The organism is Halobiforma nitratireducens JCM 10879, from assembly GCF_000337895.1.
Taxonomy (GTDB): Archaea; Halobacteriota; Halobacteria; order Halobacteriales; family Natrialbaceae; genus Natronobacterium; species Natronobacterium nitratireducens.
The window spans coordinates 1-43,397 of the sequence record NZ_AOMA01000060.1; the positions used below are offsets into that span (position 1 = coordinate 1).

Annotated in this window: 36 protein-coding genes; 21 read left to right on the forward strand and 15 right to left on the reverse strand. The window is 61.8% G+C overall.

Annotated features, from left to right (window positions below; genetic code table 11):
• The first annotated feature begins 401 nt into the window (after positions 1 to 401).
• A complete protein-coding gene (locus C446_RS18515) occupies positions 402 to 1,160 on the forward strand; it encodes a hypothetical protein (RefSeq protein WP_152419364.1) in 759 nt (252 codons plus the stop codon).
• Here C446_RS18515 and C446_RS18520 read toward each other — a convergent pair.
• The 3 genes from C446_RS18520 to C446_RS04340 all read right to left on the reverse strand — a co-directional run bounded on the left by C446_RS18520 (position 1,157) and on the right by C446_RS04340 (position 3,179).
• Positions 1,157 to 1,894: a hypothetical protein gene (locus C446_RS18520; RefSeq protein WP_152419365.1), complete on the reverse strand. Its 738-nt coding sequence runs from the start codon at positions 1,892 to 1,894 to the stop codon at positions 1,157 to 1,159. The two genes, C446_RS18515 and C446_RS18520, sit on opposite strands and share 4 nt — an antisense overlap.
• 68 nt (positions 1,895 to 1,962) lie before the next feature.
• Entirely contained in the window at positions 1,963 to 2,652 is a 690-nt protein-coding gene (locus C446_RS18525; protein ID WP_152419366.1) for a hypothetical protein, read from the reverse strand.
• Between the two features lie 278 nt (positions 2,653 to 2,930).
• Complete coding sequence (locus tag C446_RS04340) at positions 2,931 to 3,179, reverse strand: hypothetical protein (RefSeq protein ID WP_006671849.1); 249 nt, start codon at positions 3,177 to 3,179, stop codon at positions 2,931 to 2,933.
• A gap of 278 nt (positions 3,180 to 3,457) precedes the next feature.
• Between C446_RS04340 and mtnP the strand changes: the two genes are divergently transcribed.
• The gene (gene mtnP, locus C446_RS04345; protein WP_006671850.1) at positions 3,458 to 4,318 is read left to right on the forward strand and encodes an S-methyl-5'-thioadenosine phosphorylase; all 861 of its coding nucleotides are present in this window, start codon (positions 3,458 to 3,460) and stop codon (positions 4,316 to 4,318) included.
• Between the two features lie 174 nt (positions 4,319 to 4,492).
• The gene (locus C446_RS04350; protein WP_006671851.1) at positions 4,493 to 5,518 is read left to right on the forward strand and encodes a hypothetical protein; all 1,026 of its coding nucleotides are present in this window, start codon (positions 4,493 to 4,495) and stop codon (positions 5,516 to 5,518) included.
• Between the two features lie 171 nt (positions 5,519 to 5,689).
• On the opposite strand, the gene C446_RS04355 is transcribed toward C446_RS04350, so the two are convergent.
• From C446_RS04355 to C446_RS04365, 3 genes are all read right to left on the reverse strand, one after another.
• A complete protein-coding gene (locus tag C446_RS04355) occupies positions 5,690 to 6,868 on the reverse strand; it encodes a segregation and condensation protein A (RefSeq protein WP_006671852.1) in 1,179 nt (392 codons plus the stop codon).
• On the reverse strand, positions 6,861 to 10,448 hold the full coding sequence (gene smc / locus C446_RS04360) for a chromosome segregation protein SMC (RefSeq protein WP_006671853.1): 3,588 nt from the start codon (positions 10,446 to 10,448) through the stop codon (positions 6,861 to 6,863). Before smc ends, C446_RS04355 begins: the two co-directional genes overlap by 8 nt.
• Before the next feature lie 170 nt (positions 10,449 to 10,618).
• Positions 10,619 to 10,921, reverse strand: coding sequence for a DUF7518 family protein (locus C446_RS04365; RefSeq protein ID WP_006671854.1), 303 nt, complete (start codon positions 10,919 to 10,921; stop codon positions 10,619 to 10,621).
• Positions 10,922 to 11,066: 145 nt separating this feature from the next.
• Between C446_RS04365 and C446_RS04370 the strand changes: the two genes are divergently transcribed.
• On the forward strand, positions 11,067 to 13,283 hold the full coding sequence (locus C446_RS04370; RefSeq protein ID WP_006671855.1) for an AMP-binding protein: 2,217 nt from the start codon (positions 11,067 to 11,069) through the stop codon (positions 13,281 to 13,283).
• A gap of 106 nt (positions 13,284 to 13,389) precedes the next feature.
• On the opposite strand, the gene tbsP is transcribed toward C446_RS04370, so the two are convergent.
• On the reverse strand, positions 13,390 to 14,208 hold the full coding sequence (tbsP, locus tag C446_RS04375) for a transcriptional regulator TbsP (protein WP_006671856.1): 819 nt from the start codon (positions 14,206 to 14,208) through the stop codon (positions 13,390 to 13,392).
• Between the two features lie 244 nt (positions 14,209 to 14,452).
• On the opposite strand from tbsP, the gene C446_RS19035 reads away from it, so the two are divergent.
• Positions 14,453 to 14,620, forward strand: a complete 168-nt coding sequence (locus C446_RS19035) for a hypothetical protein (protein ID WP_006671857.1) — start codon at positions 14,453 to 14,455, stop codon at positions 14,618 to 14,620.
• A 175-nt stretch (positions 14,621 to 14,795) separates the two neighbouring features.
• On the opposite strand, the gene C446_RS04380 is transcribed toward C446_RS19035, so the two are convergent.
• Positions 14,796 to 17,087, reverse strand: coding sequence for a hypothetical protein (locus tag C446_RS04380; RefSeq protein WP_006671858.1), 2,292 nt, complete (start codon positions 17,085 to 17,087; stop codon positions 14,796 to 14,798).
• Between the two features lie 170 nt (positions 17,088 to 17,257).
• Between C446_RS04380 and glyA the strand changes: the two genes are divergently transcribed.
• The 3 genes from glyA (at position 17,258) to C446_RS04390 (ending at position 20,257) form a co-directional block, all read left to right on the forward strand.
• Complete coding sequence (glyA, locus tag C446_RS04385; RefSeq protein WP_006671859.1) at positions 17,258 to 18,511, forward strand: serine hydroxymethyltransferase; 1,254 nt, start codon at positions 17,258 to 17,260, stop codon at positions 18,509 to 18,511.
• Between the two features lie 531 nt (positions 18,512 to 19,042).
• On the forward strand, positions 19,043 to 19,198 hold the full coding sequence (locus C446_RS19040) for a hypothetical protein (protein WP_160162956.1): 156 nt from the start codon (positions 19,043 to 19,045) through the stop codon (positions 19,196 to 19,198).
• Positions 19,199 to 19,351: 153 nt separating this feature from the next.
• Positions 19,352 to 20,257, forward strand: coding sequence for a bifunctional methylenetetrahydrofolate dehydrogenase/methenyltetrahydrofolate cyclohydrolase (locus C446_RS04390; protein ID WP_006671860.1), 906 nt, complete (start codon positions 19,352 to 19,354; stop codon positions 20,255 to 20,257).
• A 222-nt stretch (positions 20,258 to 20,479) separates the two neighbouring features.
• Here the strand turns inward: C446_RS04390 and C446_RS04395 are convergent, their stop codons facing one another.
• Together C446_RS04395 and C446_RS20205 are read right to left on the reverse strand one after the other, a co-directional pair.
• Positions 20,480 to 21,217 carry a DUF7117 family protein gene (locus tag C446_RS04395; protein ID WP_006671861.1) on the reverse strand — a complete coding sequence of 246 codons (738 nt, stop codon included), beginning with the start codon at positions 21,215 to 21,217 and terminating at the stop codon, positions 20,480 to 20,482.
• Between the two features lie 80 nt (positions 21,218 to 21,297).
• Positions 21,298 to 21,714, reverse strand: coding sequence for a lysylphosphatidylglycerol synthase transmembrane domain-containing protein (locus C446_RS20205; protein WP_083861064.1), 417 nt, complete (start codon positions 21,712 to 21,714; stop codon positions 21,298 to 21,300).
• 523 nt (positions 21,715 to 22,237) lie between these two features.
• On the opposite strand from C446_RS20205, the gene C446_RS04410 reads away from it, so the two are divergent.
• Complete coding sequence (locus tag C446_RS04410; RefSeq protein WP_049920028.1) at positions 22,238 to 22,936, forward strand: hypothetical protein; 699 nt, start codon at positions 22,238 to 22,240, stop codon at positions 22,934 to 22,936.
• Positions 22,937 to 22,974: 38 nt separating this feature from the next.
• Here C446_RS04410 and C446_RS18530 read toward each other — a convergent pair whose 3' ends face one another.
• Positions 22,975 to 23,157 carry a hypothetical protein gene (locus tag C446_RS18530; RefSeq protein ID WP_152419367.1) on the reverse strand — a complete coding sequence of 61 codons (183 nt, stop codon included), beginning with the start codon at positions 23,155 to 23,157 and terminating at the stop codon, positions 22,975 to 22,977.
• A 61-nt stretch (positions 23,158 to 23,218) separates the two neighbouring features.
• Here C446_RS18530 and C446_RS19245 point away from each other — a divergent pair, with 61 nt between their 5' ends.
• The 5 genes from C446_RS19245 (at position 23,219) to C446_RS18535 (ending at position 28,616) form a co-directional block, all read left to right on the forward strand.
• Positions 23,219 to 23,365, forward strand: a complete 147-nt coding sequence (locus tag C446_RS19245; protein ID WP_006671865.1) for a hypothetical protein — start codon at positions 23,219 to 23,221, stop codon at positions 23,363 to 23,365.
• Between the two features lie 508 nt (positions 23,366 to 23,873).
• Positions 23,874 to 24,149: a PadR family transcriptional regulator gene (locus tag C446_RS04415; protein WP_006671866.1), complete on the forward strand. Its 276-nt coding sequence runs from the start codon at positions 23,874 to 23,876 to the stop codon at positions 24,147 to 24,149.
• Between the two features lie 77 nt (positions 24,150 to 24,226).
• Complete coding sequence (locus C446_RS04420; RefSeq protein WP_006671867.1) at positions 24,227 to 25,519, forward strand: MgtC/SapB family protein; 1,293 nt, start codon at positions 24,227 to 24,229, stop codon at positions 25,517 to 25,519.
• A 49-nt stretch (positions 25,520 to 25,568) separates the two neighbouring features.
• On the forward strand, positions 25,569 to 26,915 hold the full coding sequence (locus C446_RS04425) for an aminotransferase class III-fold pyridoxal phosphate-dependent enzyme (protein WP_006671868.1): 1,347 nt from the start codon (positions 25,569 to 25,571) through the stop codon (positions 26,913 to 26,915).
• A gap of 1,260 nt (positions 26,916 to 28,175) precedes the next feature.
• Positions 28,176 to 28,616 (forward strand): hypothetical protein, encoded by a 441-nt coding sequence (locus C446_RS18535; RefSeq protein ID WP_152419368.1) that lies wholly within the window; start codon positions 28,176 to 28,178, stop codon positions 28,614 to 28,616.
• A gap of 315 nt (positions 28,617 to 28,931) precedes the next feature.
• Here C446_RS18535 and C446_RS04440 read toward each other — a convergent pair whose 3' ends face one another.
• Positions 28,932 to 29,939 (reverse strand): lysylphosphatidylglycerol synthase transmembrane domain-containing protein, encoded by a 1,008-nt coding sequence (locus C446_RS04440; RefSeq protein ID WP_006671870.1) that lies wholly within the window; start codon positions 29,937 to 29,939, stop codon positions 28,932 to 28,934.
• Positions 29,940 to 30,066: 127 nt separating this feature from the next.
• Positions 30,067 to 31,932 (reverse strand): S9 family peptidase, encoded by a 1,866-nt coding sequence (locus tag C446_RS04445; protein WP_006671871.1) that lies wholly within the window; start codon positions 31,930 to 31,932, stop codon positions 30,067 to 30,069.
• A gap of 252 nt (positions 31,933 to 32,184) precedes the next feature.
• On the opposite strand from C446_RS04445, the gene C446_RS04450 reads away from it, so the two are divergent.
• From C446_RS04450 to C446_RS04460, 3 genes are all read left to right on the forward strand, one after another.
• Positions 32,185 to 32,877 carry a hypothetical protein gene (locus C446_RS04450; protein ID WP_006671872.1) on the forward strand — a complete coding sequence of 231 codons (693 nt, stop codon included), beginning with the start codon at positions 32,185 to 32,187 and terminating at the stop codon, positions 32,875 to 32,877.
• A gap of 142 nt (positions 32,878 to 33,019) precedes the next feature.
• On the forward strand, positions 33,020 to 34,081 hold the full coding sequence (locus C446_RS04455) for a glycosyltransferase (protein ID WP_006671873.1): 1,062 nt from the start codon (positions 33,020 to 33,022) through the stop codon (positions 34,079 to 34,081).
• A 50-nt stretch (positions 34,082 to 34,131) separates the two neighbouring features.
• Positions 34,132 to 34,575: an HIT family protein gene (locus C446_RS04460; protein ID WP_006671874.1), complete on the forward strand. Its 444-nt coding sequence runs from the start codon at positions 34,132 to 34,134 to the stop codon at positions 34,573 to 34,575.
• Positions 34,576 to 34,724: 149 nt separating this feature from the next.
• Here C446_RS04460 and trpB read toward each other — a convergent pair whose 3' ends face one another.
• On the reverse strand, positions 34,725 to 35,906 hold the full coding sequence (trpB, locus tag C446_RS04465; protein WP_006671875.1) for a tryptophan synthase subunit beta: 1,182 nt from the start codon (positions 35,904 to 35,906) through the stop codon (positions 34,725 to 34,727).
• Positions 35,907 to 36,011: 105 nt separating this feature from the next.
• Between trpB and C446_RS04470 the strand changes: the two genes are divergently transcribed.
• Positions 36,012 to 37,445 (forward strand): hypothetical protein, encoded by a 1,434-nt coding sequence (locus C446_RS04470; RefSeq protein WP_006671876.1) that lies wholly within the window; start codon positions 36,012 to 36,014, stop codon positions 37,443 to 37,445.
• Positions 37,446 to 37,509: 64 nt separating this feature from the next.
• Here C446_RS04470 and C446_RS20210 read toward each other — a convergent pair whose 3' ends face one another.
• Positions 37,510 to 37,632 carry a hypothetical protein gene (locus C446_RS20210; protein ID WP_275039900.1) on the reverse strand — a complete coding sequence of 41 codons (123 nt, stop codon included), beginning with the start codon at positions 37,630 to 37,632 and terminating at the stop codon, positions 37,510 to 37,512.
• An 818-nt stretch (positions 37,633 to 38,450) separates the two neighbouring features.
• Here C446_RS20210 and C446_RS17815 point away from each other — a divergent pair.
• The 3 genes from C446_RS17815 to C446_RS04485 all read left to right on the forward strand — a co-directional run bounded on the left by C446_RS17815 (position 38,451) and on the right by C446_RS04485 (position 42,625).
• Complete coding sequence (locus C446_RS17815) at positions 38,451 to 38,789, forward strand: hypothetical protein (protein ID WP_239639455.1); 339 nt, start codon at positions 38,451 to 38,453, stop codon at positions 38,787 to 38,789.
• 729 nt (positions 38,790 to 39,518) lie between these two features.
• Positions 39,519 to 40,529, forward strand: coding sequence for a tyrosine-type recombinase/integrase (locus C446_RS04480; protein WP_006671878.1), 1,011 nt, complete (start codon positions 39,519 to 39,521; stop codon positions 40,527 to 40,529).
• 92 nt (positions 40,530 to 40,621) lie between these two features.
• Positions 40,622 to 42,625 carry an ATP-binding protein gene (locus C446_RS04485; protein ID WP_006671879.1) on the forward strand — a complete coding sequence of 668 codons (2,004 nt, stop codon included), beginning with the start codon at positions 40,622 to 40,624 and terminating at the stop codon, positions 42,623 to 42,625.
• Positions 42,626 to 43,397 lie beyond the last annotated feature (772 nt).

Here is a 43,397-nt window from a genome sequence, read left to right on the forward strand (position 1 = left end):
AAGACGGCGTCCAATTCCCTACAAGTCTCACGAAGAACAGTGGAGTGAACGCCTGAGAGGAGGATTAGATGACCTCGCAACGGAGCAAGATGTCTTCACGTACTTATGTCCGTGAGTATCAAGAGCGACCTCTAGATTACTGAGACGAGTGTCCAGGTCCCCAAAATAACGGTCTGTCGTGAGACGTCTTCCGTCTCCCATATGAGATCAAATATCGGATGAAGTATAAAATACTGGTTACGTTATTATAGGGGCCAAATTGGATAGCCAATGCAAACAGATACACTTTCACTCTGGTTGCCTGGCATTCATTATCCTCGCAGTCTATGATATACTTGAGGCAGCAAGGAGAATTCAACTATCAGAAGACAGATTAACGATTGAGCATAAGGGATCATACAATGGAATTCACGCCGACGCTGTTGGAGGTGCTGGTTCTTCTTGTTACCAGTATCATCTCTGGTTTAGTCGGTTTTTCCCTCCAGTATCTTCTTCCAGAAAACTTACGTTCAAGAATAATATATGGGATGAGAAGTTGGAAAAAGAGAAGGAAAGATAATATAGTAACAACATCATTGACTGCAAAATATACTCTAGATGATCCCGTTCCTCTTGACACCATATCTGACGAAATCAGAGGTGACTTAAGCAATATTGTAAACGAAGATACGCGGATTGTTGATAAAGGGTCGAATGAGCCTGGTGATCGGCACTTTATCGACATAGAAACCTCTCGAGCTAATCTTCGAGTGAATGTGATCGTGAATGCGACCCCTGGAAAAGGAGTACCAGGTAGTCCAGAATTTGATCCGATGAACGAACGGGTGGCTGAATCCATAACCGTTGAGTCAGAGATTCGGACGAAGTACAGCAATCTTCGTTGGGGCTTAGAACTGGGTGCTCAATATATTGATGACTTCCAAAGTGCAGTTAGTTTTAAGATAGATAAATCTTCTACGTATAATGTGGCTTGTGAACTAGACTCACCGACTGTGATTGAGGATTTCCTAGCCAAGCTAAGTGTTGATAGTGTGAAAGCAGAGAACAATTCAGTAGAAGTTCAATTCGAAGATGAAAAAGTTTTAGTTCGGAATGTATCTGTTGGAGATAGACCAGATATTTTCGACAAGCTACAAGATCTTGTTATCTACTATGGCTAATCAATCGTTTCGAGGATCTTTGGAGTAATCTTGTTCTCCAAGTACTCTATTCTGGTTTCTTCTTCCCAGATGTTTCCATAGAAAACAACGGTTTCAGTGCTTATTCCTAGAACACCATCATAATCCATTGACTCAAACATTTCCCAAGTCGTATTTCCTCTATCTTCTAAGTCATTACCAAGAGACCCCATCTCATTTAACCGACCAGAAGCTGAGGCAGTTTCTGTATATTCGTCATAGTCTTCAACAGTGCGAGTTTTGGAATCTTTCGAGTCTGTTTCCACAATATCTTCAATAACTCCCGTTGGAATATCCCTTCGTTCATAGTCATTTGGACTAAGGTCTAAAACTTCCTGAAGGTGGAGCATCGCTGATGCTCGTTTAGATTTGCTCCCCAGAATCACAAATCCCCCATCCTCAAATAGACCATCGCTAAATTGTACAACGAATCGTTCTACATCCTTGTACCAGGGTCGCTCGTGTGCTCTATGACCACGAGGTTTTAAAGTATCATACTCAATAGTACATCTTAGCATTCCTCCCTGACGGTTCAACGCCGTAGTAGTGATTTTTAACTCGAACTCATCAGAATCTACATTTCCAACTAAATCACTGTGGATGAGGTCATTGGCGTTCTCATCGTCGACTGTTGTTTCAAATCCCTGGAGGTCCTGATATACTTGTTGAGTATTAAAGCCATTAGTTAAATCGTAGAGTGAACATGCGACGGGCATTAGTTGTCTACCATTCTGTAAACAAGTGATATAAAATCTTCGTAATGTCTAACCTGTAAGGGATCAGACTATGGCTGATATGAATGATGGAGAAGAGCATCCTCAATATATGTTGCAAATTCTCCGGTTGAAAAGTCACTAGGTTGGTAAATTTCCACGTATCCACTTTCAGTGACAAAGTTTTTAATTTCCTTTCCATCGTAGGAATGATTCAATCCTACCTGGTTTTTCTTTGCAGACTTGAAAACTTCTTCAAATTCGGAGTCAGAAAGGATATTTTCACCATGAAGAACACCATTTTCAGCATTTCCTACATTATCATAAAACCCAACCTTCCAAGGATTGATCCCCTCATCATAAATTTCATCAATATAGCTATCAATGTCAAATTCAATCCTGTCTACAGAATTCGAGAATTCTCTAGAAATCAAATCGAAAACGAACCGGCCTTCACCACTGCTTGCAACTACGAAGTTCCCTGGAACATGAAGGAAATAGGTTGTCTTCACGATTTTGCGGGGCTTTTTGTACGTATCAATACCACCATCAACTATATCTGTCTCCTCTACCGAAGAAATCTCTTCAATAGCGGCTTGCCCAAATTGGGCGGTCCGTCCATCTGGCATACGAATATCTTCAGTCACATTAAGACACTGTGAGAGCTCATCAAATAGCTCATGTTGAATGGATATCTCTTTTGTGAAGTCAGATACAGGCTCACTACCGGATTCAACTTGACCAATTACACCAGAGTCCATAGACATAGAACATCTCTTATTGAATATAAGAGTGAAGGAAATGTCTTCCTGTACTATTATCTCAGAACATATTCTCTGGATAGTTATAATGGTACATGTAAATCGAGGGCCTCGGCACTCATAGGGCTCGTCAGTACCGGGTGCCGAATCCGGCTCGGAGCGGGTGCTTCGTCATCGGCCGGACGATGCTACGAGCGTGAACTCAAAGACGGTTTTGATCGACGACAGCCTCGCGTCCGCCTGGCGACGCTCAAACGAGATGCTCCACCTGGCTTCGATTAGCGACCGCTCGAGCCGGCGAACGCTGCGTTCCAGTCGTCGATGAGGTTCTCGAGTCTGTCGGTCCGTCGCCTGGAGAACGTCGCGGGGGCGACGGCGGCGGCTGAACTGGAGCTGGCTGGATCGTCGGTTGCGGCGTCGTCGGGAGTGATGTCGTCCGTCAGTCCAGCGGTAGCTGTAGGATCTGTAGGCTTGTCGAGCGGTGATTCGGATTCGGTTCGGGCGTGTGTTCGATTTCGTGTACTCATGTCGGTCGGGTTCGGGTCGGTGGGTCGTCGTGCGATACGGCGTCTCGAGCGGATCAAAACGAGAGGGAGGCTACGGGTCCCGGTACGGGTACGGATACGACCGACGTATGGGTCATGTACCTCCAGCTACGGCCCTATTGTACATAAAAGTTAATGATTGATGGAAAATTGCGGTCGTGTCCCGCTATAGCCGTTAGAGACGACGACTGTCTCCCCACCCTCGAGGACTCGCGTCGAGAATCCGTCCGTTTACGGTACTGCCCGTTCCAGGTAGTCGTATGACCATCGGCGTCATCGGCGGGAGCGGTATCTACGAGGCACTGCCACTCGAGAACACCCGGAAAGAGGAGGTTTCGACGCCGTACGGTGACCCCAGCGAGGCCGTGACGCTGGGCGAACTCGCCGGGAAAGAGGTCGCGTTCCTCCCTCGACACGGCGAGGACCACCAGCACACGCCGACGGATGCCGAGTACCAGGCGAACATCTACGCGCTCAAGTCGGTCGGCGTCGACCGCGTCATCGCCACCAACGCGGTCGGCAGTCTCCGCGAGGACCTGCCGCCGCGAACGCTGGTCGTCCCTGACCAGATTTTCGACCGGACGAAACATCGCCAGCCGACCTTCTTCGGCGACGGCATGGTCGTCCACATGGGCTTTGCCGACCCCTACTGTCCCGAGATGGTCGACCACCTCGCGACTGCCGCCGAAGAGGCGACCGACGACGACACGACGGCGGAAGAAGGCGGGACCTACGTCTGTATCGAAGGCCCGCAGTACTCCACCCGCGCCGAAAGCGAGTTCTACCGGGATCAGGGGTGGGACATCGTCGGCATGACGGCCATTCCCGAAGCGAAACTCGCTCGGGAGGCCGAACTCAGTTACGCAACTGTCGCCGGCGTCACCGACTACGACGTCTGGAAGCAGGACAACGAGGTGACACTCCAGGAGGTCCTCGAGAACGCCGAGGCGAATCAGGAGGCGATCAACCAGGTCATCGAGCACGCTATCCGAACGATGCCCGGTGACTTCGAGAGTGACGCCTGGTCAGCTCTCGAGGGAACTATCAACACACCTGCGGACGCAATTCCCGAAGAGACCCGCGATCGCGTCGAGTTGCTCGCGGGCGAGTACCTCGCGTAACGGGTGTATCACCCGTCCTGGACTCGTTTTCGGCCAAATGGCTCGTGACCGAGCTGGGGGTCGCTTTCCGATTGCGTTCACGATAGTATCGATTGTATCGAGAGTGTCGACGATTTCGAGACCAAATGTGCTAACTGCCGAATAGTAAATAGCCCAGAAAGCTACCCAACAGCTATGTCGGACCCAAAAAGCGGGATTTCGGACGTTCGGCACGACGACGATGAATCACTCCTCACGACTCTGGGCCGCAGGCGTTTTCTGTCCGGTGGAGCCGTCGCTGGCTCGATCGCAGTGGCCGGGTGTCTCGACGGGGAACCAACTGACGAAGACCCCGACAGCGAGGACGCTGACGGAGACGAATCCGGGGATGGCGACGCCGATATCGAGGATGGTGATGCTGACGGCGGCGACGAAGACGACGAGTACGAGACACTCGAAGACGAACTCGTCGCGGTAATCGACGCCTATGTCGAGGCTGCGTCCGAGGGTGATACCGACGCGGTAGACGACGTCGTCCACAGCCTGAACCCGCTCAACCCTGCCGAGTGGGAGGAAGACGGCTGGGAGTTCCAGGGTGGTGACGACGACGAGGTCGGCGACTACGAGACCGAACTGCTCACCGAGGACGGGACCATCGACGATATCTTCGAACTCGAGGCTGCCGAGTTCTGGTTCGCCGAGGTAAATCTCGAGGACGAGATCGGCGGCGAGCAGATCGCCATGGTCGAAATCGAGGAGGCAGACGGAACCGAAACCCAGGACACCGCAGTCTGGGTGTTCGTCCCCGAAGACGGGGAGTGGCGCGTACTCTTCCAGGGGGTCAGAGACGAGACGCCCGAGGACCCCGAATCGGTGTTCGAACCGGAGATCATCGACGAGGACGACGCTGTCGTCGAGGAGATCGACTGGGAGTTCGACCAGGAGATGGGTGACGGAGACGATGGCGAGGACGACCTGGGTCTCTTCGAGGACCTCGAGTGGGCACAGGTCACTCTCACGGACGTGCCGGGGATCGATGCGGACGCGGTTCGGATCGAGTCGACGATCGAAGACTCGTCGTTCGAGTTCACCGAGGGATGGTCCGGCGCGTGGGCAAACGTCGGCCTGCATGCCGAGGGAGACCAGATCGTCGTTACGGTCGTCGAAAACGGCGACGAGACGGTCGTCCACCGGGAACACTTCCGCCCCGATTCGGAGTGAGGGGCGTTTCCGGTCCTGACGGCTAGTCTCCCCCAACTCGGTTTCCGGAGTACGGTTACGTGGCCGCGGGCGTTTCGGGCGGCGAACGACGGCACGGACACCCCTTTCCCACGAACTGGCTGCCCTGTCGGCGCTGTGGAAGGAGTCGATGCCGGACTCACTCCGAGAGAATCAGTCCGCGATCGCTTCTTCGGGTTCCGCGTCGACCGATGCGCGCTGCACCCAGAGGTCGCCGAACAACTCGTCTTGCTCGAGGACGATTCGGCCGCGGTGGGCGAGAAAGAGCAGCGCCAGGTAGGTCATCACGCGCGAGCCGCCCGAGTCGTCGATTTCCGCGTACAGTACCTCTTCACGGCCGTTCTCGTAGTGGGTCTCGAGTACGCTCTCGACGTCGTGGATGACGTCTTCGATGTCTTCCTCGTGAGTCGTGTGTGTGACGTCGTCGCTGGTTGGCTCGTCGCCGGCCCGCATCTCGTCTCCCCCGTGGTAACTCAACTCCTGCATTCCCCGGTCGTAACCGCTGGGGGAGTCGCTCGTGTCGTAGGTGCGGGACTGTTTCCACCGGCTGTCCCGTTCGGCGCTGCGCAGTTCCCGTACCAGTTCGTCGAGCGTCTCCGGCTTGCCGCGGGCGTGCTTTCGCTCGAGGCGTCGTTCCATCTCGGCCTCGAGGCTTTCGACGGGATCGAACCCGGCAGGGTGGCCGTCCTCGTCGCCCTCCCCCTGCATCGCACTGTCGTCGGCAAACGGCGCTTCCCAGGGTGGTAGCTCTTCGTCCTCGTCGGGTTCGTCGGCGGCGAACAGTTCGTCGCTTTTCATCCGCAGGAGGACGCTGGCGTAGAACAGCGCCCGGCCGGACGTACGGAGGTCGGCCTCGTCCAGTGCATCGAGAAAGCGGTCGGTGACGTGGACGATGTCGATGTCCCACGGATCGATCTCCCCGTCCTCGGCCAGTTGGACGAGGAGTTCGACGGGTTCGACTTCGTCTTCGTCTTCGTCGTCTTCGTCCCCGGTCTCGCCGTCGCTCCCGTCGTCGACATCGGCGTCCTCGGAGAACTCGAGAACGGTTTCCCCGGGGCCGGGCCCGGGACCGGGAACGGGATCGGAATCGGAACCGGGTGCATCTCGGTCCCCCTCGGTCGTTCCTCCTGGGCGGTCGCGATCCTCGTGGCCGGCGATGTTCAGCGGGATATCGTCACCGCCGTCGGTGTAGAATTCCCTGCGGCCCTCGTGGTCCTCGTGGCCCTCGTGGTCCTCGTGGTCCTCGTGGCCCTCATGGTCCCGGTCACCACCACGGCTTCGACGACACTCACGATCCCCGTCGTCCCGAGCGCTATCGGCATCCTTAGTCACTGACCGTCACCTCCTCGGGATCGGTGCTGTCTCCACTCAGATCGATGCCGGTGACCGCGCTCACGTTGTCCTGTTGCATCGTGACGCCGATAGCACGTTCGGACCGATCGAGCATCGCCGACCGGTGTGAAACCACGACGAACTGGGCCTCGACAGCCAACTCCTCTACCATCTGTCCGACCCGCTCGGCGTTGACGGCATCGAGGAAGGCGTCGATCTCGTCGAGGGCGTAGAACGGTGCTGGGTTGTGTCGCTGGATCGCGAAAATGAAAGCCAGCGCGGTCAGGGACTTCTCGCCGCCGGACATCGCGTCGAGACGCTGGACCGGCTTGTCTCCAGGCTGGGCCTTCATCGTCAGTCCGCCGTCGAAGGGGTCGTCCTCGTCCTCGAGATGTAGCGATCCCGTCCCCTCGGAGAGTCGTTCGAAAATCTCGGTGAAGTGTGCCGCGATGGCTTCGTAGGCTTCCATGAACGTCGCCTTCTTTTGGGTCTCGTACTGTTCGATCCGGTCGCGGATCCCCTCGGCTTCCTCGACGAGGGTCGCTTTCCCGTCCTCGAGTTCCTCGAGGTCCTCGCGGACCTCGTCGTACTCGTCGATGGCGAGCATGTTGACCGGCTCCATCGCCTCCATGTCCGACTGCAGGAGATCGATCATCTCGACGACGGTGTCGTGGTCGGGGACAGTCTCGGGATCGTAATCGTCTACTTCCGACTCGAGGCTCTCGATCTCCCACTCGAGGTCGCTCTCGCGTTCGCGTTTGCCCTCGAGTTTGCTCTCGACCGTGTCGACGCGGGTTTGCTGGTCGTCGCGTTTCTTGCGGGCCGCGGCGAGTTCCTCCTTGAGGTCGGTACGTTCCGCTTTGAGTTCCGTGAGTTCGTCCTCGAGTTCCGCGACCGCGTCGCGTTTCTCTTCGAGACTCTCGCGTTTCGCCTCGATTTCGGTCTCGCAGTTCTCGATCCGGTCTTCGTGTTCCGCCGTACGGTTCTGTGCCGACTCGATGTCGTCGTGGAGATCCTCGATTGCGTCCTCGGCGTACTCTTTCTCGAGGCTGAGTTCGTTGATCTTCCCGTCGATCTCGTCGATCCGATCCTCGCGTTCGTCGATCTCCGCCTCGAGTTCCTCGATCTGATCGGTGAGCTCGGGAATCTTCGAGTCCTCGAGTTCGGCTTCGAGATCGGTGATGTCGGCCTCTATGGCCTCGATCGTGGCGGTCTGCTCGTCGATCTCGGCCGAGATTTCGTTCATGCGTTCGTCGACCGAGTCCCGCTCCTCGCGCAGCTCCGCGAGGTCGTTCTCGAGGGACTCGATCTCGCTTTCGATCGATTCGCGTTCGTCCTCGAGACTCTCGATCTCGCTTTCGATCGACCGGACCTCGTCGGCCGCGTCGGTCTTGCGGTCGCGAGCGTCGTCGAGCCGTTCCTCGAGGTCCCGCAGCTCATCACGCAGCGAGTCCCGTTCCTCCTGTAGTTCGGTGATCTGCTTGGCGACGCGCTCGAGTTGTCCTTCACCGCCGCCGGTAAACGAGTACCGAGAGCCGCCACCGGAACCGCCGGTCATCGCACCGCTTTTCTCGACCAGGTCGCCGTCCAGGGTGACCATCCGGTAGTCGCCCATATACGAGCGGGCGGTCTCGATGTCCTCGACGACGAGCGTGTCGCCGAGCACGTACGAGAAGACGCCGGCGTACTCGTCGTCGAAGTCGACGAGGTTGTACGCGAAGCCGACGACGCCCGGGTCGCTGGGTGCGTTGGGCAGCCGCCGCTGGCTCATGTCGGTCAGCGGCAGGAACGTTGCACGGCCGGCGTTTCGGGACTTGAGGTGTTCGATACACTGCTGGCCGATCACGTCGTCGTCGACGACGACGTTCGCGAGTCGTCCACCTGCAGCGGTTTCGCAGGCGACGGCGTACTCGCCCGGGACGGTTCCGAGTTGGGCGACCGCGCCGTGGACGCCGTCGATCCCCGAGTTGAGGATCGTCGTCACCGCGCGGCCGAACGAGGAGTCGCCGCTCTCGCCCGCTTTTGCCTCGAGTTCGGCGTACTCCTGCTGTTTAGCCTGAATCTCGTCGTCTAACTCGTCGAGATCCGACTGGAGGCGGCGTTTCTCGTCTGTGAGGTCGTCGACCACGCCAGCGATGTTCGCACGGTTTTTCTTCGCTTTCTCCAACTCGCGTTCGAGGTCGCTTCGGCGATCCTCGAGTTCGGGGAGCCGTTCGCGTTGTTCTTCGATCGTCGTCTCTTTCTCGTCGATCGCGTTCGAGCGGCGGCGAGCCTCGTCGAGCAGGCGGTCTTGCTCGCGCTGGAGGTCGTTTCTCTCGGTTTTGGCCTCCTCGAGATCGTCTTTGCGCTCGGCGAGTTCGGCTTTGAGTTCGTCGAACTCGGTGTCGACGGCCTCGATCTCGGCCTCGAGTTGCTGTTTCTCCTGCTTGCGTTCCTGGACCTCGGTCTTGATCGAGGCCTTCTCGAGTTTGTGCTCGCGGGTCTCGTCTTCGAGCTCCTCGATCTCCTCTTGCTTGCGATCGATCTGGACGAACGCCTCGCGACGATCGGATTCGGCCTCCTCGATCGCCGCTTCGCTGGCCTCGATCTTGTCCTCGAGCCGGGAGATGTCGCCTTTGATCTCCTCGATTTCGCTTTTGATCCGGAGCTGTTCCTCCTCGCCTTTGCGCTCGATCTCGGCGTTTAAGTCTTCGAGATCTTCCTGGAGGCGGACGACGGTACCCTCCCGTTCGTCGAGTTCGCGCTGGAGCTCCGCGAGTTCCGCCTCGAGGTCCTCGATCGTCGATCGCGTGGCCTCGAGTTCCTCGCGTTTCTCCTCGAGTTCGCTTGCCTTCTTGTACCCCTCGTACTCCTCCTTTTCACGGCGCAGCCGCCGGTATCGCATGGCGATTCGGCGTTCGTCCTCGAGTTGGTCGAGCCGCTGGCGTTTCTCCTCGATGCGGAGTTGGGCCTCGTCGATCCGTTCCTCGACGGTCTCGAGTTCCTCGAAGGCGTCTTCCTTCTTGGCGTCGAACTCCGCGACGCCCGCGATCTCGTCGATGATCTCCCGGCGGGCATGCGGAGTCATGTTGATGATCTCGGTAACGTCGCCCTGCATGACGACGTTGTACCCTTCCGGGGTGACGCCGGCCTGGGCCAGCAAATCCTGGATATCCGAGAGGTTGACGGAGCGATCGTTGAGATAGTAGTAGGAGTAGTAGTTGTCTTCCGTTTCCTTGACCCGACGCCGGATGCGGATCTCGTCGACATCGCCGACGTCCTCGCTGCCGGCGGCGTTGACGACCTGCGAACGCGAGAGCGTGCCGTCGCTGTTGTCGAGGACGACCTCGACCGTCGCCTCGCGAGGGCCACTCGAGTTCGACCCGTCCTCGTGGCCGGGGTTGTAGATGAGGTCGGTCAGCTTCTCGGCGCGAATCCCGCGGGTGCGGGCCAGTCCGAGCGCGAAGAGGACGGCGTCGATGATGTTGGACTTTCCGGAGCCGTTGGGTCCGGTGATGACCGTGAAGTCCTCGTAGAACGGAATCTTCGTCTTCCGACCGAAGCTCTTGAAATTGTCCAGAACGACTGCCTTGATGTACATCGTAGTTCGATTCTCCGTGGCGAGACGACCGGGCCGCCACGACGGTTCACGACCGTGGCTGTGCGCGACGCGTGAGAGTCCGGGAGAGGACCGACGCGCCGCCCGGATGACCACTCTCCCTCTCTCTGTTTCGTCGTTTCAGCACCGTCTCCGTCCCGGTCGCCGTGCTGTTATGCGACGATAATGTCGTCGCTACCTGAGTCTTCCGCTTCGTCGCTTTCGACATCGGTGTCCGCGTCGGCGGCCGCTTCGGCAACCTCGTCCGGTTCCGCTTCCGCCGTCACCGTTTCGTCCAGTTCTTCGGCGTCTTCCGAGCGACGATCCGGAACGCGCGTCGGCGTCTCCGTGTCGAGTTCGGCTTCGAGGACGCGGATGCGCTCTTTGGCTTCGATGAGCTCGTCCGTCAGTCCCTCTACCGTCGACTCGAGTTCCGCGACCGTCGATTCGAGTTCCTCGACGCGGTTGTTCGACATATCCACTAGGCCCGTTCCCTCTCATATAAACGTACGTCAGACACAACTAGTCGTTCTGGTAATTCCTGAGCGGACTCCCGAACGCTATCGAAGTCAAAGATAGTGAGGTTTCATGTACCAACGTGGATTACCGTCGCGTGAACCCATGACAGGCAACACCGCACTCGAGGACGTCGACGAGATCGTCCACGAACCGGACGAGGAGTTCGTCGAGTCGACGAACGTCTCGGAGTTCATGCGGGCCTACGGCATCGACGACTACGAGGAACTGATCGAGCGGACGACGACGGACCTCGAGGGCATCGAACAGTCGGGCGTCGACTGGTTCTGGGACGAGGTCGTCGACTACCTCGGGATCGAGTTCTACGAGGAGTACGACGCCGTCAGGGACGACAGCGGAGCGCAACGCGGCCCGGAAGACGCAAGTAGCGCGGAACAGAGTTCCGCGAACAGTCGAGTAGCGAGGGACTCGGACCATGCAAGCGGGCCGGAGGCCCGCGAGCAGACGGCCAAGCCGCGAGACGACGGTGAAACCGCGAGCCGCGACGGCCCGCAGTTCACCGACTGGTACCCCGGCGGCAGACTCAACGTCGCGCACAATACCCTCGACCGCCACGCCGCGGTTGGCGAGGAACGGCGCAACAAGGTCGCGACTATCTGGGAAAGCGAGGACGGTGACGTACGCGAGATCACGTACCACGAACTCCACCGCCAGTCGAACAAGGTTGCGAACGCCTTGGAGGAACGGGGTATCGAGACCGGCGACACGGTCGGCCTCTACATGCCGATGGTGCCCGAGGTCGTCTCGATCCTCTATGGCTGTTTCAAGGTCGGTGCGATCGCCGTCCCGATCTTCTCCGGGTTCGGCGTCGACGCCGCCGCCACCCGGATCGCGGACTCGGAGTGTTCGGTACTGTTTACCGGCGACGGCTTCCTCCGGCGGGGCGATCCGGTATACCTCAAGGAGTCGGCCGACGACGCGATCGAACAGGCCGGCTACGTCGAGAAGACGATCGTTTTCGACCGTCTCGGTTCCAGAAACGAGGCACGTAGCGCCTCGGAAGGACAAGCGGGCAGCGAACCGACCCGCGAGCAGAAGAGCGGACACGCGATTCCCTGGAACGACGACCGCGACGACTGGTGGGACGACGCCGTCGAGACCCAGGATGACGACTACGAGACCAAGTCCCTGGACTCGAGTCAGGAGTCGATGCTGCTCTATTCGTCGGGGACGACGGGCAAGCCGAAAGGCATCGTCCACACTCACGCTGGCGTGCAGGTCCAGTGTGCCAAGGAACTGTACTTCGGGTTCGACCTCAAACCAGCCGACCGGTTCTTCTGGGTCTCGGACATCGGCTGGATGATGGGGCCGTGGACGCTGATCGGGACCCACACCTTCGGCGGGACGGTCTTCATGTACGAGGGCGCGCCGGACCACCCCGAACCCGACCGGTTCTGGAAGATGATCGATCGACACAAGCTCACCCAGTTTGGCATCTCACCGACGGCGATCCGCGCTCTGGGCAAACACGGAGACGAGTGGCTCGAGGGCCACGACCTCTCTTCGCTTCGCCTGCTGGGATCGACCGGCGAGCCGTGGGACCCCGAGTCCTGGCGGTGGTTCTACGAGAACGTCGGTAACGGCGAGTGCCCGATCATCAACATCTCCGGCGGGACAGAAATCTGTGGCTGTTTCCTGATGCCGATGCCGACCGAGCCACTGAAGCCCTGCACGCTCGGCGGCCCCGGTCTCGGGATGGACATCGACATCGTCGATCGAACCGGTGAGTCGATCACTGAGAACAACGAACGCGGCTACCTCGTCGCTAGAGACTCCTGTCCGTCGATGACGAAGTCGCTGTGGTCGGGTGACGAGCGTTATCTCGAGGAGTACTGGTCGACCTTCGAGGACACGTGGGACCACGGCGACTGGGCCCAGAAGGACGAAGACGGGTTCTGGTTCCTCCACGGTCGCGCCGACGACGCCCTGAACGTCGCTGGACGGAAGGTCGGTCCCGCGGAGGTCGAGGGTGCACTGATCGACCACGAGGCCGTCAACCAGGCAGCCGCCATCGGCGCGCCGGACGAGACCACCGGAACTGCGGTGGTGACGTACGTCATCCTCGAAGACGGGTACGACGAAGACGGAGACCTTCGCGAGGAGCTTCGAGCCCAGGTCGGGGAGGAACTCGGCAAGCCCTTCCGCCCGCGAGAGGTCCTGTTCGTCGACGAGTTCCCCAAGACACAGTCGGGCAAGATCATCCGGCGTGCCATCGAGGGGGTCTACACTGGCGAGGAACTGGGTGATATGAGCAGCATCGAGAATCCCGAAGCGCTAGAGAAACTCGAGAGCGCGCGCTGACGACCGAGGACCTAAGACGGGGACTCGTCGGTTTTCGCTGTCGACCACTGCGGATCGGCAGCTCGCTGCTGTGTGTGGATCGGTGGCGGAACGAGAACCGGAGAGGTTAGTTGAGGATCGACTGTGCGACCGTCGCGAGCTGGCCGTTGTCGGCTTCCTGGAGTCGTTCATCGCCGATCTTCAGGCGAAGTCGGGGTCGACCGACATCGATCGGAACCTTCTCGGTATCGATCAGTCCCATATCCTCGAGTTTGGTCTTCGTTCGGGAGAACGTCGCCTTGGAGGCGATCCCGACGTCTTCGCCCCACTTGCTAATGTCGTACAGTAGCGCGTCGTTCTTCGCGGCGACCAGCAGCGAGATCGTGACTTCGTCGAGCCCGTCGCCGTCGCCACGGGCCGTCTCCAGCGAGTCCAGAATCGCGGAGAAGTCTTCCTGCGCTTCGGCGCTGATCTCTTCGGTGAGTGTTTCCTGTACGTCGCTGATCGGCGGGGTTCGGAGGTTGAACGTTTCGGCATCCTCCCAGCGGGTCGCGTAGGTGTCGTACGTGTCCTCGACGAAGCTCTCGTCTGCGGTGACGAGGCCGCCGACGCGGTCGCCCGCGTGAACGATCGCGACGATTCGATCTTCGGTGATCAAAAGCGAATTCTCGGGTGCTTCCTCGAGTGTGCGAAGCGCGAGTGCGTCCTGGCTGATGAGATCGGCCGCGTTCGACGCTACGATGAAGTCGTCCATGACGTCTTTGAGCGTTCGCTCGTCGGCGAGCATGTGGACCGTCGGAAGGGAGCCGTCGAACTCGGTCGCCACCGAGACGAACTCTTCGATCCCGTCCCAGGATGGGTTGATCATATAGACGTCCCCACTCGCATCCTCGAGCACGGACCCGAGGATATCGTCAATCTGATGATTGAGTAAATTCGAGGTCATGCCTGTAGAGAAGTAAACGGTAGAAACTTACTTAATTTTGTCGGCCGTTTAGCCGCCAGAACTTCTGATCTCGGTTGTCAACCGGTAATTTTCTCCGTTACGAGGCGAGACTGAACGAGACACCGGTCGTGAAACTATTACACTGCCGCACAACCGCCGTTCGAGAAACGGTAGGGACTGCAATAATGTCAGTAATCGGTGACTACAATAAATATATAACCGTCATCTGCAATTACTGAATCGCATGGGTGATCGAGGCCAGCGACCGTGGTGGGTCGCGAACGGTCACGGGAGCGAACAGTCAGAACGAACGGAGACGGAGCCGAGTCCGGGATCGGAACCGGAACCGGAACCGGAACCGGAGTCGGAGGCCGCGCGGGCAAAAGGAATCAGCGCGTACGGCGGTCCCTGATCACAGCGGACGGCCGTAAGCTCCGAGTCGGGCCCACCGGCGTCCGACGGCGGTCTAGGGCCCTCGACAGCGGCTATCCTGATTTTCCGTGAAGACGCTCGAAAGTCGCCACGTTCCCGAGTGAGCGAGACGACGGTCCCGCGAGATCACTATGCCGTGAACGCCGCGGACGATGTCAGTCCTCGAATCGTTGCCACACTTCCCCGGACCAGTAGAGATCGCCGTCGTAGATCACCGACGCTTCGGTTTCTCGGAGAAGCCCCGCCAACTCGGGCCCCGTGAGCAACATCGTCGACTCGTTGCCACAGAGGTACGCACGGTCGTCGGCTCCAGTGTGGGGATGGTAGTAGCCGCCCGTCTCGCGGGTAGCGTAACAGTCAAGCGTCACGAGGTAGTCCGCGGCGTCTTCGCGCCCGGTCGAACGGCCGTCCGTCCCGTCGTCTCCGTCGTATCGCTCGACGGTCACCGTCGTCGGGAACCGATGGTCAGCCTGCGTGAGCGAGTGGGTCCCGTCCCCGACGACGGCGTAGTCTTTTCCCATCATAATCCGCCGTCGGGCCAGTTGCATCGCCCGCTCGATGCTGAACCCGTGGACCAACAGCTTCGCGAACGTCGAGCCGACCCTGACCGCGTGGTCGTTGAGCACCTGCGAGAACGTCACCGCACCGGCGACGCTGCCTTTCTCGATCAGGGCCCGTCCCTCGTAGTAGGAGCCACAGGCGTTGAGGAAGAACGTCTCGGTGTTGCACGCTGCAAGCGACGAGATCGAGAGGTTCCCGTCGGGACACCGGAGCCCGTCGGTCTCACAGTGGCCAATGTAGTGGACGAAATCGTGATCGCTCTCGAACGTGCGGGCCAGGTCCGCCTTCGCGAGTGACTCGTCGACGGTCACGTCGAGCGACAACTCTTCCGAGCGCCGACGATAGATATCCGCAACGGCGTCGCCTTCACCCGCCATTTCAGGGTCGTTGAGGACGACACTGATCGACGTGCCGTCGCTCGAGCGCGCGAGGTGTTCGAGCCGGTTCCGGTAGGCCGCTGGCGCGGATTTGTAGACGTCGATCGGAACGCCGTCGGCGAGCCAGCCGTGGACCCGGCCGTGGCGCAACTCCGGCTTGACGACATCGACCGACGCGACTTCCCGCGAGCTTGCACGATCGCCGACGGTCGGCTCGAGCCCGTCACGACCCGATCCACCGCCACGATAGAAGTCCTCGAGCGACCGTTCGATCAGTTCCTGTCCCTCGAGCGCCGAGGTCCGTGGACGGTAGATCAGGCTCATTCGATCGAGCAGGAACGGAAGCGTCTCGACGCGGTCGAACTCCGGGGCGACGTACGTCGAGAGGTGCCACTCCGGCAGCCGGTGTTCGATCGCGGCGAACGGAACGTCGAGGTACGTCGCAAGTCGGTCCTGGGGGTTCGCGCCGTAAAGCGCGTCGGCGTCGAGATCGAGAGCCGTGAGTACGTTTCCTTCCGCAAGCGTCGTTCCGTGGGGCCCGACGTTGCGGACCAGACAGTCGAGGAAGAAACACTTCCGGAGCAACCGCTCGACGTCGCGTTCGAGAGCCGGCGGGGACTCGAGTTCTCGCTCGATCCCACGGTCGACGAGGACGAGCCGCGGTTTCCGCTCCGACCGCCGGCTCCCCATGGTCCGACGGTTCGCGCCGGGTCGTCCGTCGCCGAGCATCGGATCGGTTCGAACCCTCGCCTGCAGGTAGTACGCCAGTGGTGCGGTGGCGTACAGCGCCTCGTAGGTCGGGGGGACGACGAGCTCGATCCCGTTCGTGGGCGTCTCCGACGCGACGGCGTCCGGGACGGTGAGTTCGTCACCGCGCTCGAGTAGCGGGGGGTGCCCTCGAAGCGTCGGGTAGGACCGTTCGGGGCCGGCCGTTTTGTGCGAGGCAGCGAGGTGCGACATCGCCTCGGCGACGCTGGCGGGGTCGTCCGGAACCGTGATCGTCTCGGCGGGGAGTTCGTGGCGGCTGCGGAAACCGAGGACGACGCGGGTTTGTTCGGGAAAGGAGACGATGACAGATTCGAAATCCGGCGTCTTTCGGACGGTGGCACGGCCGGAGAACCGGAGATACGTCTTGATCTCCGTGTCCACGTCGACGACGTACTCGCCGGGAGGCAGTGATAGGGGCTCGCCGCCGGGGTCGAGTTCGTACCGATGGGGTCCCGCGTCGGCTCCCGTTCCCGCGCCGTTCGTGTTCCCCGCCCCGGAGACGGTCTTCCCCTCGTCTCGCCCGCCGGTGACAGTGCCAGAACCGGACCCGAGCGAAAACGCGTAGACGACCGCGTGCGGGAACGCGAGCCGTGAGGCGCGTACGACCAGGGTTTCGTCGACCGGACGCGGGAAGTCGGGGCCGTCTCCATCGACCGAGAGATCGGGGGCCCGAACGGACAACTCGGCGTCGTCCGCATCGGTGACCCGGAGTGCGCGGCCGTCCAACTCCCATTCTATCATTCGAGATTCGGAATGTCCCCCCGATTAGTTAGTTGTACTGGATAGTGTGGTACCGATAGTTATTTCTTGTGGCATGGAAACACACCTCGCTTCAGAACGTCACCCCCTCGCTGGAGGCTACCCCGGCAGGGAAAGGTACACTTATACGATTGCCAGTCACCCTTTCGCACATGGATCACGAGCACGTCCGGGAGGTCGATCCCGCCGTTGCCGATGCGCTCGAGAACGAGCTCGATCGCCAGCGGTCGACGCTGCAGATGATCGCCAGCGAGAACCACGTCAGTCGCGCGGTCGTCGACGCCCAGGGGAGCGTCTTGACGAACAAGTACGCGGAAGGGTATCCCGGCTCGCGGTACTACGGCGGCTGTGAGTACGCCGACGAAGTCGAGGAGCTCGCGATCGAGCGTGCGAAAGAGCTGTTCGGGGCCGAGCACGTCAACGTCCAGCCCCACGCCGGAACGCAGGCCAACCAGGCAGTCTACTTCGCGATGCTCGAGCCCGGCGACAGAATCCTCTCGCTGGATCTCAACCACGGCGGGCACCTCAGCCACGGCCATCCGGCGAATTTCACCGGTCAACTCTACGAGGTCCAACAGTACGAGGTCGACCCCGAGACGGGGTATCTCGACTACGACGGACTGGCCGAGATGGCCACGGAGTTCGACCCGGACATCGTCGTCTCCGGCTACTCCGCTTACCCCCGGGATATCGAGTGGGAACGCATCCAGGACGTCGCCGACGACGTCGACGCCTACCACCTCGCGGACATCGCCCACATTACGGGGCTTGTCGCTGCCGGCGTCCACAGTTCCCCGGTCGGCGTCGCCGACTTCGTCACGGGCTCGACCCACAAGACGATCCGTGCCGGTCGTGGCGGGATCGTCATGTGTGACGAGGAGTACGCCGACGACATCGATTCCGCCGTCTTCCCGGGCGGACAGGGCGGTCCCCTGATGCACAACGTCGCCGGCAAGGCCGTCGGCTTCAAGGAAGCCTTAGAGCCCGAGTTCGAGGAGTACGCCGAGCAGGTCGTCGCGAACGCGACGGCGCTGGGCGAGTCGCTGTCCGAGCACGGCTTCTCGCTGGTCTCCGGTGGCACCGACAACCACCTCGTGCTGGTGGACCTCCGTGAGAGCCATCCCGACGTCTCGGGCGGCGACGCCGAGGATGCGCTCGAAGAGGCTGGTATCGTCCTCAACGGCAATACGGTCCCTGGCGAGACCCGCTCGCCGTTCGACCCGAGCGGTATCCGTGCCGGAACCCCCGGTCTGACGACCCGCGGCTTCGATGAGAAAGACTGTCGCGAAGTCGGCGACCTGATCGCGCGCGTGATCGACAACCTCGAGGACGAAGCCGTCATCGCCGAAGTCCGCGAAGAAGTCGAGCGGCTCTGTGAGGAGAACCCCCTGTACGAAGACGCGTAGGTTCGGTTCGCGTCGTCGATCCCGTTCCTGTGTCGGCCAGTCCCGCGACGACACCTGCTTCGTGTTGGCCTGCCAATCGCCGGCACGCGGCTTTTCCCACGACCCGCCGTAGCGTCGCTCTGTCGACGTAACCGACCAGCACCCTTCTCGACGACGAGCGGCTGCTCGCGCTTCGGGAAACCGACCGACCGCTGCTTTTCGACGCGGTCACGCCCGCGGAGACGATCGGTCTCGTCCCGGTCCGGTTCGACGATGGCCAGCCCTCTCGGGTCGATCCCCTCCCGGAGTCGACCGGTGAGAGCGATCCCGCCGCCGAGGGGACCACCGACCACCGACCACTGACCACTGACCACCGACTACCGACCACCGACCACGAGCGTGACACTGACTCGACGCCGCGACCCGAGACGATGGACGCGCCGATCGACCCCGGCGTGCCCGCCGACGCACCGAACGACGTTCCGGTATCCTCGAGACAGTCGAGACCCACGACCTGGTCGGCTGGACGATCACGTGTCGGGCACGTCGCCGATGACAGTCGACGACCGCGCGGTCTGTTTGCTCGAGACCGACGCCTGGGAGGAGCGTCCCGGGCCGGGACTCGAGGCGGCAGACGAACGTGAGATCGACGACCTCGCGGGTGAGTACGACCACGTGGTCGCGAACGAACGAGAGACAGCAGAGTAGGCGGTGTCGACTCCCGGGACGAGCAGGTGACTCCCCGATGGGTGTCGATCGGCCGACGTGGTGGTACACGAACGTGGGTATTTTCGCCCACGGATATCCAGCCGTTGGGCACGAACCCGAGGGTTGATTAGCCTCGCAGTCGCCGGTTCGGATATGACGGAGACCGACGCCGAGATCATCGACGGTGACGCAGTCGCCAGCGAGATCCGCGACGAGTTGACCGACGCCATCGAGACGCTCGCCGACGCCGGGGCACGTCCGGGGCTGGCGACCGTTCTGATGGGCGACGATCCCGCAAGCGAGACGTACGTAAACATGAAACAGCGGGACTGCGAGGAGGTCGGCATCGAAAGCTATCACGTCGACGTCGACGGCGACGCGTCGCCCGAAACGCTGTACGAGGAGATCGCCACGCTAAACGAAGACGACGACGTCCACGGCTACATCGTCCAGGCACCCGTCCCGGACCACGTTGACTACCGCGAGGTCATCCGCCGAGTCGACCCCGCGAAAGACGTCGACGGGTTCCACCCGGAGAACGTCGGTCGTCTCGTGGCCGGCGACGCCCGTTTCCGTCCCTGCACTCCTCACGGGGTCCAGAAACTGCTCGAGGCGGCGGCCGTCGAAACGGAAGGCAAAGACGTCACGATCGTCGGCCGCTCGGACATCGTCGGAAAGCCGCTCGCGAACCTGTTACTCCAGAAGGCCGACGACGGGAACGCGACGGTGACGGTCTGTCACTCACGGACGGCGGCTCTCGCCGAGAAGACCCGTAATGCGGATATCGTCGTCGCCGCGGCGGGGGCTCCGGAGATGATCGACGGCTCGATGATCGGCGACGGCGCGGTCGTGATCGACGTCGGCGTCAACCGCGTGGATGCGGACACCGAGAAAGGGTACGAACTCGTCGGCGACGTGGAGTTCGACAGCGCAACGGAGAACGCGAGCGCGATCACTCCCGTCCCCGGCGGCGTCGGACCGATGACTCGAGCGATGTTGCTCTACAACACGGTCAAGGCGGCGAGCCTGCAGGAGGGTGTCGAGGTCGAGTTGCCGTAACGGGCGTCTCGGAGTTGGAGCCGATCCGAGACCCGACCGAATCCGGTCGAAAGACGAACCCGATCTCCCGGCGGGATTGCTTCAGAACGTCGTCGGCAGTCCCCCGGTGTCGAGCCGACCATGTGGGGTGATTTTACGGCCCATCATCCGCCGGAACCGCGCGTCCCGACGCGTAGTCGGTTCGACCGTCACCCGTTTTCCATCCTCGAGCGCGATCGGGCTCTAGTCGGTGAACTCCAGGCCGGATAACCCCTCTTGGGCGCGCGCGAAAGCGACTTCGTCGCCGCGCAGCCCGTCGGCCAACTCGCGGGTCGTCTCGACGAGACGGTCGGCGGTCCGGGGATCGATGTCGCCGTCGAGCATCCGTATCCGTTTGACGTGCTCGCCGAGCGTCTCGAGCGCGCTTCGCTCGTCGATCGTCAACTTCCGGTCGCGCTCGCGCTCCTCGATCCAGGTTCGGATGTCCCGCCGGTACTCACGAACCGCGTTCGCATACGCGAGCCCACGAGCCGTCCGCAGCGATCGCGGAATCTCGTCGGCCGGCGGCCGCTCACCGGTATCGGCGTCCCGCAGCAGTGAGAGGAAGTACAGTTCCTCGCGGTCCTCGAGCTCGAGGTCGATCCCGCGAGCCACGACATCGGATACGTGGAGCAGTTCCGTCGCGGCCAGGTAGGTATCGTCGAGGTCTCGAAGGGTACCGGCGTTGACGAATCCACGGCGACGGACGTACTCCCGACACCGTTCTCGGGCTCGTTCGGCGAGTTCTCCGGGGGAAGCGCCGTCGATGTCGCTACGTACTGGCGTCAGATCGAACGTAACCTGGAGATCGGTGTGTTCGGTGCGTTCGTCGACGCCGACGCTGCGGAGGCTCCCACAGCCGGGACAGTCGATGCTCCCGGTCTCGTAGTACGACCAACGGGTCCCACACTCCTTGCACTCGCGCTCGCCCCGGATCTTCATGGACGGTCGTAGGCGAGCGAATCAAAAAGAGCCCACGGAGTCCCGCGGCGTCGCTGGCCGCTCGGCGAGCCGCCGCCGTGCTACGCTACCGACCGTCGGGCGAACAGCCCCGCCACGGAGAGGCCGCCCACCCCGATCGTGAGCCAGTACGTACAGAGGCGGTAGACGAGCGCGATCGTCAACGCGGCGGCCGGATCGATGCCGGCCAGCGCCGTCAGTCCCGCGGTGACCATCACCTCGACGCTGCCGGTGCCACCCGGGGCCGGAACGACGGAACCGAGTTTGCCCAGCGCGACCACGAGAACGGCGATCGGAATCGCGACTTGGTACCCCAGGGCGACCGCGCCGATGTAGACGGGTAGCATCAGGAAACCCCATCCCGAGGTGAGCGGAGACGGTCGCGACCAGCAGCGTCTTTCTGTCGGCGGAGATCGTTTCGAGCGTCTCGTAGAGTCCGTCGAGTCGAACGCGTATCGTCTCGAGTGCCAGATACGCATCGAACCGATCGGTAACTCCCGAGCAGCCGCCGAAAGAGTCCGGCGGTGCCGAGGACGAACCGATACACGATCGACGGCCGACGTACCGTAACGAAGGCGAGCACAGCGAGGAGCGAAACGAGAGCGCCGAACGCGACGGGCTGGGTGGACAGGCCACTGACGAGGTTGTCGCCGGTTGCGATCATGCGATCACGCCGAACGCGAGAAAGCCGAACGTGTAGTAGGGGACGTAGTTCAAAAGATACGCGGAGAAAACGCTCGCGAGCCCGCTTCGAAAGCCATCTCCCCGCCCTCCGAAACGAGGGACGCCACGAACCCACGGTCAATTATTTTATCGACTTGACACTGGCTCGAGATCGGACATTTCCAGAGACAGGGCGACCGTTGGCGGCCGTGACGGTCCCGGCGAACGATCGATCACCACCAACGACTGTCACGAAGTGCTGTGCGGCGTCTAATGGGTGATTAACGTACGGCAGTTGCAGGCCACACGGAAACGAACGGAAACGTTCTATCCAGGTATATGTCCCATCAAAGACTTAATCGCCGCAAGTTCGTCGCCGCCGCAGGTACAGCGAGTGCGCTCGTTTTGGCCGGCTGTGCTGACGAAGACCCCGAAGATGATCCTGCGGAAGAAGACGACGATCCGATGGACGACGACGACGAGATGGACGACGAGATGGACGACGACGATACGATGGACGATGACGACGAAATGGACGAGGAAGAAGACGATGACGAGGACGAGGACGATACCTTCACGCTGACCGTTACGGTCGAAGACGAAGACGAAGAACCGGTGGAGGGGGCGACGGTCGAGCTCGATGAGGACGACGAGATGGACGACGAAGACGAGGATGACGATGCGATGGATGACGAAGACGACGAGATGGATGACGAAGACGACGAGATGGATGACGAAGACGAGGACGACGATGCGATGGACGACGAAGACGACGAGATGGACGACGAGGACGAAGACGACGAAGACTGGCCCCAGGAAGAAGAAACCGACGAGGACGGCGAGGTCGAGTTCGACGACCTCGAGGACGGCGACTACGTCGTCTCCGCCGAACACGAGGACGACGACGCCGAAGAGGAAGTCACTATCGACGGCGACGACGAGGAGGTTACCTTGACGCTTGGCGAAGACGAGGACGACGAGATGGACGACGACGCGATGGACGACGACGAAGACGACGAGAACGACGACGGCGTCTAAATTCGTCCAGCCGTTCGTACCGATCCCACCCGGGTCGTTCATCGGACGGCGAACCCACGTTTTCGTCCCCTGGAACGGCAGGTCAGTGACGACTCGAGTGTGCCAACCGACGCGGCCGTGTCCGCAGTCGTCGCTGCTACAACCCGAATACGGTCGGGCACCTCGAGCGAGAGCCGTCGCGACTGCTTTCGCTGGGGCTCACGGTCTTCGTCCGTCGCCACGGCCGACCGAACGACCCCCGCGTTACAAACCTTCAATGACGTCGCGGGCCAACACCTTCTCATGCGTGACGAAGACGAAATTCGCGAGCAGTACGAGTTTCTCAAAGAACACCTCGAAAGCGACGAAATGCGCCACGACGGGGTCGAAGAGATGTTCACGTACTACAAGCGGGCGCTGGGTTGGGTCCTCGAGGAGGAACATATCTGAGGACGATCCTGTTCCGTAGGAAACCTGTCACGAACTGCTCTGTGTCGTTACCTTTAAGTACAATCGGCGAAATCTTTCAGTTGACGCTTCGCTTGGAGGGCCGAAGCGTCAGCGGGGACCAATTCAGGGCGGCAAGCGATCGCGTGACACTTTTCCCGTCACGCGATCTGCTTTCCTGTTTACGTTGAACTGACCAGAAGTAGCTAGTGGTAGTTCGCTTTGCGTCTCAATCCGTACAGCGTCCCGATCGAGTTCGCTTCGGGTCGGACACCGAACCGGTGGTTCGAGCCCGCTCGTTTGTGCCCGACGTGTAATAATACGAACCTATATTTCGCGTACCGTAGACATGATCTCCGGGTTATGTGTGTCCAGGCCACGAATCAGTCACAGGCGTTATCATTCGGAGTTCCGCGATACATCCGCCGTCAATAGTTATTGGGCGAGTCAGATCAGCCGATCCCGATAGCCTTATTAAAATTCGACAGTAAATACGAGTGGTACTTTCCCAATGTACGACTTGACAGGATTCCAGCGTGACCTCCTCTACGTCATTGCCGGCGAGGAGGAGCCCCACGGACTGGCGATCAAAGAAGAACTCGAGGAGTACTACGAGAAAGAGATCCATCACGGGCGTCTCTATCCGAACCTCGACACCCTGGTCGACAAGGGTCTCGTCGAGAAAGGGCGGCGGGATCGACGAACCAACTTCTACACGCTCACTCGACGGGGCCAGCGCGAACTCGAGGCACGCCGCGACTGGGAAGCACAGTACGTCGACCTCTAACTCGGCCGTTGTTGGCCGGTCAACCGTCTTGGGACTGCGGCAGACCGCTTATATAGGGCCGAAGTAAATACTCGGGGGTGAACGAGGTCGCACTGCAACTCGTTGACGCCCCGCTCGAGGAGACGGTGGTCCGGATCGCCCTGGCGGGTGCTCTCGGGATGTTCCTGGGGCTGGAGCGGGAGTGGTCCCAGAAGTCCGCCGGGATCAGGACCTTCTCGCTGATCAGTCTGCTCGCGGCGGTGTTTACGATCCTCGTGCTCGAGACCGACATCGGCGAGGGGCTGTTGCTCCTGGGTGGACTACTCGTGATCGTCCAGGGTGTCCTCCTCGCCGTCAAGGGGCTGATCGACGACCAGGAGACCGGCCTCTCGCTGACGACCTCGGTTTCGATGCTGGTCGCGTACGGTGTTGGGGCGCTCGTCGCCGCGGAGTTCATCATCGAGGGCGTGACCGTCGCCGTGCTGTCTTCGTTGTTGCTCGTGCTCAAGCGTGAGCTTCACGAATTCGCCTGGGGGCTTTCCCGGGAGGAAATGCGTTCGACGACGGAGTTTGCCATCCTCGCGTTCGTCGTCTACCCGCTGTTGCCGGCCGAGTACCCACTCGATCTGGGCGCGACGACGGTCGACCTCGAGCCGCAAGTCATCTGGCTGATGGTCGTCGCGGTTGCGGGAATCGGGATCGTCAACTACGCGATCGTCTCGACCTACGGTGGCCGCGGGATCGCGATCACTGGCTTTTTCGGCGGACTCGCGTCGTCGACGGCCGTCGTCGGGACGATGCTGGACCACGTTCGGCAGCGACCCGATGCGGCCTCCTACGCCGTCGCAGCGATCCTGCTTGCCAACGCCGCGATGGCTGCCCGAAACCTCGCCATCGCCGTCGGGTTCACGATCGGCGGCGGTCGGGGGCTGCTGGTCGAGGCCGTGATCCCGCTCGGGGCCGTTATTCTGGTTGCGTTCGCTATCGCAGCAGTTACCGCCGACTGGAGCGAATCCGGGCCGATGGAACTCGAGAGTCCGTTCTCGATGAAAAACGCGCTAGCGTTCGGTGCGGTGTTCCTGGTCGTGCTCGTGTTCGGGTCCCTCTCCGAACAGTGGCTGGGGACGCTCGGGTTCTACGCCACCGCCGTCGCCAGCGGGTTCGTCTCGAGTGCGGGCGCGACGACGTCGGCGGTCGTCCTCTACCGTGGTGGGCAACTGGCTCCCGCGGAGGCAACGATCGGGATTCTGCTCGCGACGGTCTCGAGTATCGTCGTCAAGGCGATGCTGGCCGCGACATCGACGAACCGTGGCTTTCGAAAGCAGGTCGCGGCCTACAGTGTGTTGCTGTTGGTCGGCGGGGCTGTCGCTTCAGTGTTGGTGGTCGTCTGACCGCGTCCGGTTCGAATTCTTTTAATCCCCTAAAAGAATACAAACGTGTATGGATAGAGAGACGGTCGAACCGAACGTCGAGACCCTTCCGGACGAGCGCGCGAAAGAATGGGCCGAGTACCACCACGAGTTCGCGGCCCCGAGTACGTACGTCTACGAGTTCGTCTGGGACACGTCGGCCGACGCCGTCGGTCCGTTCTGTACCGACGTCGACGGAAACGTTCTCATGGACTTTACGAGCCACGTTGCCGCCGCCCCGCTCGGGTACAACAACCCGACTCTCCGCCGGAAACTCGAGGAGTTCGATCTCGTCGATCCCCTCAAGATCGCCGGCCAGGACTTCTACGTGAGCGCGGGTGGATCACCGTCCGATCCCGACCTCCCCGGCCCGAGCCAGTTGATGGAACGACTGGTCGACGCGACCGATCACTACGACATGGATCGCGTGTTCCTCTCGAACTCCGGGGCCGAGGCCGTCGAGAACGCGATCAAGGTCTGTTACGCCAACGGCGGCCGCCGCGGTTTCACCACCGACGGCGCGTTCCACGGTCGCACTCTCGGGGCGCTCTCGCTGAACCGGTCGAAGACCGTTCACCGCAAGGGGTTCCCCGAAGTCCCGGGCATCGTCAGCGTCCCGTACCCCTCCACCCAGGAGGAATACGAGACTCGCTGGTCGACCGACGGCCCCGGCGGGAACGTCGTCGCCGACAAACTGCATCCAAAACAGGGCGTCATCGATCCCGAGGAAGTCGCGTACATCATCCTCGAGCCGATCCAGGGAGAGGGGGGTTACCGACCTGCACACCCCGAGTTCGCCCGCGACCTCGAGCAACTCCGCCACGAGTACGACCTGCACGTGATCGCCGACGAGATCCAGGCCGGCGTGGGTCGCACCGGCGAGATGTGGGGTGTCGACCACCTCGATCTCACGCCCGACGTCATCACCGCGGCGAAAGGGATGCGCGTCGGTGCGACGATCTCCCGGTCCGACGTCTTCCCCGAGGAGAAAGGGAGACTCTCCTCGACCTGGGGTGCTGGCGACGTGATCGCGTCGATGCAGGGTGCGCTCACGCTCGATATCATTCAGGAGCAGAACTTGCTCGAGAACGCTCGAACGCGAGGCGAACAGCTCCGGAGTCGACTCGACGAGGGCGTCGAGGATCGGCCGGAACTGGTCGACGCTCGCGGGCGCGGCCTGATGCAGGCCGTCGAGTTCGACACCAAGGAGCGACGCGAAGCGGTCGTCGAAGCAGCCTTCGAACGCGGCCTGTTGCTACTCGGATGCGGCCACAAGACGCTGCGCCTGCTCCCGCCGCTCGACGTGACCGAGCGCGAGATCGATCTCGCCCTCGAGTTGCTGTTCGAGGCGATCGACGCGACCGACGGCTCCCAGTAGCACAGATCACACGCGCCATCGGTGGTGGGACGGACACTGGTACGTTCCGTGCCGTTTGCCGTGGCGGCATCGTCTAGTCGGCGCGATTTGGGAGCGACATGTGTGGCCAGCCCTGTTCGTTTCTCGCCTCCGTCTCGCTGTGTTCTGTTCACGGAGAGTGACGGCCACGAGATCGCAGGTCACAGTCACTACTTCGATCCCGCGGCTGTCGCTCGGTAGGCGGCGACAGCCACGAGCGCGGCACCGACGATAGGACGGTGATCGAGGCCCTGAGGACCTGCCACGAAATCCGCGACCGATACACGACCGGCGACGGGATGGACGAGACTGCCGCTCGAGCGGTCACGACTCCTCGTGGCGCATGCCGGTTGTCTCACGAGCGGTTCCGTCAGTGACGACGACACCGACGACTCGAGCACGGATTCGATACAGACTGGATCGATTGTAACCGCGGAACGATACGTCTCCCTCCGTGGGGAGTTCGTTTCCGAGGAGGATCGACCCGATAGCGAGCACGTGTACGACAGCGATGCCGACCGGTTCCAGGGGACCGAGCTGGCGACGTCCTCCTCGAGTGGCGAGCGATATCCCAAACGATCGAACCGACGGCCCCGGTGTGTCCACGATCGCCGAGGTGGACTCACTGCAGTCGGGCCACACGACGTACGTACAGCGGCTACCGAAGCGGCCTCCCACGCGGAACCAGTGCCACCGACGGATGCACTCTACACCGAGCACGACGGATTCGTGCTTCGAGTTCGGCTGCACGAACAGGGGACGAATCCGAGCAGTGCTGATCGACTCGAGAGCCCCTCCGGGACTCTGTCACTGCTTCCCCGTCAGCCTCGAGAAACCGACAGGCTACGGCTGGCCCATCCCGGTAGCCGACGTGTAGACGGCTACACAGCCACAGATAGCGAGGTGGGCCCAGTAGGTCGTTAGCCGGTAGAGGATCGGTCCCGCTGTCACGAGGGAGTAACCATAGCTTCGACTGAGATGTTACCACTCGACAGGAGGATGTCTGCTGTCGAATGTGGCATTGACGACGAGAGGAGGTCGAGATACAAACTCACGCGTATGACGTAGATTTAGCGTACTGACAGTGGGTTAGGGCTACCGACTCGAACTTGTCGGGGTACCCGTGCTCAATATTGTAATCGGCGTCATTCGTCGTTCCATTGTTCACACTCCGTTCGTACTTCGACGAACAAACCAATATATAATCCAAAAAATTAATTCTCTCTAATGTATTTTGGGTTAGTGGAAGCTATTTCCGGATGGACCAAATTCATTCAAATTCGGAAATATTGGGAAAATGCAATGTCAGGCCAATTGAAGAGAAGGTCCGTGCTGAAGAAAGGTGCAGCAACTACCCTGGTTGGAGCAGGCCTTTTGGCTTCGTCAGGAACAGCTGCGGCAAACAATGACTATACGATGACCATTGAAAACACAGGAAGCGCATCCGAGGACGTTGCGTTCTTTGTCGAACATGGTGGCTGTAGCAGCGGATCCTTCGGTATTATTGATGGAGAGACTATTGACTTTGATCCAGAGTTCGACGATGACGGAGATCTCAATGGAATTCAAGTTGATGGTCACCTCAGTGCCGGAGCAACGACAGTAATTGATCTCGAATGTTATGAGTACCCCACGGATGAGGCGTATGATGACGACGTAATTGACATTACGATTGAGACCTAAAAACTATAATCGATCTTCACCAGTAGTCTAAATCATCAATCGTATTCTCTAATCCATTTTTCAGACATACGCTTCACGGCTGGCCACAATTTGATTAATTATTTGGTATTGTGGCCAAAACTCAAGTCTCAGTCACAAAGCGGGAAAAGCATCTCTCACCCATCACTTTGTATTCGTAATTGACTGCAACGACCGTAGCAATAGAACACATACTGACAGAGAAAAAGAAGGGACCAACCCGTGGTAGGTGTCGAACAGACGAAATCAAAGCCACTGGCCACCGTCCAAACTCGTCTATTCTCACCTACCGCCTGTTCACCGGGTTCTACACAGAGTGTAGGTGAGAGCAACACAGCCACAGATAGCGAGGTGGGCCCAGTAGGTCGTTAGCCGGTAGAGGATCGCTCCCGCCGTCGCGACGCTCGCCGAGACGCCAGCCGTCGCGACGAGCAGGCTCGCGAGTACGACTTCGATCCCGCCGCTGCCACCGGGCAGGGGGACGACTCCGCCGAAGGAAGCCAGCGGCGCGCAGACGAGTACTAGCGCGAACGGGGCGTCCACACCGAGCGCGAGCAGCGCGAAGTACAGCGGCGCAGCGTTGAACAGCCAGCTGAGCACGGCGATCCCGAACGCGACCGCGAGCGTCCGCCGTGAGGCCTGGATCGCCTCGAGCGTTCCGAAGAAGCCGTCGATCCGAGCCGTAAGAAACCCCCGCCGATCCGCAAGCGGGGAGTACGGCACCGCACCGAGAACCGTTTCGCATTTCGACGCGAACTCGAGGCTCACGCGACGTGCGACGCCACGGTTGAACACGACGACCGCGCCGGCGACGACGGCACCGCCGCCTCCGACGACGGCGACCGCGGCGGAGACAGCGTCGACCGATCCGCCGGCGACGACGAACGTGGCGACCCCGAGGCCGGCGACGACGAGGCTCCCGACGACGTTGAACCCCTCGCCGGCGGCGACGGCCGCGAGGGTGTCCTCGAACTCCGACTCGGAGCGCGAGGACAGCAGGTACGCTATCACCGGCGTCCCGGTCGACCGACCCCACGGAAGGGCGCTGCGAGCGAAGTATCCAGCGAGATACGCGGTCACGAACGCCCGGCCTCGGGCACTGCCCGCGACTGGCGTGAGCAACCGACGGACAAGGGCGGCCCGAAGTGCGAGCATTCCGAGTCCCGCAGCGAGGGCAGCGGCGAGACCAGCGGGATGGGCCTCGCGGACGTTATCGACGACATCGTTCCAGCCGACGCCGTAGACGAGAAGGGAGACGACGGCGACCGCGACCGCGAGCCCGCCGATCGCCCGTCGCCAGCGCATAGGCTCCCGTTGGAACCACGGAGGCCTTAACGCCCGCCAACCGGAAAGGTTGGCCGATTACTCGTCGTCGTCGGGCGGTTTCGATCGCGTTCGACGACAGAAACGGGCGGCCCCTCGCGACATACACCTATCGGACGTGGTCGTCGAGAAACGCCGCGATTTCGGAGTAGGCCTCGATGCGGTTCTCGAGTTTCGAGAAGCCGTGGCCCTCGTCCTCGAAGATGAGCTTTCGGACCGGTACCCCCTGGTCGCGGGCCTGCTCGACGATCTGTTCGGCTTCGCCGACGGGCACGCGCGGGTCGTTCTCGCCGTGGAGGACGAAAAGCGGTGCCTCGATGTTCTCGATGTTGTTCGTCGGCGAGATGTCCTCCAAGAACTCCCGGTCGTCGGCGAGGCTTCCGTACTCCGCCTCGCGGAGTTCGCGCCGCCAGTCGCCGGTGTTCTCGAGGAACGTGACGAAGTTGGCGATGCCGACGACATCGATGCCGGCCGCCCAGAGGTCTGGGTACTCGGTCAGCGCGGCAAGTACCATAAAGCCGCCGTAAGAGCCGCCCTTGGCCGTAATTCGGTCGGGGTCGATCGCGGGGTGGTCCTGGAGCCACTCGACGCACGCTTCGATGTCCGCCACGGAGTCCATCCGCTTCTCGACGTCGTCCAAGGCGGCGTAGTCGGCACCGTAACCCGCGGAGCCGCGGACGTTCGGCTCGAAGTAGGCGTAGCCACGGTCGAGGAAGTACTGTTTGACACTCGAGAAGGAGGGGCGGCGCTGACTCTCGGGGCCGCCGTGGATGTCGACGATGACCGGCGTCTCACCCTCGTCGTGGTCGTCCGGCAGGGTCAGGAACCCGGGGACTGACAGCCCGTCGAAGCTCTCGACGTGGACGAGTTCGGACTCGTCGAACGTCTCCCGTGGGATTCCCGCGGTCGGCGCGCTGGTCCAGCGCTCGGCGTCGCCGGTCTCGACGTCGACCACGAAGACGTTCGTGTTGACGGTATCCCCGGTCGTCGACAGGGCGAACCGCTCCGCATCGGGAGCGAAGCTCACGCCGCCGGAGACCCCACCCGGCAGGTCCGGTTCGGGGAACGTCTCGAACGCCGTGGGATCGTCCCCGTCGAACTCGCCGACCGTCACCTCGGTGTAGCCTTCGACGTTTCGCGAGTAGACGAACCGGCCGGTCTCGTCGTCCAGTGCGATGCCGTCGACGTTCCACTCTCCGCCCTCGACGACGGTTTCGAGGTCGCCGCTCTCGAGGTCCAGGTACGCCAGATAGAGCGTGTCCGCGTCACCCTGATCGGTCACGAGGTAGACACCCTCGCCGTCGGGTGCCCAGCTGGCGCTTTGATAGCGAACGTCGCCCTCGTGGGGTGTGAGATGCTCGAGGTCGGGTTCGTCGGCCTCGAGGTCGAGCACGTAGAGGTCCTGATCGAAGTTCGAGTACGCTTGCGAGACCAGCAGCCGGGAGTCGTCCGGGCTCCAGCCCGACAGCGAGAGCCAGCCGTCGCCCTCGTAGACTACCTCCGCGTCGTCGCCTGTTTCGTCGCGGGCCTGCACGTAGAGGTCGAAGACCGCCTCGTCGCGGCGGTTGGACGCGAAGGCGAACCGGTCGCCGTCGTGGCTCCAGCCGCCCCAGCGGTGTTTGGCGTCGGGTTTTGCCGTCAGGTTCACGATCTCGCCGGTTTCGGCGTCGAGCCGGTAGAGCTGGGCCCGCTCGTTGCCGCCCTCGTCCATCCCGAAGACGAGTTCGGGCCGTTCGGGCGACCACGAGGCAAACGTCACTCGCTCCTCGTAGAACGTTCGTTGCTCGGGCCACTCACGGGGACCTGCGAGCGTCCAGACCTGGGACGTTCCGGTGGTATCCATCAGAAACGAGAGACGCTCCCCGTCGGGGCCGAACGACGCGCCGTACGCGCTGCGAACGTTGAGATACCGCTCGATGTCGTACGGACCCGCGTCGGGAGCGTCCTGTTCGTCGGTGTCGGACCGTGAACTCATACCCGGAGCCTATCGACTCCAAGAGGTAGTCGTTTGGGTTCCGGCCACCGGCTCGGTCGGGCCGGCGAGCGGACACCGCTCGGGGGGACGGCAGTATTTCGGCGGGTAGCGATCGCTTACAGCGGCGGTAGCCGTCCGGGCGCGGCCCGTCAGCGACCGAGACGCGCCTCGAGCGGGACTGGAGCCCTTGGCGTGGGAACCATTGGTGTGCTTAACAAAGCCCCCTCGTGGAGACGCTCGAGCCGAGACGCGATGGCAGATGCCACGGACCCGGGGGCACGCGAAGTCGGGACGGTGCTCGTGACGGTAGTACTCGTCTTGTTTGCGTTCGGCGCGACAGCGGCGGTCGTCGGCCCGGAGTTCGCGGGCGACAACGCCTCCACGTCGACCGACGAGAGCGTCGAGCCGATCGGGGAGGGAGTCGACGAGCCCGCGTCCGAACCAGTCGGGGAACGCGACGGGAGTGACGGTGGCTTCGACGAGCCCGACTTGGACTCGGACTCGGACTCGGACTCGGACTCGGAATCGGAATCGGACGATGACCCGTCCGAGGAGAGCAACGAGTCTGACGAGTCGAACGAAACTGCAGTCGACGAAGAAGAAGACACTGGCGACGCCGAAACAGCACCTGGCGACGATGTGGAAGGGGACGGCGAAGCGAGCGAGGGAGACGAGCCGGACGGCGGGGAGACCGAAGACGAAGACGAAGCCGGCGACGGAGACGGGGACGGCGACGGAGACGGGGACGGCGACGGCGACGGCGATGCCGACACCGAGGACAGTGAAGACGAAGACCAAGGCGAAGACGAAACCGACGAATCCGAGGACACCGACGACTCGGATACACCGGACACCGACGACGAGGAGGACCAAGCGGACAGTGTCTTCGACCAAATCGACTCCTTCGTCGACGAAGTCCTCGAGGAGACCCAGGACGACGACTGATCGAGCTACAGTCGTCCACGGACGATTAAGTTAGGGCCGGCGTTCACACCGTGGCGGCGTGGACACGGAGCGACGGGCCAGGAGTACCCACGTCTTGTTCGAAAGAAGTGACTTTTTATCCCGCCGCTACGTGCCGCAGCATATGCGCGTCGCCGTCGTCTCGCTGGAAACGGTCGATCACCGCGACACCGAGACGAATCGGCGACTCCGGACGATCCTCGAGCTGGTCCGGGACGCCGGCCACGAGGTTCACGTCTTCTGTGCACAGTTCTGGGACGGCGAACACCGGACCTTCGATCGCGACGACGTCACCTACCACGGGCTCGCACCCGACACCGAGGCCTGGCACTCATTCGTCGCACGGCTGCCGATCGCCATCGCGTCGCTCGGCCCAGACATCGTGCACGCCAGCGAGCGACCGCCGAGCCAGCTTCTCGCGGCGAGCTGGGGGGCGACCCTGGCTCGAGTCCCGTTTCTCCTCGAGTGGTACGGCGACGACGTACCCGAAAGCGACGGCTGGACCGACTGGACGACCCGGCGGGCTGACCGGCTCGTCGTCCCCTCGGAGCTCGTCGCCACTTGGGCGCGAGAACGCGGGGTCGACGGCGACGGGATCGAAGTCGTTCCGAACCCGATCGATATCGACCGCATTCGATCCACCGAGCCCGACGAGGAGGTCGACGTGATCTACGCTCGGCGGCTCGACGACGGAGCGAACCTGGAAAGTCTCCTGCTCGGACTGGCCGAACTCCGGGACCGGGACTGGTCCGCGACCGTGATCGGCGACGGCCCCCGACGCGAGGAGTACGAACGACTGGCGAGTGACCTCCGGATCGACGATCGGATCACGTTCGCAGGCGAGTGCTCGCTCGAGGAGCGCATCGCCGCCTACCGGGGCGCACACGTCTTCGCACAGACGGCCGAACACTGTGTCTTTCCGACGGAGATGCTACGGGCGCTCGCCGCCGGCTGTGTCGGGATCATCGAGTACCACGTCGATTCGAGTGCCCACGAACTCGTCGAAGGATGGGATCGTGGATTTCGGACGACCAGCGAGGAGGAACTGGCCGACGCCATCCTCGAGGCGGGCGACCTCGAGCGCCTGACGTTCGACGATCGGTTCGCCGACTACGACCGCGACGACGTCCGGGACCAGTATCTGACGACCTATCGCGCGTTGCAGGAGTCGTCGGGGCTGCTCTGACCGGCGATTCGGAGAGACACCTATATGTCGGTTCGCGAGAGCTACCGGATATGGGAGACGACGGCACTGACTGTGAGTTCTGTACGATCGCCGCCGGCGATCGCCCCGCACACGTGCTCTACGAGACCGAGGGATCGATCGCCTTTCTCGACGAGAACCCCGCCGTGACCGGCCACACGCTGGTCGTCCCTCGCGGACACGAGACGGATCTGCTGTCGTCGATGGACTCGCCCGGAGCCGACGTCTTCCGAGCAGTCCGGATCGTCGCCGTCGCACTCGAGGACGTGTTAGAGCCCGACGGGTTCAGCGTCTTTCACACGAGCGGCACCCTCGTCGGGACCGTCGACCACGCACACGTCCACCTGCTCCCGCGGTTCGAGGACGACGGCATCTCGCTGGCGCTGGCGCGCGAGCGACTTCGAGAAGCCGATGCCGAGCGGTTGGCGACGGCAGTTCGGGAGTCGGTCGACGGGGCGACCGGAGACGAGACCTAGTACGGAGCGCGAATGTCGCACGCGCTGTCCTCTCTCGAAGTGACCTCCTCCCCGTCGTTCACGACGGGGAGGTGCCACTCACCATACCTAGTCAGTAACGAACGAGTTCCCAGGCTGGTGAACTCCGTAGGGAGTGTCGAATACATGCTTTAGAGATCGAACTTCGACGCGGCAGTCTCCATATCCTTGTCACCGCGACCCGAGAGGTTCACGAGGATCGTCTCGTGGTCGTCCTCGTCCTCAGCCTCGCCCTCAGCCAACTGGATCGCCCGCGCGATGGCGTGGCTGGACTCGAGTGCCGGAACGATCCCTTCGGTTTCGCTCAGTTCCCGGAACGCGGCCAGTGCTTCCTCGTCCGTGATCCCCGTGTACTCGCACCGACCGACCGCACGGAACATGGCGTGTTCCGGGCCGACACCGGGGCAGTCCAGTCCCGCGGAGACGGAGTGGACGTCGACATCGTCGTCGAGTACCCGTGTTTTCATACCGTGGATGATGTCGTCCGTCCCGCTTGCGAGAGGTGCGGCGTGTTCGCTCGAGTCCGAGCCTTTCCCGCCACCTTCGGCTCCGTAGAACGCGACGTCGTCCTCACGGAACGCGTGGAAGAGCCCGATGGCGTTCGAGCCGCCGCCGACGCAGGCGACCGCCGCGTCCGGGAGGTTGCCGGTGTGCTCGCGGAACTGCTCGCGGGCTTCCTCGCCGATGACCGACTGGAAGTCCCGGACCATTCGCGGGAACGGATCGGGCCCGACGACGCTGCCGACGAGGTAGTGGGTGTTGTCGACGTTCTCGGCGAAGTCCTCGAGGGCGGCGTCGACGGCGTCGGCGAGCCCCTCGTCGCCGCGAGTGACCTCGTTGACTTCGGCTCCCAGCAGGCGCATCCGGAAGACGTTCATCTCCTGGCGAGCGACGTCTTTCGCGCCCATGTAAATCTCCGTCTCGAGGTCGAACAGCGCGCCGGCCATGGCGGTCGCAACACCGTGCTGTCCGGCCCCGGTCTCGGCGATGAGCCGGTCGCGGCCGGTGCGTTTCGCGAGCAGCGCCTGCCCGAGGACGTTGTTGATCTTGTGGGCACCGCCGTGGAGCAGGTCCTCGCGTTTGAGATAGATATCCGCGCCGTAGCGGTCGCTCAGGTTGTCCGCGTAGTACAACGGGGTCGGTCGACCGGCGAACGACTCGAGGTGCTCACGAAGGTCCGCCTGGAACTCGTCGGTCGTCGCGACCTCGTCGTAGGCAGCCGCCAGTTGCTCGAGGGGGCCCTCGAGCGGGGCCGGAACGTGACGCCCGCCGTATTCGTCGAACGTTCCGTCGTCGTGTACATCGTTGGACATACCTGACGTGTGGAGGGTAGCCGTAAAGTAAGTTCCGCGCTCGCGAGCGAGTGCAATGCCGGCCGGCGTCTTATCCGCCGAGCCGTGGTTCTGTAGTCCGCAGCAATGAGGATTTCACAGTTGCTCTCCGGCGACCGAGCCGTGCCGCCCGGTCTGCCGAACTTCGACTCGACGACGGTGTTCGTCAGAGCGGCCGCCAGCTACCTCCGTGGCGAACAGTTCCCCGCTCTCGGGCTGTTTCACCCTCGGTTGACGCCACTCGCGAAGCGGGTCAACCACCTGCCGAGGGGTCTCCGGACCGCGATCTACACCCGCGGCGGCGCGAACGAGGGGGTCCCGCCCGACGAGGTGGGCACGATCGACGTCGAGCGCTTTCGGGAGTGGGTCGTCGACCAGTACCCCACGCGCGGGTATCCGGCCGTCGTCGTCGGTTCGAGCAACGGCGCGGCCGTTCACCTCGCGGCGCTTCTGGGCGTCCCGTGGCTCCCACAGACGTTTCTCGTCCCCGTCCGTCGGGACCTCCACCCCGACGCGATCCGCGAGGACGTTCGCTGGGGTCGCGAGCACGCCCAGCCGTTCCTCGAGGAAAACCCCGATATCTCCCTCCACCAGATGCACGACCCGAACCAGGACCGACTCATGGTCCGGAAGCTCGCCTACTTCCGTGCGAAGTCACGGACGCTTGGGGACGCCTACACGGCGTTTCTCGAGACCGTCCTCGAGCCCGGTGGGACGCTCGTCACCCTCGACTGTGAGTACGACTGGCCGGCGATCGAGGTCGGCGACCGCCACAGCTTCCAGCTCGGCGGCCTGGGCGGACTCGAACCCGAGGAGTACTACGAGGGCAGCGACGACGTGGCGGCCTTCCTCGGGCGACAGGGCGCGGACGCCCGCGGGTGGGATGTCCCCGAGCCCGACGGCCGTATTCCCGAAGCCGAGTGGGGGTTCGAGCCGGCGCTTCGCGAGGACCTGGACCGGCTCGCGGCAGAACGCGGGTACGACCGGCGGCGACTTCGGTTCGACGACCCGCGGGAGCTGAGCCCGTTCGTGGCCGACTGCTTCCGCCGGCGGTACGCCGCCCGGGACCGACCCGTTGAACGGCTATTCGTCCAGTCGTTCGCGCTGGTCGAGCCCTGGTGGACGCTCCGAACCGGCTCGGTCCCTTACTGGGCGGCGTTCAACACCGAGTCGGACGTCGCCCACCTCGAGTCGTACCTCGAGACTACCGAGCCCTACGACGACATCCGGGCGAACCTCTTCGCCCACGGCATCGAATCGGCGGGGCTCGCGTCGGCCGACCGGTGGCGGGACGCCCTCGAGCACGCGCGGGACGGACACGGGTTCGTCGGCACCACTCCCGAGGAGTTCCCCTACGATGTCGAGAGTCACGTCCGCTATCACGCGGATATCCCGACGGAGATCGACGCGCGACACCCCCTCCCACCGTCGCTGGCGTTCGATCGGTTCGACGAGATCGCCACAGCCGAGACCGACGCGTACGCAGTCGACTGGGAAACGCCCGACGGTCGAGACGGGTAAGGTTCGAGGGCTACGGGCGAGCCGACGAGTTAGTGGCGAACGGTCGTTCGGTGTCTCCGGTCGCTCATCGAGCCCCATCGCCGTGGGCAGACGAGGCGTCGTCGGTCGCGAACGCGCTCGCCTCGAGCGGGCGGAACTCGTAGAAGGTGGCGGTAGCGATCCCGTAGCCGATCGTCGCCGCCGACATCTCACAGTCGAGGACCCCCTCGCGGGTGACCCGGAACCCGCCGTCGGTCCGACGGTGGTCGGCGTAGAACGGTGTCCTGTCGTCGAAGTGAAGCCGGAGCGCGCGGTCGGCGGTGATCGCCTCGACGGCCCGTTCGATTGGGCCGGTAGTGGGGCGGTCGGAGTCAGGGTCGTCGTCTTCGCGTCGTGCCAGGTGGCCGTCCGGTCACCGACGTACTCCAGGGCCTCGATCCGCTCGACGATCTTGCCCTCGAGGCAGTCCCCGCTCGCTTTCGGACTCTCGAGTTCGGAACTCCGGCTCACAGCGGCCCACCTCGCGCTTTCCGCACCTCTCGAGCACAGGCGGGACAGAGCCGCCGCGTCGCCGGGATCGACTCCTCGCACCGCTCACACTCGCCGGAGTCATCGGTGCGAGTCATCGACCGATCACTCCGTTGAGCCGGTCACGAAGCGATCGAAGCTTTCCTCGAAGCCGATGGCGGCGCGTCACCTTCCAGGAGTGATCGAACTCCACGTCGTCGTCTCGCAGCGGAAGCCGCGGACGACGGTGCCCCGCAGAACACTCGTCACGCTTCCAGCCGACCCATATATCACACTCCGGACAGAAACATGGCGATTCCGTCCGTGGACGCTCCTCGCGGCTCATCGGGAATCACCGCCTTCGCGACCAGTGTCCGGCTGTAGTGAGCGGGTACTCCTTGTTCTAGAACACAGGTTAATTATCAGAAACCTATTGACCAAGGAATAAGAAGAAATGATATGCAGAGACGAGCCCTCTTGGCGGTAGCTAGCGGTTCTCTCCTCGGTACGGCTGGTTGCATGTATCAAGACGACGAACCAGCAGAGCCGTTGTTGGATTCGGTTTCCGTTCGTAATCGACACAATGAGACACAAGAAATTGATGTGAGCGTCGTTGAGAGCGGAGAAACCCGTTTTTCCGAGACGTATACTGTTGATCCTGGATCGCAGATCCTCGAGGAATCCCCTGTCGGTAGTCCCGGCTGTTATCTCGTCAGAGTCGTCGCCACTGACGGTGAGCAGGAAATCGACACAACGGAACATATCGACGGTGATGAACGGTGTGTCTTCGTTCGCTTCGAAATCGGAAGCTCAGGAGGCTTCAGCCCACCGTCGATCATTTCCTATCAGGAATGCTGACTGAAAGGGACAGGTCAGCCCCTCTCGTTCCATAAATTGCTCAGTTCCGTTTGAGGGGTGTCCACCGTCGGCCCGAACCGCTCGCTCCTCGAGCGCGTCCCGCACGTCCTCGTCGCTCGCTTGGTGGGCTGGATGGGCTATGGGCGTTCGGCTTTCGACGTGGTAGAGGCGACTTGCGGGGACGAATTCAGTAGTCATTCTTCCACCTCCCCGCCGTCAGTGAGGATTGGCGGACGCCGTTCTGCACCGGTTCGCTGTAATCGGCGTGAGCACCAGGATTTGTGACCCGCTTCGGAATGTCCGTCGGTGAGTCGTGTACACCGTGCCTGGCACTCGGGACAGCGGAACTCCCGCTCTGCCGTGGGCTGTGGGCGCGATCGAACACGACGGCGAAGCTCGGCGCTGTCGACCTCGGCCAGCAACTCCTCGAGTCTCATCGCGACCACCCTGCGTTTGCGCGGCTAACCGCCCGACTACGCGGTCCCGAAAGTGGTCTCCACCTGGTATCCGATTTAGACCTCTCTTTCCGAAGGGGGGAATCCACTGATACGTGGAAGAAGAAAGCCTCTACTGAGGAACGAAGATTAGTTCCGAAGAAGGTTGATTTCGGATGGGCGCTGCAGGCTTGCGGACGCAAGGCGAACGAATCGACCTTTCGGCCTGTGAACCGCCCGAATTCGCTGGATGAGGATCGGTGGTTCTGGTCCCGGGGTCACGTAGACCTGAACCATGAGTCTGGAACCGATCGATCCCGAAACCGCACTGGATCTGTACCTGACCGACCGCGACACCGAGGTCACACAAGCAACACTGTACTCGCACAGCTCCCGGCTGAGTCACTTCGTGCGCTGGTGCAACCAGCAGGGTATCGACAACCTGAACGAGTTGACCGGCCGGAAGATGCAGGAATACCGGCTGTGGCGGCGCGAAGACGGCGACCTGTCGCCGGCGTCCGAGAAGACGCAGATGGATACCGTCCGGGTGTTCGTGAAGTACCTTGAGTCGATCGACGCCGTCGAGGAGGATCTCCATGTCAAGGTCCGGTCACCGCAGTTGACCGGGAAGGACAACGTCCGCGACGTGATGTTGGAGCAGGACCGGGCCGAGGAGATCCTGGACTACCTCGAGAAGTACGAGTACGCGTCCCGACCGCACGTCCTGTTGACGCTGCTGTGGCATACGATGATGCGCGTCGGAGCGGCCCATGCACTCGATGTGGACGACTACGATCCTGATGACCAGTTACTGGAGGTACACCATCGGCCCGATACGGGTACGCCGATCAAGAACCAAGCGAAGGGGGAGCGACTGGTTGCGGTCTCTGACGATGTCTGCTCATTGCTTGACGACTGGATTGCGACGCGTCGGCCCGAGGTGACCGATGAATACGGACGGAAGCCGTTACTGGCGACGCGGGAAGGACGTGCCCACAAAGGAACGCTACGCGGCGACTGCTACCAGTATACACGGCCCTGTATCGCGACAGGAAACTGTCCGCACGACCGTGACCAGGACACCTGTACCGCGCTTGACTACGAGCATGCGTACGACTGTCCCTCGAGTGTGAGTCCACACGCGCTGCGCCGTGGCGGGATCACGTACGCGTTGAATCAGGAGTGGCCAGCGAAAGCCGTCAGCAATCGGGCGAACGTGTCTGAGAGCGTGATCGACGAGCACTACGACCGCCGCACAAAACGCGAGAAGATGGAACAGCGGCGTCAGTACCTCGAGAATATCTGACGCCCGGACACCATCGGCACGCCTCTAGTGAATAGCGAGGAACGTGTCGTGGCACGGGCCACGTATCCGGGACGCCCGTCTATTTGGCCGGTATGATGGGACAAGATGACGATCCGGTAGAAGCGGAGCTCGAGGAACTACAGGATCTGATGGAGTACGTGGGGGAGGATGAGGCGCGGATTGAGCAGGTGTTACGGGTGGCGGCGGTTAACCGCGGGTTCTACAATGACATTCGGGAACTCTACGAGCAGCGGAAGCGGGCGGAGCGACCGGTGCGGCCGGACGAGTTCTACCCGTATGACGATGTGAGCGGGCCGTTCTATCTGGGTGAGACCCCCAACGGGGAGGTGGTTGGCCTGACGCCTGAACAGGTCAACGAGCACCTGTTGATCGTCGGCCGGACGGGTGCCGGCAAGACGACCATGTTCTACAACCTGATGGAGGAGTGCACTACGTGGGACCTGCCGTTCATGGTGTTCGACTTCAAGAACGACTACCGGCATCTTGCGACCGAGCAGGATCTCCTGGTGATCAACTGGCGTGACCTCAAATTCAATCCGCTCCAACCGCCGCCGGGCGTGCAGCCGGCGAAATGGGGTGAGGTCATCGCGGATACGTTTGCCCACACAACGGACCTGTTGATCGGGTCCGAGAGCTATTTTCTCGAGAAGCTCCGCGACCTGTATGCGCTGTACGACCTCACAGAGGCAGCCGATAGACCACGGTACCCGTCCGTCTTCGAGTTGAAGGCGCTCGTGGCGGCGGACGAGATCCCGAAGGCGTCCCCGCGGTATCGGTATAAGGAGCGGGTCTGGTCCCGGCTGTCGATGATGACCGGGTTCTCCGCGGAGATCTTCGACTGTAGCCGGGGCTACCCGCTTGAGGATCTGTTGGAGCGGAACGTCGTGTTCGAACTGAAGGAGCCGAACCAGCACGTGGCGAACTTCGTGGTTGAGGCGATCCTGACGTGGCTGTACTACTATCGGGACGCGCAGGGGCAGCGCCAAGGACTGCGGCACGTCGTTATGTTTGATGAGGCCAAGCGGGTGTTCGACGTCAACCGGGAGCGCCAGCCGGAGTCCGGGTTCCCGCCAATTGACGATCTCATGGGGAAGGTCCGGGAGTTCGGCGAGGCCTTGATCATTGCGGATCACGAGCCTTCCAAGCTGACGGATTCGGTCAAGGCGAACACGAACGCGAAACTGTGGCTGTCGCTGGGCAGCGGCAAAGACACCGCGGAAATGGCGCGGACATTTGGACTTGATTCCGAGGAGACGGATTTCACCCGGACACTGGAGAAAGGGGAGGCCGTCCTGAAGCTGGCGGACCGCGATCCGGTTCCCCTCCAGCTTCCAGGGTATCCGTTGGAGAAGACGATGACCGAGGCCGATATCCGGCAGCGGATGCAGCCCGAACTGGATCCGTTTTCATATGCGGAGCGGGTGCGGCCGGACCCGTTCCTAGTCGCGATCGGCGAGCAACCGGAGGACGACCAAGAGGAGGACGAGCCCGTGGGGGAGGTGGCCGAAGCCCTGTTGGCGAGTGTGGCCGAAGAGCCGTTCCTCTCGTTGTCGGAGCGGTATGAGACGATCGACGTGGTGGCGCGACAGGGGAACGCGGCCAAGCAGGAGTTGCTGACGCTGGGACTCATCCAGGAGAGCGAAGTCCGAACCGGGACGCCGGGACGAAATCCGAAGCTGTTGGAGCTCACGGACGCGGGCCGGCAGGCTTTAGAGGACCGCGGATACGACGTGGCAGATACCGGACGGCGCGGGATCGAGCACCGGTACTGGCAGCAACAGATCAAGGAGGCCTTCGAGACGCAGGGCTTCGATGCAGAGATCGAGTTCGCTGTCGACCAACGCCGGATCGACGTCTATGCGGTACGGGGTGATGAGACGGTTGCCGTCGAGGTGGCCCGGAGTCCGGAACACGAACTGACGAATATCGTGAAATGCTTAGAGTACGATGTGGACCGGGTCGAAGTCGCGTACCTTGACACCAGTGTCAGGGACAGGATAGAAACGGCAGTCCGCGAGGAGTTCGGTGAGATCCCTGCACGGGTGATATTTGTGCCGGTTTCAGAGTATGCGTAGCTGACACACCAGGGGGTTTTGGCGGGTCCGCTGAATTCTCCAGGCGGTGGAAACAATCCTCTTCTCTCCTCACGGTCCTTCGACGAGAGAGCGGAGGAAATCAGCCGAGAGATTGTTTCGGATTATCTACGATCTCTATATTGACCCACACTATTTTTCCGCCCTTTGAGGGAGTCAGAGAGACTTATAGAGCCTATCGAACCCTCTCATGATTCTGTCGCTGACGAATAAAAGAGATGGATGGATGAATGGAGAAAATAGGGAGGAAAAGAAGGAGAAGAATGAGTAAGAGAGGTGAGAAAAAGAGGTGAGGAGTGGGTGGAGGTGTGGCCGATCGGACGGTGGGTGGCGATCGGCCGGGGCGAGCGAGGGACAGTGTTTCCTGCTCGAGAGGTCGGAGGAGACAGTGGTGTCCTCAAGGAGACGAGTGGCGTGGCGGGGAGTCGGCAGCGAGGCGGTGCCGATCCCTGAGGCGGTGGGACCAGGGTGATGCTGGTGGTGCATCACCGCGGTCCTGACAGACGGGGATGTTGACCGAGACGGAGGGAGAGGAAGATGCGTGTGCTCGAGGGGCGCGGGACAGGTAACGAGGGGACCCCGCGGAGCAGGGTTGATGAGATGTTGTGTGCGTGGTTCGGTGGGCTGGGTGGTCCGCAGCGGGGGGCGGACGGGAGACCGGGCCGGGGAGGGGCTGGTGGCGCTGCAGCGTGGGGGTGCGGCCAGCGGTCCGGGGCCTCGGCAGGGGGCGAACCCGCGTTCCATGGTGTGGCTC

Coding starts and splice junctions, on each gene's coding strand:
- C446_RS18515 (WP_152419364.1), top strand. CDS start 402: ATGGAATTCACGCCGACGCTGTTGGAGGTGCTGGTTCTTCTTGTTACC.
- C446_RS18520 (WP_152419365.1), bottom strand. CDS start 1,894: ATGCCCGTCGCATGTTCACTCTACGATTTAACTAATGGCTTTAATACT.
- C446_RS18525 (WP_152419366.1), bottom strand. CDS start 2,652: ATGGACTCTGGTGTAATTGGTCAAGTTGAATCCGGTAGTGAGCCTGTA.
- C446_RS04340 (WP_006671849.1), bottom strand. CDS start 3,179: ATGAGTACACGAAATCGAACACACGCCCGAACCGAATCCGAATCACCG.
- mtnP (WP_006671850.1), top strand. CDS start 3,458: ATGACCATCGGCGTCATCGGCGGGAGCGGTATCTACGAGGCACTGCCA.
- C446_RS04350 (WP_006671851.1), top strand. CDS start 4,493: ATGTCGGACCCAAAAAGCGGGATTTCGGACGTTCGGCACGACGACGAT.
- smc (WP_006671853.1), bottom strand. CDS start 10,448: ATGTACATCAAGGCAGTCGTTCTGGACAATTTCAAGAGCTTCGGTCGG.
- C446_RS04365 (WP_006671854.1), bottom strand. CDS start 10,921: ATGTCGAACAACCGCGTCGAGGAACTCGAATCGACGGTCGCGGAACTC.
- C446_RS04370 (WP_006671855.1), top strand. CDS start 11,067: ATGACAGGCAACACCGCACTCGAGGACGTCGACGAGATCGTCCACGAA.
- tbsP (WP_006671856.1), bottom strand. CDS start 14,208: ATGACCTCGAATTTACTCAATCATCAGATTGACGATATCCTCGGGTCC.
- C446_RS19035 (WP_006671857.1), top strand. CDS start 14,453: ATGGGTGATCGAGGCCAGCGACCGTGGTGGGTCGCGAACGGTCACGGG.
- C446_RS04380 (WP_006671858.1), bottom strand. CDS start 17,087: ATGATAGAATGGGAGTTGGACGGCCGCGCACTCCGGGTCACCGATGCG.
- glyA (WP_006671859.1), top strand. CDS start 17,258: ATGGATCACGAGCACGTCCGGGAGGTCGATCCCGCCGTTGCCGATGCG.
- C446_RS19040 (WP_160162956.1), top strand. CDS start 19,043: ATGACAGTCGACGACCGCGCGGTCTGTTTGCTCGAGACCGACGCCTGG.
- C446_RS04390 (WP_006671860.1), top strand. CDS start 19,352: ATGACGGAGACCGACGCCGAGATCATCGACGGTGACGCAGTCGCCAGC.
- C446_RS04395 (WP_006671861.1), bottom strand. CDS start 21,217: ATGAAGATCCGGGGCGAGCGCGAGTGCAAGGAGTGTGGGACCCGTTGG.
- C446_RS20205 (WP_083861064.1), bottom strand. CDS start 21,714: ATGCGTATCTGGCACTCGAGACGATACGCGTTCGACTCGACGGACTCT.
- C446_RS04410 (WP_049920028.1), top strand. CDS start 22,238: ATGTCCCATCAAAGACTTAATCGCCGCAAGTTCGTCGCCGCCGCAGGT.
- C446_RS19245 (WP_006671865.1), top strand. CDS start 23,219: ATGCGTGACGAAGACGAAATTCGCGAGCAGTACGAGTTTCTCAAAGAA.
- C446_RS04415 (WP_006671866.1), top strand. CDS start 23,874: ATGTACGACTTGACAGGATTCCAGCGTGACCTCCTCTACGTCATTGCC.
- C446_RS04425 (WP_006671868.1), top strand. CDS start 25,569: ATGGATAGAGAGACGGTCGAACCGAACGTCGAGACCCTTCCGGACGAG.
- C446_RS04440 (WP_006671870.1), bottom strand. CDS start 29,939: ATGCGCTGGCGACGGGCGATCGGCGGGCTCGCGGTCGCGGTCGCCGTC.
- C446_RS04445 (WP_006671871.1), bottom strand. CDS start 31,932: ATGAGTTCACGGTCCGACACCGACGAACAGGACGCTCCCGACGCGGGT.
- C446_RS04450 (WP_006671872.1), top strand. CDS start 32,185: ATGGCAGATGCCACGGACCCGGGGGCACGCGAAGTCGGGACGGTGCTC.
- C446_RS04455 (WP_006671873.1), top strand. CDS start 33,020: ATGCGCGTCGCCGTCGTCTCGCTGGAAACGGTCGATCACCGCGACACC.
- C446_RS04460 (WP_006671874.1), top strand. CDS start 34,132: ATGGGAGACGACGGCACTGACTGTGAGTTCTGTACGATCGCCGCCGGC.
- trpB (WP_006671875.1), bottom strand. CDS start 35,906: ATGTCCAACGATGTACACGACGACGGAACGTTCGACGAATACGGCGGG.
- C446_RS04470 (WP_006671876.1), top strand. CDS start 36,012: ATGAGGATTTCACAGTTGCTCTCCGGCGACCGAGCCGTGCCGCCCGGT.
- C446_RS20210 (WP_275039900.1), bottom strand. CDS start 37,632: ATGTCGGCGGCGACGATCGGCTACGGGATCGCTACCGCCACCTTCTAC.
- C446_RS17815 (WP_239639455.1), top strand. CDS start 38,451: ATGTATCAAGACGACGAACCAGCAGAGCCGTTGTTGGATTCGGTTTCC.
- C446_RS04480 (WP_006671878.1), top strand. CDS start 39,519: ATGAGTCTGGAACCGATCGATCCCGAAACCGCACTGGATCTGTACCTG.
- C446_RS04485 (WP_006671879.1), top strand. CDS start 40,622: ATGATGGGACAAGATGACGATCCGGTAGAAGCGGAGCTCGAGGAACTA.